Source organism: Bacillus sp. 103mf (genome assembly GCF_900116295.1).
Classification (GTDB): domain Bacteria; phylum Bacillota; class Bacilli; order Bacillales; family Bacillaceae_G; genus Bacillus_A; species Bacillus_A bruguierae.
This window is the reverse complement of sequence record NZ_FPAF01000014.1, coordinates 57672-100897: the sequence shown is the minus strand read 5'-3', so window position 1 is coordinate 100897 and position 43226 is coordinate 57672. Positions and strand designations below refer to the sequence as shown.

At 36.3% G+C, this 43226-nt stretch carries 37 protein-coding genes, 1 rRNA gene and 1 pseudogene (1 of these 39 only partly in view); 13 read left to right on the top strand and 26 right to left on the bottom strand.

Annotated features, from left to right (window positions below):
- A 16S ribosomal RNA gene (locus BM350_RS21540) occupies nt 1-231 on the bottom strand; the annotation flags it as partial.
- Between the two features lie 346 nt (nt 232-577).
- Here BM350_RS21540 and BM350_RS21535 point away from each other — a divergent pair.
- On the top strand, nt 578-934 hold the full coding sequence (locus tag BM350_RS21535) for a YgzB family protein (RefSeq protein WP_090917001.1): 357 nt from the start codon (nt 578-580) through the stop codon (nt 932-934).
- A gap of 138 nt (nt 935-1072) precedes the next feature.
- Here BM350_RS21535 and BM350_RS21530 read toward each other — a convergent pair whose 3' ends face one another.
- From BM350_RS21530 to BM350_RS21500, 7 genes are all read right to left on the bottom strand, one after another.
- Entirely contained in the window at nt 1073-1588 is a 516-nt protein-coding gene (locus BM350_RS21530; RefSeq protein ID WP_090916999.1) for a hypothetical protein, read from the bottom strand.
- Nucleotides 1589-1763: 175 nt separating this feature from the next.
- Nucleotides 1764-2189 carry a peroxide-responsive transcriptional repressor PerR gene (gene perR / locus BM350_RS21525; RefSeq protein ID WP_170857749.1) on the bottom strand — a complete coding sequence of 142 codons (426 nt, stop codon included), beginning with the start codon at nt 2187-2189 and terminating at the stop codon, nt 1764-1766.
- Nucleotides 2190-2650: 461 nt separating this feature from the next.
- On the bottom strand, nt 2651-3115 hold the full coding sequence (gene bcp / locus BM350_RS21520) for a thioredoxin-dependent thiol peroxidase (protein ID WP_090916995.1): 465 nt from the start codon (nt 3113-3115) through the stop codon (nt 2651-2653).
- A gap of 46 nt (nt 3116-3161) precedes the next feature.
- A complete protein-coding gene (locus BM350_RS21515) occupies nt 3162-3566 on the bottom strand; it encodes a potassium channel family protein (RefSeq protein WP_090916993.1) in 405 nt (134 codons plus the stop codon).
- Nucleotides 3567-3647: 81 nt separating this feature from the next.
- Nucleotides 3648-4433 carry an ABC transporter permease gene (locus tag BM350_RS21510; RefSeq protein WP_090916991.1) on the bottom strand — a complete coding sequence of 262 codons (786 nt, stop codon included), beginning with the start codon at nt 4431-4433 and terminating at the stop codon, nt 3648-3650.
- A 7-nt stretch (nt 4434-4440) separates the two neighbouring features.
- The gene (locus BM350_RS21505; protein WP_090916989.1) at nt 4441-5232 is read right to left on the bottom strand and encodes an ABC transporter permease; all 792 of its coding nucleotides are present in this window, start codon (nt 5230-5232) and stop codon (nt 4441-4443) included.
- Entirely contained in the window at nt 5225-6238 is a 1014-nt protein-coding gene (locus BM350_RS21500) for an ABC transporter ATP-binding protein (RefSeq protein ID WP_090916987.1), read from the bottom strand. The genes BM350_RS21505 and BM350_RS21500 overlap by 8 nt, the downstream gene beginning before the upstream one ends.
- Before the next feature lie 366 nt (nt 6239-6604).
- Between BM350_RS21500 and BM350_RS21495 the strand changes: the two genes are divergently transcribed.
- The 3 genes from BM350_RS21495 to BM350_RS21485 all read left to right on the top strand — a co-directional run bounded on the left by BM350_RS21495 (nt 6605) and on the right by BM350_RS21485 (nt 14144).
- Nucleotides 6605-7894: a glutamate-1-semialdehyde 2,1-aminomutase gene (locus tag BM350_RS21495; RefSeq protein WP_090916985.1), complete on the top strand. Its 1290-nt coding sequence runs from the start codon at nt 6605-6607 to the stop codon at nt 7892-7894.
- A 289-nt stretch (nt 7895-8183) separates the two neighbouring features.
- On the top strand, nt 8184-12623 hold the full coding sequence (locus tag BM350_RS21490; RefSeq protein ID WP_090916983.1) for a glutamate synthase-related protein: 4440 nt from the start codon (nt 8184-8186) through the stop codon (nt 12621-12623).
- Nucleotides 12624-13055: 432 nt separating this feature from the next.
- On the top strand, nt 13056-14144 hold the full coding sequence (locus BM350_RS21485) for an FUSC family protein (protein ID WP_090916981.1): 1089 nt from the start codon (nt 13056-13058) through the stop codon (nt 14142-14144).
- A 17-nt stretch (nt 14145-14161) separates the two neighbouring features.
- On the opposite strand, the gene BM350_RS21480 is transcribed toward BM350_RS21485, so the two are convergent.
- The 4 genes from BM350_RS21480 to BM350_RS21465 all read right to left on the bottom strand — a co-directional run bounded on the left by BM350_RS21480 (nt 14162) and on the right by BM350_RS21465 (nt 17375).
- Nucleotides 14162-15919, bottom strand: coding sequence for an ABC transporter ATP-binding protein (locus BM350_RS21480; RefSeq protein ID WP_090916979.1), 1758 nt, complete (start codon nt 15917-15919; stop codon nt 14162-14164).
- Nucleotides 15920-15977: 58 nt separating this feature from the next.
- Nucleotides 15978-16508, bottom strand: a complete 531-nt coding sequence (locus tag BM350_RS21475) for a nucleoside tri-diphosphate phosphatase (RefSeq protein ID WP_090916978.1) — start codon at nt 16506-16508, stop codon at nt 15978-15980.
- Between the two features lie 151 nt (nt 16509-16659).
- The gene (locus BM350_RS21470; RefSeq protein WP_090916976.1) at nt 16660-16920 is read right to left on the bottom strand and encodes a YgaB family protein; all 261 of its coding nucleotides are present in this window, start codon (nt 16918-16920) and stop codon (nt 16660-16662) included.
- 179 nt (nt 16921-17099) lie between these two features.
- Entirely contained in the window at nt 17100-17375 is a 276-nt protein-coding gene (locus BM350_RS21465; RefSeq protein WP_170857751.1) for a gamma-type small acid-soluble spore protein, read from the bottom strand.
- Nucleotides 17376-17495: 120 nt separating this feature from the next.
- Here BM350_RS21465 and BM350_RS21460 point away from each other — a divergent pair, with 120 nt between their 5' ends.
- A complete protein-coding gene (locus BM350_RS21460) occupies nt 17496-17720 on the top strand; it encodes a hypothetical protein (RefSeq protein WP_090916972.1) in 225 nt (74 codons plus the stop codon).
- Nucleotides 17721-17734: 14 nt separating this feature from the next.
- Here BM350_RS21460 and BM350_RS21455 read toward each other — a convergent pair whose 3' ends face one another.
- Nucleotides 17735-22993 carry a lamin tail domain-containing metallophosphoesterase family protein gene (locus BM350_RS21455; protein WP_090916970.1) on the bottom strand — a complete coding sequence of 1753 codons (5259 nt, stop codon included), beginning with the start codon at nt 22991-22993 and terminating at the stop codon, nt 17735-17737.
- Nucleotides 22994-23107: 114 nt separating this feature from the next.
- Nucleotides 23108-24202 (bottom strand): A/G-specific adenine glycosylase, encoded by a 1095-nt coding sequence (gene mutY / locus BM350_RS21450; protein WP_090916968.1) that lies wholly within the window; start codon nt 24200-24202, stop codon nt 23108-23110.
- Nucleotides 24203-24349: 147 nt separating this feature from the next.
- On the opposite strand from mutY, the gene BM350_RS21445 reads away from it, so the two are divergent.
- Nucleotides 24350-25330: a metal-dependent hydrolase gene (locus BM350_RS21445; RefSeq protein ID WP_090916967.1), complete on the top strand. Its 981-nt coding sequence runs from the start codon at nt 24350-24352 to the stop codon at nt 25328-25330.
- 26 nt (nt 25331-25356) lie between these two features.
- Here BM350_RS21445 and BM350_RS21440 read toward each other — a convergent pair whose 3' ends face one another.
- A complete protein-coding gene (locus tag BM350_RS21440; RefSeq protein ID WP_090916965.1) occupies nt 25357-25623 on the bottom strand; it encodes a YfhJ family protein in 267 nt (88 codons plus the stop codon).
- A gap of 297 nt (nt 25624-25920) precedes the next feature.
- On the opposite strand from BM350_RS21440, the gene sspK reads away from it, so the two are divergent.
- Nucleotides 25921-26079 carry a small, acid-soluble spore protein K gene (sspK, locus tag BM350_RS21435; RefSeq protein ID WP_090916964.1) on the top strand — a complete coding sequence of 53 codons (159 nt, stop codon included), beginning with the start codon at nt 25921-25923 and terminating at the stop codon, nt 26077-26079.
- A 35-nt stretch (nt 26080-26114) separates the two neighbouring features.
- Nucleotides 26115-26267, top strand: a complete 153-nt coding sequence (locus BM350_RS21430) for a YpzG family protein (protein WP_090916962.1) — start codon at nt 26115-26117, stop codon at nt 26265-26267.
- A gap of 62 nt (nt 26268-26329) precedes the next feature.
- On the opposite strand, the gene BM350_RS21425 is transcribed toward BM350_RS21430, so the two are convergent.
- Both BM350_RS21425 and recX read right to left on the bottom strand, forming a co-directional pair.
- On the bottom strand, nt 26330-26650 hold the full coding sequence (locus BM350_RS21425; protein ID WP_139207694.1) for a YfhH family protein: 321 nt from the start codon (nt 26648-26650) through the stop codon (nt 26330-26332).
- 11 nt (nt 26651-26661) lie between these two features.
- Entirely contained in the window at nt 26662-27474 is an 813-nt protein-coding gene (recX, locus tag BM350_RS21420; protein WP_090916960.1) for a recombination regulator RecX, read from the bottom strand.
- 80 nt (nt 27475-27554) lie between these two features.
- Here recX and BM350_RS21415 point away from each other — a divergent pair, with 80 nt between their 5' ends.
- From BM350_RS21415 to BM350_RS21400, 4 genes are all read left to right on the top strand, one after another.
- Nucleotides 27555-28457 carry a TIGR01777 family oxidoreductase gene (locus tag BM350_RS21415; protein ID WP_090916958.1) on the top strand — a complete coding sequence of 301 codons (903 nt, stop codon included), beginning with the start codon at nt 27555-27557 and terminating at the stop codon, nt 28455-28457.
- 53 nt (nt 28458-28510) lie between these two features.
- Nucleotides 28511-29635, top strand: a complete 1125-nt coding sequence (locus tag BM350_RS21410; protein WP_090916956.1) for an amidohydrolase — start codon at nt 28511-28513, stop codon at nt 29633-29635.
- 250 nt (nt 29636-29885) lie between these two features.
- Nucleotides 29886-30443 (top strand): GNAT family N-acetyltransferase, encoded by a 558-nt coding sequence (locus tag BM350_RS21405; RefSeq protein WP_090916955.1) that lies wholly within the window; start codon nt 29886-29888, stop codon nt 30441-30443.
- A 67-nt stretch (nt 30444-30510) separates the two neighbouring features.
- On the top strand, nt 30511-30633 hold the full coding sequence (locus tag BM350_RS21400; RefSeq protein ID WP_090916953.1) for a YfhE family protein: 123 nt from the start codon (nt 30511-30513) through the stop codon (nt 30631-30633).
- Nucleotides 30634-31008: 375 nt separating this feature from the next.
- Here BM350_RS21400 and BM350_RS21395 read toward each other — a convergent pair whose 3' ends face one another.
- The 9 genes from BM350_RS21395 to BM350_RS21355 form a co-directional block, all read right to left on the bottom strand.
- A complete protein-coding gene (locus tag BM350_RS21395) occupies nt 31009-32172 on the bottom strand; it encodes a diglucosyl diacylglycerol synthase (protein ID WP_090916951.1) in 1164 nt (387 codons plus the stop codon).
- Nucleotides 32173-32584: 412 nt separating this feature from the next.
- Nucleotides 32585-33316 (bottom strand): pyruvate formate-lyase-activating protein, encoded by a 732-nt coding sequence (gene pflA, locus BM350_RS21390; protein ID WP_090916949.1) that lies wholly within the window; start codon nt 33314-33316, stop codon nt 32585-32587.
- Between the two features lie 66 nt (nt 33317-33382).
- Nucleotides 33383-35632, bottom strand: a complete 2250-nt coding sequence (pflB, locus tag BM350_RS21385; protein WP_090916947.1) for a formate C-acetyltransferase — start codon at nt 35630-35632, stop codon at nt 33383-33385.
- Between the two features lie 340 nt (nt 35633-35972).
- Nucleotides 35973-37532, bottom strand: a complete 1560-nt coding sequence (locus BM350_RS21380; RefSeq protein ID WP_090916945.1) for a glycosyltransferase family 2 protein — start codon at nt 37530-37532, stop codon at nt 35973-35975.
- Nucleotides 37525-38490 carry an NAD-dependent epimerase/dehydratase family protein gene (locus BM350_RS21375; RefSeq protein ID WP_090916943.1) on the bottom strand — a complete coding sequence of 322 codons (966 nt, stop codon included), beginning with the start codon at nt 38488-38490 and terminating at the stop codon, nt 37525-37527. Before BM350_RS21375 ends, BM350_RS21380 begins: the two co-directional genes overlap by 8 nt.
- On the bottom strand, nt 38487-39734 hold the full coding sequence (locus tag BM350_RS21370; protein ID WP_090916940.1) for a nucleotide sugar dehydrogenase: 1248 nt from the start codon (nt 39732-39734) through the stop codon (nt 38487-38489). The genes BM350_RS21375 and BM350_RS21370 overlap by 4 nt, the downstream gene beginning before the upstream one ends.
- On the bottom strand, nt 39724-41265 hold the full coding sequence (locus BM350_RS21365) for a glycosyltransferase family 2 protein (RefSeq protein WP_090916938.1): 1542 nt from the start codon (nt 41263-41265) through the stop codon (nt 39724-39726). Before BM350_RS21365 ends, BM350_RS21370 begins: the two co-directional genes overlap by 11 nt.
- Nucleotides 41266-41275: 10 nt before the next feature.
- Entirely contained in the window at nt 41276-41470 is a 195-nt protein-coding gene (locus BM350_RS21360) for a hypothetical protein (RefSeq protein WP_090916937.1), read from the bottom strand.
- A gap of 17 nt (nt 41471-41487) precedes the next feature.
- On the bottom strand, nt 41488-41886 hold the full coding sequence (locus tag BM350_RS21355) for a DUF2642 domain-containing protein (RefSeq protein WP_090916935.1): 399 nt from the start codon (nt 41884-41886) through the stop codon (nt 41488-41490).
- Between the two features lie 229 nt (nt 41887-42115).
- Here BM350_RS21355 and pyk point away from each other — a divergent pair.
- Nucleotides 42116-43226 (top strand): annotated as a pseudogene (gene pyk, locus BM350_RS21350) (pyruvate kinase) (its annotated part continues 299 nt past the right edge of the window); the annotation flags it as partial.

The following is a 43226-nucleotide window of genomic DNA, read 5'->3' as shown; positions in this document are numbered from 1 at the left end:
AAGTGACAGCCGAAGCCGCCTTTCAATTTTGCACCATGCGGTGCAAAATGTTATCCGGTATTAGCCCCGGTTTCCCGGAGTTATCCCAGTCTTATAGGCAGGTTACCTACGTGTTACTCACCCGTCCGCCGCTAACTTCTTAAGAGCAAGCTCTTAATCGGTTCGCTCGACTTGCATGTATTAGGCACGCCGCCAGCGTTCATCCTGAGCCAGGATCAAACTCTCCAATAAAGTTAGTTTGTCTAGCATCATAAATAAAAATTGACGTTTCACGTTGTTTGTTTCGTTCAGTTTTCAAAGAACTTATCCGCCGCTCAATTGCGACTTCCTCATGTTAACATCTTTATTTTTTGATGTCAACACTGTTTTTCACTTCTTTTTCATTTCGCTTTCTGCTCTTGTGCAGCAGCGACGTTTATTAATATAGCATGCTCCTTATAGATGGTCAATACCTTTTATAAAAAATTTCACATCCTAATTAAACACCTCAAAATACATAAAAAAAGGCCTAGACACCTTCAATCATCCAAAAATTCAGAATTCTATGTTATATTATCATTATAGGAAGGTGAAAGAGATGAGCATTAAATACTCAAATAAAATCAATAAGATTAGAACTTTTGCATTAAGTTTAGTATTTATTGGACTTTTCATTGCATACTTAGGCGTTTTTTTTCGAGAAAACATTCTTGTTATGACAATTTTTATGATGGTCGGGTTTTTCTCCGTCATCGCTAGTACTGTTGTTTATTTTTGGATTGGTATGCTATCAACAAAAACCGTTCAAGTTGTTTGTCCGTCTTGTAACAAACCAACAAAAATACTTGGACGAGTTGATGCTTGTATGCATTGTAACCAACCGCTCACACTTGATCGAAGGTTAGAAGGAAAAGAATTCGATGAAAAATACAATCGAAAGGGTTACAAAATGTAACGGAAAGCCTACATTTATTTTCTATAAGGCTTTATTAAATGATAATGTTGATATCTGATGAAAAGGAAAAGGATCGATTCAGCCCTTTTCTGATTTCTACTTCAACTAACCGACGCTTTAGTTGAAGTAGCCTTTTAATTAATCATCCCATTTAGTAATTGCATAAAAAATTTCTTTTGGATTGGGGTCGTGTTCCAAATATCCTCCATAGCGAAAAACTAGAACACCATAGCTAAAATCTTGACTAACAATCCATATATCATCATTGTTAATACATTGCCATAGAATACTAAAGTTCTTTATCGCCCATTTTCCGTTAACAAGAAATATTGGACTGTCATCTATCCCCAAAAATAAATAAACTAGGTTTTCTTCAATATCTATCCCTTCCACATAATGAATAACCTCTTGTTCCCAACTAAATTCCTTTCTGAAATTACTATAATTAATTACAAAATCCCATTTATGTAATTCAAAGTTCCATTTCTCGTGAACCTTATTAAGGATTTCTTCTAATTCCGGAGATGTAATTACATCACTTTTTTCTATAACAGTTGACATATCTTTGGTTAGTAAACTCATTAATTTATATCTCTGGCTCTTTTGTTTAGCTATTTTTAACTTTTGTTTTAAACGTGCCTTTCGTTCATCCATAATCGCCCCCCGTTACTGTTAATCGCATTATATCTTCATTTAAATAAAAATTTATTAATTCTTTTTTATTGTATTAAACCACATCGTTAGCTTAACAAAAAAATCAACAGCAGTCTTTAACAGAACCTTCTATAAAAAAAAGAGCTGACTTGAAACGTCAGCTCCTTAATCAATCTTACTTATTACAATCTTGACAAACACCGTAAATTTCTAAACGGTGACTATTGATTACAAAACCCGTTGCTTTCGCGGCTTCGTTCTCAATCTCCTCTAGATCTGCATACGGAAAATCAACAATTTTGCCACATTTTTCGCAAATCACGTGATAATGTTGACTTGTAACGTAATCAAATCTGCTAGAGGCATCACCATAGGTAAGCTCTTTTACAAGCCCTACTTCTTTAAATACGCGTAAGTTATTATAAACTGTCGCAACACTCATATTTGGAAACTTACCTTCTAATGCTTTATAAATCTCATCCGCTGTTGGATGCATCATAGATTCCACAAGGTACTCTAAAATAGCATGACGCTGTGGAGTAATGCGTACACCCGTATTTTTCAACATTTCCAGCGCTTCTTTTAATTCTTCTTTGACCACCGTCATGCACCCCGATTCTATACGGATTATTATTTTATAATTCTTATAAAGAGTGTACTCCTTTTCCTTCCACTCGTCAACATTTCTACTATAACTATGTATTTTATTCTTTAACTTATTTCAAATTTAATAAACGGTGTAAACATAGTTAATGTGGGGGCCAGCAGCAGCCACCTCCCACTTCAAAGATATCCAAAAAGAAAAAAGATTAATTAAAGAATAAAGTTTCACTTTATTTTTAGATGATCCTGCTTCTTTTTATACACTTACACGAAAAAAGTGCGAGAAAAACTCGCACATGAAAAACTATCATCTGAGGAGGTATGCCCTACACTGTTAACATATGAAAAATTCCCAAAAGTGTATAGTCATATGCCTTGTAATATTTCATTAATTATTTTATTCTGCGTAAATTTCTATTTGTACCTACTGTCTCGTTTACTTTAGCATTTACAGGCCCATTATAAATTTTCTTTAACAAATTCCAGCGCTTCTTCTACATGCCCCTTAACTTTAACTTTTCTCCATTCTTTCACTAACTGTCCTTCTTTATCAACTATAAATGTTGATCTTTCAATTCCCATGTACTCTTTTCCAAAGTTTTTCTTAAGCTTCCACACATCATACATTTCTGCAACTGTATGATCTTCATCAGCTAACAGCAAAAATGGCAAATTATATTTTTCGATAAATTTTTCGTGTCGCTGTAAAGAGTCCGTACTTATTCCTAAAATTACACAATCTAACTCTCCAAAGGCTACATGATGATCACGAAAATCACACGCTTCAGTCGTACATCCTGGTGTCATATCTTTTGGATAAAAATAAATGACAACGTGTTTTCCTCGAAAATCAGATAATTTCACTTGTTCTCCATTGCTTGCTTCTAATGTGAAATCCGGTGCCATTTGCCCTACTGTAACCATATACAATCACTCCTTCTATTTTGCTTCCACTATATCAAATATCCTATCATTTTTCATTTTCCATAACTGTCCGCACAACAAATGCAAATGGCATCGTATATCCAATCAACGCTTCTATAATGGCAATCCAACGGCCAATTCCAATCGGCGTTACATCACCATATCCAACTGATAACAATGTAATTGCACTAAAATATAAACATATTTCTACAAGAGCGAATGAATGATTCATTACTAATTTCCCGTCTTCTTCTAATACCGAAAATCCACTTTCTTCTAAAACAACATAACTAAGCGCAAATGCAATTAGCACCGTTGTATAAATAAGAAATAACGAAATCAGATTATACACAGAGAAAAAACGGTTTGATTCTCCTGCCGAACTCCATAGCAATTGTATACTTCGTAATACAGCAATCGCAGCAATCAATAAAATAATCACCCACAACATGTCCTCCACCTCATTTTATTTGTATGAGGACAAAAGATGATTTATCCCATATGAACCCTCTTAGTCTAAAGATGAAATAGATTAATTTCCAGCACCGCGATATCGCTTTACCCCTAAATTCCAAATGGAAAACCCGATTGAAAAACAAATAATCCCAACAATCGGTGTTATAAATGCATAGGAGTTCCATTCAGTTTTTCCTAAAAAGTAAGATGCCGGATACACACCAACAAAAGCAAACGGTAATACAAACGTTAAAACAAAACGAATCACGCGATTATAAATATTAACAGGATAACGTCCGTAGTTTCCGATGTTATACATGAGCGGCATAATAGAACTTCTTGCATCTGACCAAAAGCCAATGCTTGCAAGTGTTACGAAGATCCCACCATACACGAGTGCACCGCCTATTACCATCAATATAAATAGAAAGAAATCATACCAATGAAATGTTAATTGAAGCTGCAGTGCAGCATATCCCATTACGCCAAAACCGGTTATTGCACCAAGAAGCGATTCCAATTCCATTCGTTCTAAGATCACTTGAAACAAACTATGAATAGGACGTGTTAAAATTCGGTCCATTTCCCCTTTTACAATATAACGATCATTAAAATCCCATATATTAAAGAACGAAGAGAAAATCGCAAACGGAACCAAGAAAAAACCATAAATAAAGATAACTTCTTCCCTGTTCCATCCTTTTAGTGCTTGCGTATGTCCAAATACAACAAGGATAAAAATTAAGTTTACTGCTTGTAACAATAAATCAGATAGCAAACCAACAATAAAATCCCCGCGATATTCTAACTTCGTTTTTATATATTGACTTGCATATTGTAAAAACAAATTAAAATATAACATGACTTCATCATCCCCCTTGCACAATCAGCCGTTTTCTCGCTGTTTTCCACATCATAACAATTGGAATAATGAGAAGCACTGCCCATATGATTTGAAATAGTAAAGCTTTATAAATCGCCTCACCTTGCATTCCTTCTGAGAAAATCATACTAGGAATATAACTAATCGCTTGAAACGGCAAAAACGTCATTACTTTTTGCGCCCATAGCGGATAGAAGCTAATCGGAAGTAATAACCCTGAAAACAAGTCAATAACAACGCGTTTTGCATACATAATTCCATTATTATTAAATAAGAAAAACGTTAACATTCCTGTCATTAAATTAATTTGTGTATTGATGATAAAACTAAATAATAATGATAGGAAAAAGTACAACCACGTTTGGAAATTTGTTGTAATTTGCAGTGAGAATAACAATGTAACGATGACCATACCTGGGATAGAGAAGAAAGCAAATCGAAAAATCCCTTCTCCTAATCCTTGCATTACTTTCATACCTAAATAGTTATATGGACGAATTAATTCAACTGCAACCCGTCCTTCCTTAATTTCCATCGCAATCTCCCGATCAATATTATTAAAATAAAATGCACGGGCCATCCAGGCAATTGCAATGTATGTCGTCATTTGTGTAACCGATAAACTTTCAATATTTTCTTTTCCGCTATAAATGGCTTGCCATAAAAAATAATATGCTCCGATATTAATTGTATAAATAATAATACCGCTATAATAATTTGTTCGATACGCAAGCATCATTAAAAACCGAACGCGAATCATTTCAATATACTTACCCATGAATCATGCCCTCTTCATAAATATTACGAATGATTTCTTCTGTAGAAACTTCATTAATTTTTAAGTCTTTAATTGCAAAAGATTGCACAACTTTTGATATAAGAGTTGAAATCATGACTTCTTCATTTGGGATCTTAGCAATCCATGTATTTTGTTCTTTTCCTTGTGACCAAACTACATCATTATCAGGCATTAACATCGCAAGTTGCTGATAAGAAACAGAGGTTACAAATTGAAAATGAATTTCTTTTTCTGATCCCCATTGCGAACGAAGCTTGTCTAAAGATCCGTCATACATTATTTTTCCTTCATCTAACATGACAACACGATCACAAAGTGCTTCAATATCTGTAATGTCATGCGTCGTTAATAAAATTGTTGTTTTGTATCGTTCATTCATCTCTTTGAGAAAATCACGGATTTTTAGTTTAACGAGGACATCAAGACCGATTGTCGGTTCATCTAAAAACAATAGCGGCGGATTATGAGTTAAAGCTGCCGCTAGTTCACAGCGCATCCGTTGTCCGAGCGATAACTTCCGAACTGGTTTATCCAATAAAGGACCAATATCTAATGTTTCAATTACATGCTCCATATGTTCTTTATACTCTGCATCAGATACATCATATACTTTTTTTAACAAACGAAATGATTCTTGCACAGCAATATCCCACCAAAGCTGCGAGCGTTGACCAAACACAACACCAATTGTTTTCACAAACTCTTCCCTTTGTTTGTGAGGATTCATGCCATTCACAGTAATTTGTCCAGCAGTCGGTGTCAAAATACCTGTTAGCATTTTAATGGTAGTGGATTTACCAGCGCCATTTTCTCCAATATATCCAACCATCTCTCCTTGCTTTACAGTAAACGAAATATCATTTACTGCTGGCACAATTTTATAATTACGATTTAATAAATCTCGAAACGCTCCTTTTAATCCTGAGCGGCTTGAATACGATATAAATTCTTTTCGTAAATCTTTTACTTCAATAACCGTCTCCATTACGATTCTCCTTTCTATCTTCCACTCTAGTAAACAATATCTTTCCTTGTTATACGCCTAACTATATATTTTTCGACATATAAATCATTGCTATATAGCAATGCAACATGACTCCCACTCGCTTGATCCCTTTGTTTTAAACCAGGCATGTGGCAGAAAAAGAACCTGACCGCTTCTATGCACAGCCAGATGCTCTCGTCCTCCTCTAAAAAGAAAGGTTTTTTATATAATCATCAATTCGATAGTGAAAGTTTCTCTTTAGCACAACGAATAGTTTACCCAACAGTAGCAACTTGTACAAACAATACGTCTTTTCCAAAAACGTGTTAAAATAATACATAGATTTTTGTAAGGAGATGAATTTTCATGAAGTTCACAAAGTCAGAAGAACTACATAAAGATGCTTTAGAACATATCGTTGGTGGTGTAAACAGTCCTTCTCGCTCTTATAAAGCAGTTGGCGGCGGTTCACCAGTTGCAATGGAGCGCGGTCAAGGTGCTTACTTTTGGGACGTGGACGGCAACAAATATATCGATTATTTAGCAGCATACGGACCAATTATTACAGGTCATGCTCATCCACATGTAACAGAAGCGATTAAAGTCGCTGCCGAAAATGGTGTATTATACGGAACACCAACAGCTTTAGAAGTAAAATTTGCAAAAATGCTAAAAGAAGCTATACCCGCGATGGATAAAGTACGTTTTGTAAACTCAGGAACAGAAGCTGTTATGACAACAATCCGCGTTGCTCGCGCTTATACAGGACGCACAAAAATCATGAAATTTGCGGGTTGCTACCATGGACATTCGGACTTAGTTCTTGTAGCAGCAGGCTCTGGTCCTTCTACACTTGGTACTCCTGATTCTGCTGGTGTACCACAAAGCATTGCCCAAGAAGTGATTACAGTTCCTTTTAATAATGTAGATACATTAAAAGAAGCTTTAGATAAATGGGGACATGAAGTTGCCGCAATTCTTGTAGAGCCAATCGTTGGAAACTTCGGTATTGTTGAGCCAAAACCAGGCTTCCTTGAAAAAGTGAATGAACTTGTTCATGCAGCAGGTGCGTTAGTTATTTATGATGAGGTTATTACAGCTTTCCGCTTTATGTATGGCGGCGCTCAAGATTTACTTGGAGTAACACCAGACTTAACTGCACTTGGCAAAATAATCGGCGGTGGCCTTCCAATTGGTGCTTACGGCGGGAAAAAAGAAATTATGGAGCAAGTTGCGCCGCTCGGTCCTGCGTATCAAGCAGGTACAATGGCCGGAAACCCAGCTTCTATGGCTGCTGGTATCGCATGCTTAGAGGTACTTAAGCAAGAAGGAGTATATGAAAAACTAGATGAACTTGGAGAAATGCTTGAAAAAGGTATTCTAGAACAAGCAACTGCACATAACATTGATATTACAGTAAATCGCCTAAAAGGTGCTTTAACAGTATACTTTACAAAAGATAAGATCGAAGACTACGATGCTGCACAAAATACAGATGGTGAAACGTTTGGTAAGTTCTTCAAACTCATGCTTCACGAAGGAATTAACTTAGCACCATCTAAATATGAAGCATGGTTCTTAACTACAGAACATACAAAAGAAGACATTGAATACACAATTGAAGCTGTTGGCAGAGCATTCGCTGCTTTAAAATAAAATTTTCCATAAACAACAAAATACACTATCCTTTTAATAGGAATAAAATAAAAAAACAGAGGTGACACTCTGTTTTTTTATTTTTACTATTTCATAAATCACACATCAATAGTATAATTATTCATAATTATCTGTTTTAATTTCAGATACAAATTGGTTCAACTAATCAACAGTGTGGATGAAGAACCCCTCACTGTTGGAAGTTTCACTTTATTATGTTTAATACAAGGTGTTGTACACCTTGAATATTCAGATTATTCAGCATTCAAAGAAAAGGGGGGATTGACGGATGCCGGGTACAACAAATAAATGGACACCGTCTTCATTTCAAAATTATGCAAATGCAGAACATGATGCATGTGGAATCGTTTCCGTAATGGAAAAACAAAATATTCCAACGAAAGAAAACATCGATCTTTGTATACAATCTCTTGTAAAAATGAATCACCGTGCTGGATTTATTAATAACGAAGGCGATGGAATCGGAATTCATATCGATCTTCCTAAAGAACTTTGGGAAGAAAAATTAACTAAATATGGTTATAACCCAACATTAGTGAACCATCCTCACTTTATCGTTGGACATTTTTTTCTACATCAAAAACAAGACACACATGCCTTACAAAATGATATCCGTTCCTTACTACAGAGAGAAAATTTAATGATTATATTTGAAACTAGCGCTGTAACTAACTCTAATGCCCTTGGACCTCTTGGTAAACAAAAAGAACCGCTATTTTGGCAAATTGCTGTTATTCCAAAAAATCAACATGAACAGATTGATCAATTACTATTCTCGCTAACGATAGAAATCGAAAAAAATGAAGCAATTCATGTTGCGTCATTTAGTCCTGATTATGTTGTTTATAAGGTACTCGGAGCTGGGGATACACTTGTATCATATTACGCTGACCTGCGTCATCCACTTATTGCATCTACAATGACTCTTGGACATAACCGCTATTCTACTAATACATTATCTAATTTTTTTCGTGTTCAACCATTTAGCATCCTTGGACATAATGGAGAAATTAATACTATTGCTAAGCTGCGAGATCAAGCTGAAATGATTGATGTGCCCCTTGCAATTGAAGGCAGCGACTCTCAAGACTTAAATCGTACGCTAGAAACACTTCTCACCCATTACAACTATAGTTTATTCGAAGCAATGGATATATTATTTCCACCAATTATTAATGAAATTAAATTATACAAGCCGCATATGCAAGACTTATATACGTATATACGTGAAGCATGGGGGCATTTTGCTCAAGGACCGGCTGGAATTATTTCACGACATAAAGATGAAGCTGTTTTTAGCGTCGACTCCCTTGGTTTACGCCCCGTTTGGAAAGTAGAAACGGAAAGCTCTTATATTTTTTCCTCTGAACCAGGTGTTATTTCTCCGGCTGAATACATGGCAGAACCAAAATCACTTGCTCCAGGGGAAAAAGTAGGCCTAAAGCGAAACGCGAAGGGCGATCTTATTTTATACGAATACGATGCATACCAAAAAGAAGTATATGCACGTATGAAACAACGCATTGAATTTACCGACTATCGCTATCACCTACATGTTCCGCCAACAGATGAATTAGATAACCTTGTTTCAATTACAGAAGTAAAAACAGAGCAATACGCGGCTTTTGGCTGGGACCGAGAACATATTCAGCTTCTCGAACAAATGGCTGAAAAAGGCGCTGAACCAATTCGTTCCCTCGGGCATGACGCCCCCCTTGCAGCACTCGATACAGGAAGACAAAATATTGCTGATTTTATAAAGGAAAGCGTTGCTGTTGTAACAAATCCTGCAATTGATCGCGATCGGGAAGTAGAGCATTTTTCGACGCGTACAATTGTAGGGAAACGACCAACTCTGTATACAACAAACGAACAACCATTCATTGTAGAACTTCCAAGCCCTATTATCTTAGAAGGCACATTGGGGCAACAAGCTGCAGGGCATCTAGACACAGTATCTTATGAACAACTCATACGGCTATTTGCTCTACACAGCACGGTTTATAAAGTATCTGGAACGTTTACAGAAGATGAAACTTTAGGTGCGGCACTGAATCGCCTTGGGGCAGAAGCTGTAGCAGCAATAAAAAAAGGTACATCACTTCTTATCATTGATGATGCAAAAGCTCATCAAAACAATCAGTTATGGATTGATCCGCACTTAATTACAGCCAAAGTTCATCAAGAGCTCGTGAAGCATAAACTCCGCCGTAATTGTGCAATTGCCGTACGTTCGGGAGCACTTCGCTCTTTACACGACATTGTAACTTTATATGGTTTAGGAGCAGATGTTATCAATCCATACCTTACATTTGCAACAGTAAACGATGGAACAGAAACGCCTCTTCTCAATTTATATAACGCATTGAATAAAGGAATTGAAAAAGTGATTTCAACACTTGGAATTCATGAATTACGCGGCTATGGTCGCCTCTTCTCTTCCATTGGTCTACACGAAGAAATTGCACAGATATTGGATATTACGAATTTCCTTGGATCTAGTAGGTTGGCTTTTTCGCTACAAGCACTAGCAGAAGATGCAAAAGTCCGGGCAATCGATTATACAAATGAAAAAGCAAACATACGAAAAACATTTCATCTATTCCCGCGCATTTGGAAAGCGATTGGAGATATTTCCAAGGGAAATGCATACGATGACTACCGTGAAAAACTGGATGAATTAGAAGAAAAAAATCCAACAGCAATTCGTCACCTTATAAAAATAAAAGAAACAAATCATAAAACACCAATTGAAAAAGTCTCAATTGCAGTAAAAAATCATAGTCTACCATTTATTATTAGTTCGATGTCATTTGGCTCACAAAATGAAATTGCCTTCCGTGCATATGCCGAAGCCGCTGATCGATTAAATATGATTAGTTTAAACGGTGAAGGCGGCGAAATTAAAGATATGATCGGTAAATATCCACATACACGCGGGCAACAGATTGCATCAGGACGTTTTGGTGTCAACGCTGAACTCCTCAATTCATCTAACTTAATTGAAATTAAAATTGGGCAAGGAGCAAAACCAGGAGAAGGCGGACATTTACCGGGGGCAAAAGTAACAGCAAAAATTGCAGAAGCGCGAAATGCAACAATTGGTTCGGATTTAATCTCTCCTTCCAATAACCATGACATTTATTCAATTGAAGATTTAGCCCAAATCATTACTGAAATTAAAACTGCCAACCAACACGCGAAAGTAGCTGTTAAAGTTCCTGTTGTCCCTAATATTGGAACCATTGCAGTAGGTATCGCTAAAGCTGGTGCTGACTTTATTAACATTAGCGGTTTCGATGGCGGGACAGGTGCCGCACGTATTCATGCCCTGCAGCACGTTGGTCTTCCTGTTGAAATTGGTGTAAAAGCTGCTCATAATGCGCTGTTAGAAGCTGGGATGAGAGAGCGTGTAGAAATTTGGGCTGACGGCGGCATCCGCAGCGCTGCAGATGCATTAAAAATTATGCTTCTTGGTGCAAACCGCATTGGCTTCGGTACACTTTCTATGATTGCGATCGGTTGTACGACATGCCGCGGCTGTCATTTAGATACTTGTCATGTCGGGATTGCAACGCAAATCGAATCAGAAGCACAAGCGAAAGAACATGGCCTGCGCCGCTTCGTACCACGAAATTTCGAAAGTGCTGTAGAAGGATTGTTACATTTATTCACAGCTTTCGGAACAGAACTAAAACGATTAACGGGACAGCTTGGCCATATCAACTTACAAGAAATTGTCGGTCGTTCTGATTTATTGGAACAAACACACGGCCAGCATTTACTAAATTTACATTACTTATTACAAACATTAGAAGATGTAACATACAATGCCGTGCAAACAACAGCGCATCAAGAATGTAGCAAGGCTCATTATTCCATTGCATCTAAAGAACTTATTCATGTCGGCGTCGATCAACGTGTTATGGGCGGCATGGAATCTTGCTACCGTATTCGCAGTAAACTATATGAAAATCGTGTATTAGATCCCGTCACATTAAAATACACAAATGGATCTGTTCCCGGAAATGGTCTAGGCGCCTATAATAGTGAAAATCTCTTCATTCACGTCAACGGCGGCGCACAAGATGGCATTGGAAAAACAGCTTTTGGCGGTGGTATTTACATTACAAAAACAAAAGGAAAAGATGGTAAATACTATAACGGTTCTGTTGGAAAGGGATTCGGATACGGAGCACAAAAAGGCGCATTATATATACAAGGAAACGCTGACGCTAGAGCAGGGATTCGTCTATCAGGAGCTGATATGATTATTGGTGGAAAAATGACAAAACCACTTCCGAAAGAAGAACATGGAAATATCGGTGTTCACGCTAATATAAAAGGATTTGCTTTTGAGTATATGACAAACGGCCGCGCGCTCGTCCTCGGTGACCCTGGACCGTGGATTTGTGCCGGAATGACAGGTGGAGTTGTATACTTGCGTCATCTTCCTGATTTTGGATTAACAGAACAATCATTAAGACGACGAATTGCAAAAGGAGCGAATGTTACTATTCGTCCACTCAGCAAAATAGGAGAATCTGATGTGAAAGAGCTATTATTAGACTATCTTCGTATATTAAATGAACATGAACAATACGAAGAAGTCGCTCTTCTCTCACCTTTGTTAACCAATCTAAATTCTCATTTCTTCGAAGTAATTCCAACAAAAGAGCAAGCCGATCCATCTGTTTCAACAGAGTAAACCAAAAGAATAAAGTGAAACTTTAATCAGCCCTCACCAATCGGGCGCATGCCAGTAGTTTATCTCCCACCTAACTTCTTAAGAAAAGCGGAAGTGGCTCGTTCAGAATGTGAGGGGGATGGAGCTTCTGACGTAGAGGGGGGGGTTTTCCTCGTAGGAAGAAGCGAAGCCACCGAACATTCTAGCCACTGAAGCTGGACAATGCTTTCGCTGAATTTTGAGGTGGGAATATTACTGCCCACGAATAGCGGGATAACAGTTTTTTCATTGACGCCTTTTGATTCTCATAGTACTCTATAACAAATCAAAAAAACCTGCTGAAGTTCAGCAGGTTTTTTCATTAAAATACTACTTGCTAACATAAGTTAATGAATGTATAGTATCATATTGTACATTCATTCTGACAAGGAAGAAAGGATATAAAAAAAAAGTATGAAACTTGGTGCTCGCGTTTTAAAAACGGGTATTGCCATTACATTAGCTTTATTTATATGTTTGCTGCTTGAATTACCGAGCCCTGTATTTGCGGGAATCTCAGCAATTTTTGCTGTACAGCCTTCTGTGTACCGCTCATATTTAACAGCTCTAGAACAAATTCAAGCAAATGTGATGGGGGCAATTTTTGCCATTGTCTTTGTGTTTGCCTTCGGAAGTAATCCTTTTATTATTGGATTAACGTGTATATTAGTTATTGCACTCGCTTTAAAATTACATCTAGAAAATACAATTTCCATTGCGCTCGTAACTGTTATTGCCATTATGGAATATCAAGGAGCAAATTTCTTTGATTTTGCCCTATTACGATTCGCAACAATTATGGTTGGGATTATTGCGGCATCTCTCGTAAACTTAATATTTATGCCGCCAAAATACGAAACAAAGCTTTATCATAAAATCGTGGATAATACAGAAGAAATTGTAAAATGGATTCGAATGAGTAGTAGGCAAGCATCTGATTTCACAACATTGAAAACAGATATTGACCGTATGAAAGAAAAAATGATTCGTCTAAATCATTACTATTTGCTGTATAAAGAAGAAAGAAGTTATACCAAAAAAGTACAAGTTGCTAAAATTCGTAAACTAGTCCTATTTAGACAAATGTTAGCAACAACAAGTCGCGCTTTAAGTACATTAAAGGCGCTCCATCGAACAGAGAACGAGTTACGATATATGCCAGAATCATTTCAAGAATCGATTCAAAATGAGCTGGATTCATTAACTCATTATCATGAGCAAGTATTACTCAAATTTATTGGGAAAGCAAAGAAACAACAATCTGTTGAAATTCTTGACGAAGTTTCTGTTGGTAAACAACAACTAATTGATATATTTATGAACTATCAAAATAAAGATGATGAAGAAAGCTATCGAATATGGCTTCACCTGTTTCCTCTCGTTTCAGCTATTATTAATTATAGCGAGGAAGTAGAACATTTAGATTTACTTGTAGACAGTTTCTATACGTACCATAACCCAGAAAATGAACTACAAATTCATGAAAAACAAGAGGACGAATGAAAAACGACCCTTTCCTATTACGAAGGGGTCGTTTCTTTTATATGCTGAATTTGATATAAATTATAATAATAACCGCGTTTTTGCATTAATTGCTGATGCGAACCCTTTTCTTTTATTTCACCATCTTCTAAATAAATGATTGTATCTACGTGTGTAATTGTCGATAATCGATGCGCAATAATAATTGTAGTTCGATCAGCAGCTAACGTTTGCAGCGCTTCTTGAATATAACGTTCATTTTCTAAATCCAGCGCAGATGTAGCTTCGTCTAAAATCAGCAATGACGGATTTTTTAAAAATACACGCGCAATGGCGATGCGCTGCCTTTGCCCACCAGACAATTTTACACCTCTTTCTCCAACAACCGTTTCATATCCATCCGGTAAATTCACAATAAAATCATGAATATGTGCAGCTTTAGCTGCTTCTACTACCTCTTCATCCGTTGCTTCAGGCCTTCCATATAAAATATTTGCTCTAATTGTATCGCTAAATAAAATGTTATCTTGCAAGACAAGACCAATATGGCTGCGTAAATTCCGAACATTGTAATTTCTAACATCTACCTTATCTACATAAATTGCCCCTTTAGAAACGTCGTAAAAACGCGGAATTAAACTTGCAAGTGACGACTTTCCACCCCCGCTTAAACCGACAAGTGCTACTTTTTCACCTGGTGAAATAGACAAAGAAATATTTCGGAGTACATCTTGTTCATATTCATTGTAGCGAAATGAAACACCCTCAAATACAACCTCGCCGCGCATGGACCTCTTCGTAATAGCATCTGGACAATCTACAATATCATATTCTTCATCTAATAATTCAAAAACACGATCCATGGAGGCAAAAGCTTGTGTAAGCGTTGTCGAAGAGTTTACAAGACGACGCAACGGACTATATAAACTATCCATGTATCCAACAAAAGCTACCATTGTACCGAGCGTTAACGATCCATGAATGACTTCATAGGCAGAAAAAGCGATTACGATTAAAGGTCCTAGATCCGTTAACGTGTTTACAGTAGAAAATGTCCTTGCTGTCCAGCTCGTATGTGCTAATGCCTTCGTTAAGAACTTGCTGTTCTTCTCTTGAAATTTTTCTTTTTCATACTCCTCTAAAGCAAAACTTCGTGTCACTTGCATACCTTGAATACGCTCATGTAAATATCCTTGCATCGTCGCTAACGCTTGTGAACGCTCACGTGTTAATGTTCGAAGGCGACTGAAAAAATATTTGACTGCAACTACATAAACGGGTAATACAAGTAAAGAAACAAGCGTTAATTTCATATTCATCGAAAACATAACCGCAATTGCAATAAAAATCGTTGCTGTATCAAGCCACACATTCATTAATCCCGTAATAACGAAGTCTTTCGTCTGCTCAACATCATTTATCACACGCGAAATAATTTCACCAGTCTTCGTATTGGAATAATAACGTAAACTTAATCTTTGTAAGTGCGCAAAAATATGCTTTCTCAAATCATACAACACTGCATTTCCAATACGCTGCGCAAAGTATTGACGATAATATTCAATGGGAGGACGTAATACCGCAAAAATAAACAATGCAATCCCGGTAGCTACAAATAATTGAGATGTTTTCTGTTCTACTGAACTTCCTCCTTGAATAATATCATCAATAATATACTTTAATAACCACGGCATAATAAGCGGAATACCAAATTTAATAAGACCTATTACGATAGTAATCGTAATGAGCCACTGATATGGCTTTACAAATTGTAGATACCGTTTTATTCCTTTCATGCCACTCCCCCTCATGTTAAAAGGACAAAACCTGCTGGATGCCCGAGCAGGTTTTTATTTAATCTCTATACATTAAATATCGTTCATACCACATATCAATAAAATCAGGAGCAAATGGCCCCTTTCGCTGATGAATCCATTGCGTTAAATACTCAACGTTTCTCTTTAATATAGTGTCAATTACAGGTGGGTAATTCATAAGCTCACGATGTTTTTCATACTCATCTTCATCTAACAACGTATACGTCATATCTGGATACACTTTAATGTCTAAATCATAGTCAATATATTTTAATGCTTCATAATCATAGGCAAATGGCGAACTTAAATTACAATAGTAGTACACACCTTCCTGCCTTAGCATGCCAATAATATTAAACCAATAATTTGAATGAAAATAACAAACAGCCGGTTCACGAGTAATCCACGTGCGCCCATCAGCTTCAGTTACGACAGTGCGATCATTTGCTCCAATAACACAACTTTGTGTCCCTTTTAAAACTATTGTCTCTTCCCACATTCTATGAATAGAACCATTATGTTTATAACTATGTATTTGTATTTTTTCTCCTTCTTTGGGAAACCCCATACTTTCTCCCTTCTTTCGTCGTGAAAGCTCTTCTAAAGTTGTTATTTGAGATACAGTGCCTTTTTTATTTCTTTTTCAAACATATTGAGCCGAATTCACTTTTCTTTTTATTATAACGTTTCTGTCGAAATTTTAAAACAAAAGAGCCGATTCATGAAATCGTCTCTTCGTTCGAAAGCATCTTCTCATTTTCAAAAGAATGAATCACCGCTGCTGTTTGTTGCTCAAATTTCAACTGTAAACCTTTTAATGCTCTTTCTGTTTTTTGAATTTCTTGGCGAATAAAATAGAGTTCCTTCACATCTTGCTGATTCCTTTCAAGGTGTTGATATTTTTCTAAATGAACTTGTAACTTTAATAATTCATCCATCGTCCGTAATTGTTCTTCAACCAGTTCATCAAACAGTTTCATTCCATCCCCCCTAAAAATACTATTACATATTTTCGAATAAAGCCGTATCTTCTCCTTTGACTACATTTGTTGACTTATTAGAAGTTATGTCGGCTCACATAAAAGTAAAATTATGAAAACATAACAAAGAAAAAACACTTCCCTTATATTAGAGAAGTGTTTTTTGTTATTGATTCGTACTAAGATTTTTTTGCTGCTGATTTTGTATTTTGTTGTTTTACTGCTTGTACATTTGTTTCAGTTGCAAACTCTGTACCATAGCCAGCACTTGCACTTTGAGCGCTAACGCTAGAAGCTTGTGATTTTTTAGCTTCTGCTTGTGCATTTTGTTGTCTTACTTCTTGTGCATTTGTTTCAGAAGCAAATTCTGTTCCAAAACCTGCGCTTTGAATGCTAGCACCAGAAGTTGTTTTACCTAAACTTTGTTGTTTTTTGTTCATCTTTCTCACCTCCACAACAAATAATGTAACCATCCTTGACTGAACCTATCCGTTAAAAATACGAAAAGAAAAATATTTTTTACGTATACAGACAAAAACATTCATTCAAACTAATGATGATGGAGGTGCTGCACAATGTATATTGGACGTGATATGACAGAGTTATCAATGACTCCGAAAGATCAATGGAATCAAGAAGAACTCGCTTATTTTCATCATTCCTTACAACAAATGATGCCCTACTTAAATGTAGAAGGCCAAACTATTTATAAAGAAATTATAAAAGAAATTGAAGCACGCGGTGGTTTACAAAAAAACGAAGCTAGTTGGACCTATGGTACAAAAATTTCTTACGATTAAGAAAAACGTGTTCCCTAACTTGGGAACACGTTCCATCTCCTATCTTTCTTACCTGTTGTAAAGGACCAAACTGGTGAAGTTACTTGACCACCATATCGGTCTTCGACTTTTATATACCATTGATACGTCGTATTTTCCTTTAAATTCTCCAATTTCACTTTTGCGTTGCGCCAATTTGCTACAAAATTATCTTTACCAATTACTTCATTCGTGTACACGTTCACTTCTACATAATCTGTTGCAACTTGTTTTATCGCAGGTTTCAAATCAACGTCTAATTCAAATTCATCTTTTTCTGGATACTCTTCTGGTTTATAAAAATTATATTCATTTAAATATGGAGAGTACGTTTTGACATACATTTTGTTCGCGGTTGTATCAAATTGCAAAAGACGCATATAACCTTGTCCACCCTCTGGACCACCTTGATAATCCGCTAACATTTGATATACTTTACGATCTGCGATTCCGTCCCCATTATCATCAATTTCATCAACTAATGTCTCACTATCATGATAATGCCCACTCAACACAGCTAACACATTTTTATTCGGTTTAACTACTTCATTAAAAATTTTGTCGCCAATCGGACTACGATTACCTGATACAAGTAAATATTCATGGAATGATAAAATTACTTTTCGATTTGGATATTTCTGCAATACTTCCTTCATCCATTGAATATCTTCATCTGTAATGCCCCATCCCATATACATCATAATAAAATCGTTACCTTTTGCTGAAATCAAATCATAGTGTCCACGGTTATCCTTATAACTTTCACCGTAAAATGGCTTATCTTTAAAACGCCAGTCCCCAAAATATTTTGAGTATGCTGTATAGTCCTCATCTTTATGATTTACATCATGATTCCCAGCCAACACACCATACGGTACTTTCGCATTCTCAAGTACTTTCATATATTCATCTGCACGCTGCCATTGAAATTCTTGATATGACTTATCAACAAGATCTCCTGTATGGAACACATATTTAATATTTAATGGATCTTTTTGCGCAGCAATCCAGTCAACCTGACTTTTATAAATATGTGGATAACTTTCGGAATAATACTGTGTATCAGACATCCAGACAAATGTGTAATCAAACTTGTTTGGCGAACTTGGGATTTGGTCTTGTACGATAACACTTACTTTTTGATCTTTTACATATTCTTTTGCTAATACAGCACCTTTTAATTCAAAATCCTTGTCTCCAGCAATTTTCGATATAAGTTCTGTCCACTTATTTGTCGTATAGTTCCAAGCATACATTGTAACTTTTCTTCCTTCTAGAGAACGACCATACCACTTTACTTCTACCGTATCATCATTTCTCACATCAGCAGCAACTGTTACATCAAAGCGATGGTACGGGAATTTCTCTGTTGATTCCGTTGTATAATATTTCCCATCTTTTTTACTAACTTTACTTAGCTGATCTTGGTCAAAGCTTTTCTCACCATTTACAGCAAATGCCTGTGGTGGCTCTTGCTCTATTGCATTTTCGGTAATTTTCATATGATCTGTTTCATTCGGCTTATACGAATACCCTTTATAAAATGTTGCCTTCATTGCATCATTTGTTGGATCAGTTACTTTCGCTTCAAGTGTCGGACTCGTACTCACATTTTCCTCTCCGTCTTTAGGTGCAATCGGAGTAGGATCTGTTGGATTTTCTGCCCAGGTTTCAAACATAACTGTCTTTTCTTGACGATTCCCTACTTGGTCCTCCGCCTCCACATGTAGCTCATGCTTTCCTGCTGCTAATTGTGCAGATGATGTTTCGTACGGAGTTATAATCTCTTTACCGTCCAATATAACTTTTTTATTTTTTACTCCTGCTATATCATCCGTAACTGTTACATCGATTGGAATTTTCCCTTTATATTTCTTATTCTGTACTGTAGTAGAAATCTGTGGTGGTGTGTTATCAACTTTTACATTCGCAATGACTTCTTTATTTACCCCATCTTGCACTGCAATTCGATGATTTCCATCCTTTTCTTGTTTTGTATCCCATAAATACGCGTTCGAAATAAATTTGTCTTCCGGAACCTGGAATCCGAACGTAAATACTGGTGTTGATGTATCTCCATCACCAACTGATAACTCCTGATTTGGATTTGCAAAGTTCGGATCATATAAAGTCGTTCCATCCGCTAATACAAGGCGAACATTTTTCAAATAAAAATCATCTTTGTTCTCTTCAACTCGATCATCAAATGGAGACGTTTTTGTGCCAGATCGAATATCAATTTTGAACGGTTCATTATATTTAATTTTTGATTGATCAATTTTTACAGTTAATGTGACATAATCACTATACGTATCATCAAATACACGCAACACTTCATTTCCAATTGTGACTGCGTTTTTAAAATACAAGTCAGTTTGTTTTACATCGAAAGCAAAATAGGCAGGCTTCTCTAAAGCACGATATGTGTTCGTCTCTACTTTCTTTCCGTCCACTAAAAGAGAAAGCTGTTCAGACCCAACCGACGAAGAGGTTCCTTTTAATAAAACTTGATTTGCGACCACTTCATCATCTTTTACATTTAGACGAAGAGGGCCTTTATCTTTCTCACCAGCTATTTGCACTGCGTACATATCACTTTTTACTACATGTAAGCCATCAGAAGCTTCCAAGTAATATGTTATTTTCTCTTTTCCAATTAATTCAGGTGAGTAAATGGTATAATAATATTTTTTATCTACACGATTCTCTACTAAATTTTCAACTTTATATTCTGCATTAGGATTCGTTTTGTAATATAATTTCACACTTTTAACTTGTTCGTTATCAAGAACAGAAAAACTCAATTTATGATCTTGAAATTCAGAAATTAGCCCTTCTGTCGGTTCATGTGAAATTGTCGGCGGAATTGCATCTGCCTTCAAAGCAACTCGTTCAGCCGGTACTTGCCCTTCGAATACAGTTCCAGGAGATGCATTATGCTCTGCACTACTAATCTTTTGCATCATTTGTGAGCCATCTTGAGGATAGCGATATAAAATTCCCTTATTTGCTTTCACATCAGCTTGGTTTGCTTGATCATTGTAGTAGGCAGCTGCAATTTCTTTCCCCGTCTTTGTTGCAACGACAATGCCACGGGCACTTCCATTCGCCATTCCATTTGAGTATATTCTAACAATATTTTTATTTTCTACTAAGTTCACTCCAAATTGTTTATTAAAATCAGCTACATTCTTCTCATTATTTTCACCATTTATAATCCAAAATACGAGAGACTGCCCTGATGGAATTACAACATCATCTGGAGTGGATCCCCAAATGAGATCCCCCTCTGGTCCTTCAGGTGGATAACGATACCGAATTGTATAATCCTTAAAATTAAGATCCTGCTCGCTATTGTTATACACTTCAATAAATTCATATCCATCTGCTTTCCCAACATTCGTCGTGTCTGGCGTCACTTCTGTAATCAAAAATGGCGGTACACTTTGCGGATCTATTTTTTTATGTTCTACTTTTGTTTCATAGGATTTTTCAATTGTTTCTTGATTACCTTGCACGACAATTTTATAGAATAATGAGTTTCCCCATAGCTCTTTTTGAGGAATTGTCACCTTATAAATATCGCTATTTCCTTCTTTATTCATCTGCAATTTTTTGTGTGTTAATTTGCCATCTTGAGTATACAAAACGGCTACATTTTCCCCACCTTTAATCGTTGCAGTAATAGTTAGATCCTCTGCTTCGGTATGAGTAGGTGATGCTGTATGCTCAATCGTAACGCCAACTTGATCTGATTGTTTTACTGGCTCTAACGGTACTTGAAATGGTATTTGCACAACTGGTGTTCCTTTTTCAAACAAACCTACTTTTTGCATTTCAACACTTTCAGGCTTGTATGCATAAGCAACACTCTGACCAACCTTTACATCTGATTTCTCATATGTTACAGATGATAAAACTGTTCCGTACTGATCAGCAAATTGAATGGTTCTTCCAGCACTATTAGACATCCCATCTGATTCAATTTGAAGTACTTGTTCTTCAGTTATATTTCCACCGTACGCTTGAATAAAATCTTGTTTTGATACCCCTGCATTTCCTTCATTTTTAATCCAAAACACTCTCGTTTCTTTTGATGGGATTGTTGCATTTTCTGTGAAATTCCAATCTTCACTTCCAGTTTCTGAATACTTATAAATAAGTTTATAATCTTTCAATTGTATTGCTTCACTTGAATTATTGTATATCTCTATAAATTCATATCCATCTTTTCCATTTACATTTATCGTATCTGGCATTAGCTCAGTAATCATAACTGGCCTATTCTTTGTATAATCTTCTGACTGATGCTGAACAGTACTTACATATTGTTCTTTTTCTGGGAAGGTAATAACCTTTCCACCCTGTTCAATTTCAAACCAATATGTAAACGTATCAGACCAAATGTCTGACTTTTGAACAACAGTAGAATACAGATTATTCTCGCCTTTATTCATTTTCAGTTTTTTCACTAACAACCCGGAGGCACTACGATATATAAGGTTTACTTTTGCCTCATCGTACGTACTTGCTAACTGAAGTTCAATCGGTAAATCCTCATGTGCATTAATTTTCACTTTAGGTACATGCGCTGTTTCTTGTAATGGCTTTTCTTTTTGATTATTATCTTTTTGTGCAGGCTCTAGTTGTTTGGAGTTTGGCTGGACTGCCTCTTTTTGTGTGGATTCCGTAGATGCTTTTTCTTTTTCGTGCGATTGAAATGTAGTGTAAGTCCCAGGGGATGGTATTTCATTTTTTATTTCTTTCTTTGTTTCATTCCAAAAAGAATGAATTGATATATCTTTATTCTCTTTTCTTGTTTCAATGACATCTACCGTTTTATTTTTCTCATTCGTTACTTCAATCCTAATTTGTTCATCACTTAAATCCTCAGTAGCAAATAAAACTTGATCTTCCTTTATTTCTGTCTTATAGCGTTCATTAATCTCATTAACTGTTTTATTTCCAAATAAGATTAACTTCGTTTCTTTTGGTTGTACAGATTGCTTTTCATTTTCATCTTTAAATTTTAGCACTTTTCCATTGACCTTCAGTTGAACATTCTTCATATCCATAACTTTCGCCGATGGGTTGTACAATTCGATATAGCGTAGATCATCTGTATAATGAACTTCTGAAATGAAAGCTTGCTGATTTTGTTCCTTCTCCTCAGCAAGAGTGACATAGCCTGACCCAGCTAATGTTTGAAGCAAGAAAGTTGCTACAATTGCTGAACGGATTGCTTTTTTAAACATTTTCTATCCCCCTTTAAATTTTTCATTACAGCTTTCATTGTATTTGTCATTTGTTAAGGAAATATGAAATATTTGTAAGAAATTGTTATATTTATGTCAAAAAAACTCCAGCCATTATGGTTGGAGTTTTTTGACACATTCTTCAAAAATTGTTCGATGTGATTTCGAAATTGGTAATTGTTCAAATTCTTGGATCGTTATCATCTTTAAACGATCTGCTTCAGCAATGGTTCCTGTTACGGTGCCGTAAAATACAAATATATCCCACGTTCTATGAGTAAATGTATGCTGGACATTCATGGCATACTCATCAATAGAAACGGAAAGAGAAAACTTCTCTTTCATATAGTCTGTAAATTGTTGTTTATGATTACGGATACCTTCTCCAATTTCTACATTAGGAAATTCCCACATGTTAGCAAGTAATCCTGTACTCTCTCTTTTATTAACTACATATTTACCATCTTCTGTACGCAGGACACCGGCAACAAGCGGCACCATTTTCGGCGCCTTTGCTTTACTTTTTACTGGCAACTCCTTTTGTACTCCTTCTGCAAACGCGCGGCAATGTTCCCGAACAGGACAGAGAAGACAAGATGGGTTTTTAGGAATACAAATAAGTGCCCCTAGTTCCATCAGCCCTTGGTTAAAATAAGATGGATTTTCTTTTGAAATGATTTGACGAACAACATCTTCAAATACTTTACGTGTTTTTTGTTTTGCAATATCATCCCAAATTGACAAGATACGTGATAATACACGCATCACATTTCCATCAACAGCCGGCTCTGGAATCCCGTAAGCGATACTTAAAATTGCCCCTTTTGTATAGGGTCCTACACCTTTTAACTTTTCAATTTGTTTTACATCACTAGGAACCTTTCCACCATATTGTTCTTTTACTTCTTTTACGGCAGTGTGTAAATTACGTGCTCTCGAGTAATAACCAAGTCCTTCCCACGCTTTTAACACTTCTTCATCCTCAGCATTAGCTAACGCTTCTAGCGTTGGAAACTTTTCCATGAAGTTTGCGTAATATGGTTTTACAGCTTCAACCCGCGTTTGCTGAAGCATAATTTCCGAAACCCAAATACGATACGGATCTTTATTCATACGCCATGGTAAATCACGCTGTTCTGTTTCAAACCAACTGATTAAATCATACCGAAATTTTTCTATGTTAAAGTCATCTAATATCTCAAGCTTCAAACTTGATCCCCCTCATTTTTTGCATATACGTACTATTATAAAGAATTTAGGAGAAAATTTAAGTAAGTAGTTGTAAGAAATAAAAGGCAAATGCCTTGTGATATAGAATAAAAAGAGTTACATTAATAAAAAACGGAGGTGGTTTTCATGGACACAGCCACTCATCTTGTCATGGGCGTTACATTAGGAAGCTTAGCAACGCTAGATCCAGCGCTCAGTCAAAGTGACTTCGGACCACAAGCTGTGATGTTTGCAACAATTGTCGGTTCAAACATCCCTGATATTGATACTGTTTTAAAATTAAGAAACAATGCAAAATATATTCGAAATCATCGCGGGATTACTCATTCTATCCCGGCCGTTATTTTTTGGTCATTTTTTGTTAGTGGGATTACTTTTGCAGTATTTCAAAGCCCTCCCTATCTTCACATTCTTCTATGGACATTTATTGCTGTGTTTCTTCATGTTTTTGTTGATATTTTCAATGCATATGGTACACAAGCACTACGACCTTTCACTAAGAAATGGGTAGCACTAGGTGTTATTAATACATTTGATGTAGTGATTTTTTTCATTCATACATTAGCAATTGCCTGTATGCTTGTCGGTGCAAATAAAGGTTATGCCGGAGCAGCTGCTTATATTTTAATGACCATTTATTATATTGGCCGAATTATGATGCGCCAAAATGTAAAGAATGTCGTAAAGAAACGGTTCCGTGACGTTGAACAAGTCATTATTTCACCGTCATACCGCTTTTATCATTATCACTTAGCTATTGTTACAAAAGATCATTATTTTGTTGCCCGTTGGCATCGCGGTAGTATTATGGTTCATGATAAATTCGAGCGCATTCCATTACCTGATAACGATGTCATTCGTGCCGCTCAAAAAGATGAAAACATTTCAGCATTCTTATCATTTTCTCCTGTCTATCGCTGGGATATTTTTGAATACAACGATTATTATGAAGTTCGCTTTATTGATCTGCGCTACCGCAGCAAAGATTATTATCCGTTTGTTGCCATTGTTCAGCTGAATAAAGATTTTGAAATTATGAGTTCATACACAGGATGGATTTTCAGCGAAGAAAAACTACGCAAAAAGTTAGAATTAATTCCCCATTAAAAAAACGACCAAAATTGGTCGTTTTTTTAATGTTTTACATGATTTTCTTGATTAATTAAATGACTGTACTTTGGATTATTCGTTTGTATTTCATGTAAACGCGCCCCTTGGTTGTTAATCCACGCTCGCACAACTTTTTCTGTCATTTCAATTCCTTGATACGTTCCTACTTTTGCATATGTCGCGCCAAAGTCCTCCCATAACAATTCAATCCAAGTACGTGCTTGAGAGTAAGAAAGAGAAGTGTTTTTTTCAAGAAGTTCTTTCGTTAATTTTTCAAAAATATCGTTCATGTTATATCTCCTTTAGTCAATTCATTCATTTTTTTCAACATATAAGTCACGGCTATGCAAAACACAACATGACCGCTACTTGCTTCATCCCTTTGTTTTAAATCTTGCACGTGGCAGAAAAGGGCACTGACCGCTTCTACGCGTGGCCAGTTGCTCTCGCCCACCTAAAAGAAAGGGGTTTTTTGTATAGTTTTTATATCGTTTTTTTATTTGTATTTCTCTAGAATATTTTCTCTCACATTGCACAATCTATAAGTGATACTTTTTGTATCAATTTGTAGCGAGGGGGAGTTCCTCTTGGGCAAACAATCTGAAATTTGGTCTGAATCCAAAAACAATAGCAAAATCAACGGTCCTACACAAGCAAAAGCTCGATTTGCTTCAAAACGACCTAACGGCACTATTAACACGCATCCACAAGAGCGAATGCGTGCCGCTAATCAAGAAGAAGCATAAATGTCTATCGATAACTTCTTATACGAGGTGATAAAATGAGCTATCGTAACCATTTAGACCGTCATTCTGAATTATTCGCTCCAACGTGGGCTCGTCCAAAACATGCAAAAGCGCAAGTAAATGGACAAACGCAGCAAACGCAATCTCTCATTATTTTGGCAAATGAGATGAGAAAACGTCAATTTTAACTGCCTATCTCCTTTAACAATTACAAAAAGTGAAAACTAGAGCAGCCAAGGCTCTCTAGTTTTCACTTCTTTTGCAATAACGAAATAGGAATTCCAATTTCCTCTGTTTCATTTTGTTTGTGCCCCCAAGCAAATACCCCATTAAAATACGTAATCGTAAACGATGTCCCTGGTTCTTCTACAAGTTCATATGTTTCGCCAACCTGAAATTCATTTATATCTGTCATATAAGCACGTGCCATCGCAATTTTTCTCATTAAAACATCAAATTCATTTACAATGCCAAGTTGTTCTGCTTTTACTGCTTGCTCTTTTAAATTGCCAATTTCTTCTCTTAATTCATGTGGTGTCATCTCACTATAGCGCTTTGGCATATTTCTCATGTTTTTCTCCCTCATCCCTCTTCACGTTTCATTTGAATAAACACTTCTATTTCATCAATCGAAAATCCCTTTCGATATAACGCTTGCTTCATCTTATTTTCATACGTCCAACCATCATATTTCTTATATTTTTCATGATATTTATTACCATGATATATAAGAGCTTCTTCTTGCTTTTTATCATCCTTTTCATCTTTTAGTTCTTCTAAACAAATTTGAATGATATCACGCCCATACCCTTTGCGTACTAACATCTCTTCTAATTTTTGTTTCATTTGTAGAAAAGAATGTTTTTGGTAAGACTTTTTCTTTTTTTCTATAAGTACAAGAGCATTTTCAATTTGCTTCTCCTCGGGATACTCCTGTAAACTATGGGTAATCATTACATCCGAAATCCCTTTACTTAACAGTTCACGTCTAATTACAATTGGTCCTTTTTGGCTCACATTGCTATGCGTACGCACATATGCAATTGCATACTCTTTATCATTAATATAACGGTCATGTAATAGTTTTGAAATAACTTCAGAGATGATGGCCTGTCCAATTTCTTTTTTCCGTAATTGCTCTTCTACTTCTTGCTTCGTTCTCATTTGATGCGATAAATAAGTAATTGCATATAAATATGCTTTTTGTACTTCTTCATCATATAAAATATTTGTTAATTCAATATCATCAAATTCCAAACCTTTTTGAAGCCCATGCTTTATTAAGGTCACTTGATCAACACTGAAACCATATTCTTCTCCATGACCTTTATCAATGTAAATATTAAATCTTTCTTTCGTTCGTTTTTGTACTTCTATTTTTGTAATGACAGCCATAAATTTCACCTCAATATCATTTTAACATACATGAAACAAATTTGAATTTCTTGAATATATATAATGAGGAGGGATTTCTCTTGGAAATTGCTATTTCTGGAGGAACAGGTTTTATTGGAAAAGCACTCACTTTATATTTAGCAAGCAAAGGGCATACCGTATACATCCTGACACGTCAATTAAGAGAAAATCATTCCCCTGCAAATATTCAGTATATAAAATGGAATGCTAACGCTGCAGAATTCCCGCTTCCTTCCGTTGATATCGTTATTAACCTTGCCGGAGAATCTATTAATAATGGTCGCTGGACTAAGAAACAGAAAGAAACAATTATAAATAGTCGTTTAAACACGACAAGGGGCTTAATTAAACAATTACAAACATTACGCCAATACCCAAACACGTTTATCAATGCAAGTGCAATTGGCTATTATGGTACATCAGAGACAGCTACATTTACAGAAGATCATTCCAAACAAGGGAATGATTTTTTAGCCACTACAGTACAATTATGGGAAGAAGAAGCGAGTAAAGCAGCCGACCTTGGTATTCGTACTATTTATACGCGCTTCGGTATTGTTCTTGGCAAAGATGGAGGAGCACTACCGAAAATGTTACTTCCATATCAACTCTTTATTGGAGGAACAATCGGTTCGGGAAATCAATTACTTTCTTGGGTTCACCTTGAAGATGTTGTTCGAATGATTGATTTTGTGATTCACACAAAGGAAATAAGCGGTGCATTCAATATTACAGCTCCTCACCCTGTAACAATGCAGGAATTTGGAAGAACAATCGCGACTGTGCTGCATCGACCACATTGGTTGTCAGTACCTGCGATTGCACTTAAAACCCTGCTCGGCGAAATGAGCATCCTTATTTTACAAGGACAAAGAGCATTACCTCAAAAGGCAATACAACACGGATATACACATTCTTATGCTACTTTAGAACATGCTCTTCAAAATATTGTATTGCACTAATAATTTCCGAATTTCCCCTAGAAAAAACTTGCATAAAAACTAAAGAGGTTATTATGAAAACATTATTTAAGCAAGCGACTGTTTATCCTATTACATCCCCTAAATTGCAAGGTGATGTATTAGTAGAAAATAACAAAATTGTTGCATTAGAACGATTTATTGAAGTTAGCGAAGATATGACTGTTATTAATGCACGCGGCCTTCATCTTCTTCCAGGCTTTATCGATGTGCATACACACCTTGGTTTATATGATGAAGGAACAGGATGGGCTGGAAATGATGCAAATGAAACAGCAGAAGTCCTAACTCCTCATATTCGTTCTTTAGACGGCATTCACCCCTTTGATATTGCTTTTCAAGATGCCCTGCAAAACGGTATTACAACCGTACATGTTATGCCTGGAAGTCAAAATGTAATCGGCGGAACAACATGCGTCATAAAAACGGCAGGAAATAGTATTGATCATATGGTCATTCAAGAACCTGCCGGTTTAAAAATTGCGTTTGGAGAAAATCCAAAACGCATGCATAGCAACGGAAACAAAGAGTCTATTACCCGTATGGGAATTATGGGAATGCTGCGAGAATCCTTTTATGAAGCAAAGCATTATGGGAATGATACCGACTTTCGAATGATCCCTATCTTGCAAGCGCTCCGCCGCGAAATTCCTATACGTGCCCACGCCCACCGTGCCGATGATATTTTATCTGCTCTTCGCTTTGCTAAGGAATTTAATCTTGATTTACGTATTGAACACTGTACAGAAGGCCATCTCATTGCTGATAAATTAGCAGGCCACGCTTTAAAAGTATCTGTCGGTCCAACATTAACACGCCGTTCAAAAATTGAAATTAAAAACAAATCTTGGCAAACATATCATACTCTATCTACTCATGGGATTGAAGTCTCTATTACGACAGATCACCCCTATACCCCCATTCAATATTTAAATGTTTGCGCCGCTATCGCTGTGCGAGAAGGATTAGATGAACATAAAGCTCTAGAAGGAATTACGATTATACCTGCCCGCAACTTACGTTTAGAAAAGAAAATTGGTAGCATAGAACCTAGAAAAGACGCTGACCTTGTCCTGTGGACTCATCATCCTTTTCACTATTTAGCCAAGCCTGTATTAACAATGATAGACGGAAAAATTATCCATACAAAAAAATCATAAAAACTAGTTTATTTTTTTCATTAGATGAAGTATTATACGATTATAAACTGAATGAAACCATGATCAATTTGTGTCGTGACTAGTAATTTCAAATTGATGAATGGGGAAGGCAAATGGTGCGCCACCAGCATTGTAGACTGGTTCTAGTGGGTTCGATTCCCACCCCGAAATTTTTTTAAGTTTTATATAAAAATTTCGAGGGTGGGGTGTTTTTTGTCGTCATGCTACCCTCTTTTTAGGAGGAGATAGTATGCTAAAAAAACGTGACCTACATGACAGCCACGTTCTATATGATTTGATGATTCACCCTGATGTCTTCCCCTTTGTGCGTCAAAAGGCATCTTCTTATGACGAATTTTTGTTTTTAACAAAACAAACGATTGAGGCTGAAGAGCGCGGAGAATTAATTTCACGCACAATTGTTGATGAATGGGGAAATCCAATCGGAACAATAACTTTATTTGACATCGAAGAAAAAGCAGGTTTTCTTGGCACTTGGCTCGGCAAACCATATCACGGAAAAGGTTATAATAAGCCAGCAAAAGACGCTTTCTTTAGTGAACTTTTCTATGAACTAGATATTGAGACTATTTTCATGCGAATTCGCAAATTAAATACTCGTTCTATTAAAGCTGCCGAAAAACTACCATACGTCAATCTAGCAAATGAAACACGTAAATGTGTATACAATCAAATTAACGCAAACGGTGAAGTATATAACTTATATGAAATTCCAAAAGATCAATACACACTACACACAATGCGCGAAGCAACATTCCAAGACGCTCACCATTTAAAAGAAGCGTAATCTATGTATATCTCCCTCTGTCATTGGTAACGATAGGTAATAACTTTATGACACGAGGTGAACTGTAATGGATAAGAAAAGACGTGAAAAATCAAAAAGTAAATTATCTAGCACACAAGAAGTTCTCTATCAACGTGAATTCAAAAGAGCGGATCGTGCTGCTGGGTATAAACCAAAAGGAATTTTTTAGCATATTGCTACCTCTTGTTCAGAAGAGGTAGCTTTTTTTGTGGAAAACTTTATCCACAAAATTACTGAACATGTGTATAAATTCGAATATCTTTTCTATAAGAGAGGAATTTAACCACAGTTAGCTTGTTTGATTTGTGGATATATTTACTAAATTTTGTGGATATTGTGGATAATTTTGTTAATATTTTAAGTTTACTGTATATTGAAAGCGGATTCTTATGTGGATAAAGTAATATTTACATTCGCCTTCTTTCTTTTCTCAAAATCTTGATGCAAGTATCAACTCTCACAAATAGTGAGATACAACTATACAAACGTTCCCGAAATAACGAAAAAAACCTCCTTCTACTCAGATAGAAAAGAGGCTCTTATATTAAGTAAAAGACTGCACAAGGGCTGATGAACGTACTGGTGAATGTACCCGTACGTGATTTTCCTCTAAAATAGAATCCACAATATGAAACGCTGGTTCCGGACGATAAATGCGTTTCATCGCTTCTTTCATTTGCAATAACTTCATATCATCTTGTAATAATTCTTTCGTTTTCTGAAAGATTTCATGATCTTCACGAATAACAACTGCTGCACCTTGTTTTTCAAAATACTTCGCATTTTCATTTTCTTGTCCTGGTACTGGTTTATATAAAACGACAGGTACTTGCAAAGCTGCTGCTTCACTTAATGTAATCCCTCCTGGTTTTGTAATCATACAAGAGGTAATACGGAACAGCTCATCAATATTCTCCACATAACCGAATACTTTTAATGCATCTGGGTTGCTTTCCTGTAGTTGTAGCAAATCTTCTTGCAATGCTTTATTTTTCCCACAAACTACGGCTATCTGTAGATTAGGAACTGATAGAAAGGACTGACATAACTCTTTTACACTTCCTAGCACTCCATGTGCCCCTGCTACAATAAGTAAGGTCTTTTTGTCTCGTGACAAATCATACTTATCATACAAAGCTTCTACATTAACAGATGCTTCAAAGTTTTTACGAATCGGAATTCCTGTTTCTACAATTTGCTCAGCAGGTACTCCTACTTCTACCATAATGTCCTTCACATAATCTGTTGCGACAAAATACCGATCCACTTCTCGGTGAATCCATATTTTATGCAAGCAAAAATCAGTAAGTACATTATAAACAGGAATAGAAATACCTGTTTGTTTTTTTAGCTCTGGCACCGCAATGATTGGAAATGTATTAATAACAATATCGGGTTTTTCAGCATGTAATATCGCTTTTAAACGTTTTCGTCCAAAATTAGCATACCATGATGCAATTTTTTTATCGTAAATTTTTTCAACGCCGTAATAAAATAAGCGGTATAGCTCTTTCCCAATTGTATAGCTTTTTAAATATAAATATTTTGTAATATCTGTTATGACAGGATGTGATTCACTAAAAAGATCGCATACAATTACATCCTTCAGTCCTCTTTGACGAAATGTTTGTTCTAATGTTTTTGCCACTTGTACATGACCGTTACCGTAATGTGCTGTTAATATTAAAACCTTGGGGTTTTTAATCAAACAAATCCACTCCTAGCTTTTTCGGTCTTTTATATTGCACCTGTCACAATATAAAAAACAATTTCCTTATAATTTTGCATGTTTGAATTCCAACGATTTCCCGCTGGATATGTACCTGTCGTGGATATACAAAGCATATGTTATTGACCCCTTAATCCCATCTGCTCATATCTTAACATTATACTTTCCTATAACTGCTTTCGCAATAACTTGACATTTATCTATACTCCATGATACGCACTATACTATTTCTTAATTCTTTCTATTGTTTCGTTTTCCCTTTACATTTTCGTAAATTTATCCATATCATTTCTTTACAAAAATAGTCATTATATAATTTAAGTATACTCTTTTCCTTATTTTTACTCTACTATTTATCGAAAGAAAGCAAAAAGCCTAATCCAAAATTGGATTAGACTGCTCCTAAAATGCTTTTTGCTTTTTGAACACATTCTTCCGTTGGAGGCTCTACTCCTTGAAGAGGATACTTGTGACCTAGTGCCTCCCATTTATAGACCCCTAACTTATGATACGGCAATACTTCTATCTTTTGCACATTATCAAGACTTTGGATAAAGGCTGCCAATTTCTCTAGGTCTTCTGTACTATCAGTAACTCCAGGTACAAGTACATGACGCACCCAAATTGGTTTCTTTTTATCTGATAAATAACGAGCAAATTGTAAAATATGTTCGTTCGGTTTTCCTGTTAATTTGCGATGTTTTTTTGAATCAATATGTTTTAAGTCAAGTAATACTAAATCTGTATATTCCATCAAAATATCTAGTTTTCTTTGGAATTCTTCATCTTCAGAATAGCACCCACCTGAAGAATCAATTGTCGTATGAATGCCGATCTCTTTACATTTCTTAAACAGTTCAATCAAAAAGTCTAACTGTAATAGCGGCTCACCGCCACTTACAGTAATACCACCGCCGGAAGCTTCCATAAAAGGAAGGTAACATGTAACATCCTGCATCACTTCTTCGACTGTTATTTCTTTCCCTTTACCAATTTCCCACGTATCCGCATTATGACAATATTGACAACGTAGTAAACATCCTTGCGTAAAGATGATATAACGAATTCCTGGGCCGTCAACAGTACCACAAGACTCAACAGAATGAATTCTTCCTTTTATCATGTTACTTCCTCCTCTATTAAAACAGCTCCCCTCTGTCTTTATGAAAAACAGAGGGAAACTTTTTACTTACATGCTTTCGTGCATTGTACGGTTAATAACGTCAATTTGTTGTTCGCGAGTTAACTTAATGAAGTTAACAGCGTAACCAGATACACGAATTGTTAATTGTGGATATTTTTCAGGATGTTCCATTGCATCCATTAATGTTTCACGGTTAAATACGTTAATATTTAAGTGATGACCTTCTTTTATAGCATACCCATCTAGCATAGATACTAAGTTGCGAACTTGTGTTTCTTCTTCTTTTCCAAGCGCTTTTGGAATAATAGAGAATGTATTAGAAATACCATCTCTTGCTTCTTCATATGGTAATTTCGCCACAGATAATAATGATGCTAGTGCACCTTTTGTATCACGTCCGTGCATTGGGTTTGCACCAGGTGCAAATGGTTCGCCAGCACGACGGCCATCTGGTGTGTTACCAGTTTTCTTACCGTACACAACGTTAGATGTAATTGTTAAGATTGACATTGTATGAACAGAGTTACGATATGTTTTATGTTTACGAAGCTTGTTCATAAATGTTTTTACAAGGTTTACTGCCATTTCATCTACACGGTCATCATTGTTACCGTATTTAGGGAAATCTCCTTCGATTTCAAAGTCAACGGCAATACCATTTTCATCACGAATTGGTTTTACTTTCGCATATTTAATTGCACTTAAAGAGTCAGCTACTACAGATAATCCTGCGATACCTGTTGCCATTGTACGAAGAACCTCTGTATCATGAAGTGCCATTTCGATACGTTCATAGCTGTATTTATCATGCATGTAATGAATGATGTTTAATGTATTTAAGTAAAGGCCTGCTAACCATTCCATTGTCACATCAAATTTCTGCATAACTTCTTCATAATCTAATACTTCAGAAGTAATTGGTGCATATTCAGGTCCAACTTGTGCTTTTGATTTTTCGTCTTTACCACCGTTGATTGCATATAATAATGCTTTTGCTAAGTTTGCACGTGCTCCGAAGAATTGCATTTGTTTACCAATTCTCATTGCAGATACACAGCAAGCAATACCGTAGTCATCACCATATTCTGGACGCATAATGTCATCATTTTCATATTGAATTGCAGATGTTTTGATAGACATTTTTGCACAGTAATTTTTAAAGTTCTGTGGTAATTGTTTAGACCAAAGAACTGTTAAGTTTGGTTCTGGAGCTGGTCCTAAGTTATCTAATGTATGCAAGAAACGGAATGAGTTCTTCGTTACTAATGGACGACCATCAAGTGCAATACCACCGATAGATTCTGTTACCCAAGTTGGATCACCAGAGAATAATTCATTATAATCAGGTGTTCTTGCAAATTTCACAAGACGTAATTTCATAATGAAGTGGTCAACAATTTCTTGTGCTTCTTCTTCTGTTAATGTACCGTTTACTAAATCTCTTTCAATATAGATATCTAAGAAAGTAGATGTACGGCCAAGACTCATTGCTGCACCGTTTTGTTCCTTAATTGCTGCAAGATAACCGAAATATAACCATTGGAATGCTTCTTGTGCATTTGTTGCTGGCTTAGAAATATCAAAGCCATGAGAAGCTGCCATTTGTTTTAATTCTTGAAGGGCACGAATTTGCTCAGATAGCTCTTCGCGTAAACGAATTGTCTCTTCGCTCATTACACTGCTCGTTACATTTAAATCTGCTTTTTTCGCTTCGATTAAACGATCGATACCGTATAATGCAACGCGGCGATAGTCACCAATAATACGACCACGGCCATATGCATCTGGAAGACCTGTAATAACACCTGACTTACGAGCTGCTCTTATTTCTGGAGTATAAGCATCGAATACACCTTGGTTATGCGTTTTACGAAAATCTCTGAAAATACGGCTTAGTTCTTTGTCCATTTCGTATCCGTAAGCTTCACAAGATTGTTCTGCCATACGAACACCACCGAATGGTTGTAATGAACGCTTAAATGGTTTGTCAGTTTGGACACCGACTACTTTTTCAAGATCTTTATTTAAATATCCTGGACCATGTGATGTAATAGAAGAAACAATTTCCGTATCCATGTCAAGGACTCCACCATTGTCACGTTCTTGTTTTGTTAAATCCATTACTTGATCCCAAAGTTGTTTTGTCGCTTCTGTTGCAGCGGCTAAGAAGGAGTCATCTCCTTCGTAAACGTTTATGTTATTTAAAATGAAGTCGCGAACATCAACTTCTGCTCTCCACTTTTCACCTTTAAAGTTTTCCCATGCATTTTTTACATTTTCTAATACTTCAGTCATCCTAATCTCCTCCATTTTTTGATTAGTACAGGACTAAGATTTTTTATATAACAGCTTACGTATTTAGGATACTACTTTTTAAAAAAAGTGAACGTTAAAGTTGTGACATGTTTGTGAATAATTGAGCAAACCCCTATTCGCATAGTGAAAACATCATTTGAAACTTTGGTAAATTAGCCCTCTTTTAGCAATTTTATTTTTTTGGCATTCAAATAAAGGAATCCTTCTCTGTAGTATAAGAGTCGTGCCTATTGTAAACTGTAATACTCTTTTCCTTTATTCTGTTATAGTTTTTTGAAACAGAATAAAAAAAGGTGTACCTGTTTCGGCACACCTTTTTTCATTCCAGTTCCCTCTTACGCCCTCCATCATGAAAACCACCTCGAACACCAAGTTCCTCTATCACACATGACATACCTTCTATATGGTCCCCTATAATTCGAAGTACAGCAGGAGCATGTCCTTTCACTGCAAAATGTTCGCTCGGACGAATGCGATTCAGCTGATCCACATCCACGCGATGCACACAAGAAATTAAAAAGCCGGCTAATATCGCCTTTACCTGTGCTACACATGGAGATAATAAAGCATCAAACCCAATACACTCTAAACAACTCCTACTAAACGCATTTGGTACAGCTACTAGCGAACCTATCCCTAAATCTTTTCGATTGCAAGCTAAGTTTAAAGCATATTTTAGCGCCGTAACAAGGTGTAATGGCGCTCGTAAATCCAAATAGTAATTTAAATCATTCAATACCACATCTTGCCCGTCCGCAACCGCTTTGGCAAAAGGATACAAATCTTTTGCAGGTATCACAAAATCACCATCAATAAATAGTAAAATATCCCCCTTAGCCATTTGAGCACCTATAGAACGCCCTACATCATTTCCAAGTCTTTCTTCATATACAACAGTTGTAGCTCCGCACTGCTTTGCAATCGTTGCTGTTTGATCATTTGATCCATTAACAAGAACGATAATTTCAAGCGGTTCAATTTTACGTGCTTCTTGAATAACCATTGCAATTGTCATTTCTTCATTTTGAACAGGAATGATAATAGAAAGTCGTTTACCATTATATAAATTAGATTGAACACCCCAACCTTTATAATACGGCGGCAATGCTTGATCACCGAGCTTTTGCAAAGCTAATACAATATCTCTTCTCCTATTTCCATCTGTATATACTCCTCGGCTATCATAATTAGCCAACCATTCGCCCAATGCTTCTATATGATCCCCTATCATTCGTTGCTCTGCATGTGCAAGTTGATCCCCATATGCTTCATGCTCAGCTGGACGAAACTTGTTTGGAGTAATGACATCAATTGCACAGTGCCTCTGTATTCGCCATTTTTGTGTTATTAAACGAACATGCGCAACAATCGGATTACATAATGCATCATAACCAATACTTTCTATCGCTTCTTTCGTTATCGCATGCGGTACTGATAAAATTGAATCAATTTGTAAATCGGCTCGGTTCACTATATCGTTCAAAATTTGTCGCCAGACGGTAATTGAATACGGACGTTGTTTTTTCTTAAATAAAGCGTCAAAATTATTTAGAATCACGTCTGCTTGTCCATGTAAAATGGGATTGAGAAAAAAACTGAGGCTAGATGAAGGAATAGGAAAATCACCGTCTAAAAATAACAAGACTTCACCCTTGGCACACTTGGCGCCGACTGCACGACCGACGTCATTTCCAAACACTTCGTTACTACTTAATACTGTACAACCCAGCTCTTTTGCAATTCGTTCCGAATCATCTGTACATCCATTCGCAACAACAATAACTTCAAGCGGATTCAGCTCCTTTGCAGAAAGGATTACCTCTCGAATAGAATCGGCTTCATTATATACAGGAATAATAATAGATAACGACTTAACCATATAATTCTTCACGAAACCAAGTGATGGTTTTCTGTAATCCTTCTTCAAATGACACCTTTGGTTGAAATTGCAGTAAAGCAGTTAACTTCGTTACACTCGGACGTCGATGTGGAATTTCTTCAAACCCATCAGGATATACTTCCTCAAATGGAAGATAAATAATCTCCGAAGAACTTTGAATTGTCTTTCGAATAATTTCAGCAACTTCTTGAATAGAAATTTCATGTTCAGAACCAATATTAATAATTTCACCATTTACTTTCTCATCCATTGCTCTAATTGTTGCTTCTACTGCATCTGTTACATACGTAAAACAGCGCGTTTGTGCACCGTCCCCATATACGGGAACTGCTTTATCTTGCAAAGCTGCACTAATAAACCTCGGAATAACCCCTGCATACGGACCATCTTTAGCGCGTGGTCCATATATATTAAAATATCGGACAATTGTTACTGCCAATCCTTGGCGAGCGTAACTTAAACAAAGCGTTTCTTCTAACGTTTTACAAATCGCATAGCTCCATCTAATTTTTGCAGTTCCACCATATAGACGATCACCCTCCTCTAAAAAAGGTGGTTTTGCTTTTCCATACACTTCAGATGTGGACGCAAATACAACTTTTTTCTTCCCTTTTAAAGCAGCTTGCAAAATATTTCTCGTCCCGTCAAAGTTTGTTTCAATGAGCTCAACGCTTTTTTCCATCGTGCTTCTTACACCTAAAATAGCCGCTAAATGAAATATGACATCATGACTTTGAACCAGTTTTTCAATTTTCTCTTTATCTAACACACTTGCTTTTACAGTTGAAATTTTCTTCATTAACTCTAAATGATATTTACGTTCTCCTTTATAAAAATTATCTACAATCGTTACATCATAGCCACGATGCAAAAGCTCTTCGGCTAAATGAGAGCCAATAAAGCCAGCTCCTCCTGTAATTAAACATCGCTTTTTCATATATTCACCTGCTTTAATACGCCACGTGTATCTAATACTTTCTTCGCTTGTTTAATTAACTTCCAATCAATAATAGAATGATCTGTTAAAACAACTACAATATCCGCTTGATCAATCGCTTCCTTCGTTAATAAAATAGATTCATAACTTTTACCAGAAATGTTTGCAACCGGAATATATGGATCATGATACGACAGGTTATACCCTTCCTTTTGTAACAAGTCGGCAACTATAAGAGCAGCTGATTCGCGTAAGTCATTTACATTTTTCTTATAGGCGAGACCTATTAACAACACGTTTGCCTTTTCTGTTATTTGTTCTTTTACTTGTTTCACAATATGTTTCGGCATTTCCTCATTAATACGATGTGCAACATCAATAAAATGACTAACCAGACCATATTGTTTCACTTTCCATTGGAAATATAACGGATCAACGGGAATACAATGTCCACCAATTCCTGGCCCTGGCCAATACGGTGTGAATCCAAATGGTTTCGTCGCTGCTGCTTCTAAAGCTTCGCGAAAATCTATTTGTAACGCCTTACATAATAAATCCATTTCATTTACCAATGAAATATTAACGAGCCGTTGTATATTTTCAAAGAGCTTGCACATTTCAGCAACTTTCGGCGTGCTAACTGGCACTATATAATCAAATATATCTCCATATAATTCCATAACTTTTTTCTTACACAACTCTGTTTGACCACTTACAACTTTTGGAATAGATTGTACTGTATGTGTCGTATTTGCCGGATCAATACGTTCAGGGGAATATCCGATATAATAATCTATCCCAGCCTTTTTACCGCCTTTTGATAGAATCGGAATAACTACTTCTTCTAACGTACCTGGATATGTTGAACTTTCAAAAATGAAGGTTTGGCCCATTTGAAGATGTTTTTGAATATAATGCGAGGCGGAAATGATGGCACTTAAATCTGGTTCACCATTTTGATCTATCGGTGTTGGCACCGTTACAATGATGTGAGTACTTTCTTCAAATGCTTTCACCCCTTTTTCTGGAGTTGTTGCTCTAAAGCCGCCCTGTTCAACTAATTGCTGCAACACTTTAGATGTAACATCAGGGATGTAACTAAAACCGTTTTGAATGCTTTTTATTTTCTCTTGATCTTTGTCTAATCCTACTACCTTATATCCTTTCTGCGCAAAATGAATCGCCAGCGGCAAACCAACATATCCTAAACCGATAACCGCCACTTTGCGATGATTAATTTCCATGCTCCTCTTCCTTTCTAAGTTGGTCTATAATCGCCCTGTCACGTTCACCATCTGTAAAACTTCCTCGTTTATCTGTATGTTTTAATAAATAAGATATAGCTTCTAATTGATCCCCAAAAATACGATCAAAGGCGGGTATTCGTCCGTTCACAACATGATGTTGTTCTGGACGAATTCGATTCGGTTTTACAACATCAACATAATGAATAGCTTGGATAGAAAAACCTTCTAATATCGCTTTTACTTGAGCTAACGGCGGAATGATTAACGCTTTATAGCCAATTGTATCTATTACTTTTCTATGAATCGCATGTGGAACAGCTGTTAAAGAGTTGTTCCATAAGTCCGGACGCTTTACTGCTAGGTTTACAAAATATTTTCCTGCGCTAATTGGATCCACTGGATGAAACTCCTCTAACAAACATTGCATGTCATTTAATGCTATATCAACACCATTATCGATAGCTTTTATAAACGGCAATAGCTCTTCAGCTTGAATAACAAAATCGCTATCAATAAATAAGAGAACATCTGCCGTTGCACACATCGCTCCGATTGCTCTTGCAACATTATGACCAAGCGCTTCCCGAAACTCTACTACAATAACCTGTTCTGCTTTAGCCTTTTGAATCGTCTCTTTATCTGCACCATTAGCAACCACAATAATTTCATCAATCCCTGCTCGCTTTACTTCTTTAATAACAGCCGTAATTGTTTCTCGTTCTGCACCGGCCGGAATAACTGCACTATATTTTGCCTTTTTTTCTTTCGGAATAAAACAAGTGTAATCACTTACAACATCCCGATTTCGTTCACCATCTGTAAATCCACCCCGCGTGCCATATATTTCAATCAAATGATGCAATGCACGCAAATGGTCTCCCATAATACGACTTGTCGCTTTTGGATAAGGTGATCCGGGGGATGTCCCTGTATGAACGGGGCGAACCTTATTAGAATGAATAACATCTACAGACCCTAAGTCCCCAATGGTCATCCCTTTTATAACGGCCATTGCTTGAAATAATGCCGGATCTGCTAAATTCCACCAGCCTATTTTCTCAATCACAGTTCTTTTTATCGCATGTGGGATGGCAATGAGTGAACCGACAACAAGCTCTTTTCGATTTAAAAAACGATTTAACATAAGTTTACTCACTGTTGTATAATGTGGACGAATCTTCAAATAAACAGACCATGTTAAATTATTAACCGCAATATCTTTTCCTTGTTTAATACATTGAATAAATGGTAGTAACTCTTGATGCGAAATAATAATATCTCCATCTAAAAATAAAACAATTTCTCCTTTCGCTTCCCTTGCTCCAATTGCCCGGCCAACATCATTACCTAACGAATGCTTACTATAAATGACTTTACATCCGAAGCCCTCTGCGATTTCTTTCGTTCGATCGGTAGATCCATTATCGACAACAATTATTTCATAAGGTTGTACCTTTTTTACTTCTTCTAGCACACCTCCTATCGTCTGAGCCTCATTATGTGCTGGAATCACAACAGACACACGCATTTTCTTCCTCCTAACTATACAATCGAACATATGAAACAATTGGAATTCTTACAATAACATCTTCTGGTGGACCATAAGACGGAGCTGTTCGTATAATAACTACTCCATCTGTTACAGATAAAATAATTCCCGTCACAGCTTCTCCAACAAGTACAACTTGAGCAAGTTGTCCCACATGAGACCGTAATGCATCAATAAACTTCACTTTCTTCCCTCCTATCCCTATAATTCACGAATTGAAAGAATACTTGTAAATGGTAATAAAATAATGCTTCCAGCTGATTCTTGTAATGTTAAAAAATCATCTCCTACTTGTGAAATTACACCTGTTAAAATGCCAACTGTTACAGTAATTTCAACTTCTTTTCCTAGCAATTGCTGCGCAATTTCTTTAAATGGAGAAACATTACATTCTTTTAAAATAAGGCAAATGATGTTTTGAAATTCCTCAGATTCAATATATTCTTTGACACCTTTTTTTGTATAAAATTCTATATAATTTGCAAACTGTGATGAAAATAATATTTCTTCTAGAGCAGGCATTAACTTTTCATAAAAAAAGCAATCTAATTGCTCCCGAATAACCCGTGCAAGTTTTTGCCAACTTTTAAATAAAGCCACTATCCTTTCCTCCCATATACAGTTCGTTGTATGGACAACTTATCTACACTTATCAAGGTATACAAAAACACCAATTTTGGTACTAAACAAATTGCACATTTTTTATAAAACAAATCACATACCTATACATGAAGTGCATATACAATTGCCAACATAATAAGGTGAAACTTCAAACTTGTATTAAACTTACTATCCACTAATAGGTTAGGTTAAAAAGGAGGAATTTTATATGCGAAAAACAAAAATCGTTTGCACAATTGGACCTGCAAGTGAACAATACGAGACATTGCTTTCTTTACTAGAATCCGGAATGAATGTGGCTCGGTTAAATTTTTCTCATGGAACGCACGAAGAACATCAAGCACGTATAAATACAATCCGAAAAGCCGCAGTAGCCTCTAAAAAGACCATTGCGCTCTTACAAGATATTAAAGGACCAAAAATTCGTACAGATGAATTTGAGGGCGGACAAGCAGAATTACTTGAAGGTGCAACTGTCACTGTTTCAATGAAAAAAGTTCTCGGAACACCTAAACATTTTTCCGTCACATATGCAGGTCTATATGATGATGTAGAAGTAGGGTCTCATCTATTACTCGATGATGGATTATTAGAGCTAGAAGTAACAAACAAAGATAATGGTGAATTACAAACGAAAGTTATACACGGTGGAATAATTAAAGATCATAAAGGTGTAAACGTACCAAATGTCAAAATCCGACTCCCTGGTATTACTGAAAAAGATAAACAAGACATTATTTTTGGCATAGGGCAACAGATTGATTACATCGCAGTCTCTTTTGTACGTAAAGCGACTGACATTTTAGAAGTACGCAATATATTAGCAGAGCATAACGCCTCGCATATTCGTATTATCGCAAAAATTGAAAACCAAGAGGGAATTGATAATATAAAAGAAATTGTAGAAGTTACGGATGGAATTATGGTTGCACGTGGTGATATGGGGATTGAAATCCCTGCAGAATATGTACCGATCATTCAAAAACAATTAATTCACACTTGTAATACGTTAGGAAAACCAGTCATTACAGCAACACAAATGCTTGATTCTATGCAAAGAAATCCAAGACCGACAAGAGCGGAAGCATCAGATGTAGCAAACGCCATCTTTGATGGAACAGATGCAATTATGCTTTCAGGAGAGACAGCTGCCGGTGAATATCCAATAGAAGCAGTACAAATGATGGATAAAATTGCTCTGCAAGTAGAAGAATCTTCTTTATTCCAAAGCCAAAAGCAATCACTTCACAATGAATACAAACAAATAACAGAAACAATCGGTGCTGCTGCTGTCCAAGCGGCTTATTCTTTACAAGCAA

Coding starts and splice junctions, on each gene's coding strand:
- BM350_RS21370 (WP_090916940.1), bottom strand. CDS start 39,734: ATGGAAATTAATCATCGCAAAGTGGCGGTTATCGGTTTAGGATATGTT.
- BM350_RS21495 (WP_090916985.1), top strand. CDS start 6,605: ATGAAGTTCACAAAGTCAGAAGAACTACATAAAGATGCTTTAGAACAT.
- BM350_RS21430 (WP_090916962.1), top strand. CDS start 26,115: ATGAGCTATCGTAACCATTTAGACCGTCATTCTGAATTATTCGCTCCA.
- bcp (WP_090916995.1), bottom strand. CDS start 3,115: ATGGTTACAGTAGGGCAAATGGCACCGGATTTCACATTAGAAGCAAGC.
- BM350_RS21375 (WP_090916943.1), bottom strand. CDS start 38,490: ATGAAAAAGCGATGTTTAATTACAGGAGGAGCTGGCTTTATTGGCTCT.
- BM350_RS21485 (WP_090916981.1), top strand. CDS start 13,056: ATGAAACTTGGTGCTCGCGTTTTAAAAACGGGTATTGCCATTACATTA.
- BM350_RS21380 (WP_090916945.1), bottom strand. CDS start 37,532: ATGGTTAAGTCGTTATCTATTATTATTCCTGTATATAATGAAGCCGAT.
- BM350_RS21365 (WP_090916938.1), bottom strand. CDS start 41,265: ATGCGTGTGTCTGTTGTGATTCCAGCACATAATGAGGCTCAGACGATA.
- BM350_RS21440 (WP_090916965.1), bottom strand. CDS start 25,623: ATGAACGATATTTTTGAAAAATTAACGAAAGAACTTCTTGAAAAAAAC.
- BM350_RS21405 (WP_090916955.1), top strand. CDS start 29,886: ATGCTAAAAAAACGTGACCTACATGACAGCCACGTTCTATATGATTTG.
- recX (WP_090916960.1), bottom strand. CDS start 27,474: ATGGCTGTCATTACAAAAATAGAAGTACAAAAACGAACGAAAGAAAGA.
- BM350_RS21515 (WP_090916993.1), bottom strand. CDS start 3,566: ATGTTGTGGGTGATTATTTTATTGATTGCTGCGATTGCTGTATTACGA.
- pflA (WP_090916949.1), bottom strand. CDS start 33,316: ATGATAAAAGGAAGAATTCATTCTGTTGAGTCTTGTGGTACTGTTGAC.
- BM350_RS21500 (WP_090916987.1), bottom strand. CDS start 6,238: ATGGAGACGGTTATTGAAGTAAAAGATTTACGAAAAGAATTTATATCG.
- BM350_RS21535 (WP_090917001.1), top strand. CDS start 578: ATGAGCATTAAATACTCAAATAAAATCAATAAGATTAGAACTTTTGCA.
- BM350_RS21475 (WP_090916978.1), bottom strand. CDS start 16,508: ATGGGGTTTCCCAAAGAAGGAGAAAAAATACAAATACATAGTTATAAA.
- BM350_RS21445 (WP_090916967.1), top strand. CDS start 24,350: ATGGACACAGCCACTCATCTTGTCATGGGCGTTACATTAGGAAGCTTA.
- BM350_RS21480 (WP_090916979.1), bottom strand. CDS start 15,919: ATGAAAGGAATAAAACGGTATCTACAATTTGTAAAGCCATATCAGTGG.
- BM350_RS21470 (WP_090916976.1), bottom strand. CDS start 16,920: ATGAAACTGTTTGATGAACTGGTTGAAGAACAATTACGGACGATGGAT.
- BM350_RS21400 (WP_090916953.1), top strand. CDS start 30,511: ATGGATAAGAAAAGACGTGAAAAATCAAAAAGTAAATTATCTAGCACA.
- pflB (WP_090916947.1), bottom strand. CDS start 35,632: ATGACTGAAGTATTAGAAAATGTAAAAAATGCATGGGAAAACTTTAAA.
- BM350_RS21490 (WP_090916983.1), top strand. CDS start 8,184: ATGCCGGGTACAACAAATAAATGGACACCGTCTTCATTTCAAAATTAT.
- BM350_RS21530 (WP_090916999.1), bottom strand. CDS start 1,588: ATGGATGAACGAAAGGCACGTTTAAAACAAAAGTTAAAAATAGCTAAA.
- BM350_RS21425 (WP_139207694.1), bottom strand. CDS start 26,650: ATGAGAAATATGCCAAAGCGCTATAGTGAGATGACACCACATGAATTA.
- BM350_RS21510 (WP_090916991.1), bottom strand. CDS start 4,433: ATGTTATATTTTAATTTGTTTTTACAATATGCAAGTCAATATATAAAA.
- BM350_RS21505 (WP_090916989.1), bottom strand. CDS start 5,232: ATGGGTAAGTATATTGAAATGATTCGCGTTCGGTTTTTAATGATGCTT.
- BM350_RS21410 (WP_090916956.1), top strand. CDS start 28,511: ATGAAAACATTATTTAAGCAAGCGACTGTTTATCCTATTACATCCCCT.
- BM350_RS21460 (WP_090916972.1), top strand. CDS start 17,496: ATGTATATTGGACGTGATATGACAGAGTTATCAATGACTCCGAAAGAT.
- BM350_RS21455 (WP_090916970.1), bottom strand. CDS start 22,993: ATGTTTAAAAAAGCAATCCGTTCAGCAATTGTAGCAACTTTCTTGCTT.